Source organism: Thalassospira sp. CH_XMU1420-2, assembly GCF_037029325.1.
Taxonomy (GTDB): Bacteria; Pseudomonadota; Alphaproteobacteria; order Rhodospirillales; family Thalassospiraceae; genus Thalassospira; species Thalassospira povalilytica.
In genome coordinates this window covers 804,978-862,134 of the sequence record NZ_JAYMEG010000003.1, presented here as the reverse complement: position 1 = coordinate 862,134, position 57,157 = coordinate 804,978, and the positions used below count along the sequence as shown (strand labels likewise).

At 54.9% G+C, this 57,157-nt stretch carries 54 protein-coding genes (2 of these 54 only partly in view); 26 read left to right on the top strand and 28 right to left on the bottom strand.

Annotated elements, in window-relative coordinates; genetic code table 11:
* Both WA429_RS13705 and WA429_RS13700 read left to right on the top strand, forming a co-directional pair.
* Positions 1-247, top strand: partial view of an ornithine cyclodeaminase family protein gene (locus WA429_RS13705; RefSeq protein WP_287464882.1) — the final stretch only. 695 nt of this gene lie to the left of the window's left edge; only the last 247 of its 942 coding nucleotides appear in the window; the start codon falls outside the window, past its left edge; it ends in the stop codon at positions 245-247.
* Positions 244-741 carry a thioesterase family protein gene (locus WA429_RS13700; RefSeq protein WP_287464884.1) on the top strand — a complete coding sequence of 166 codons (498 nt, stop codon included), beginning with the start codon at positions 244-246 and terminating at the stop codon, positions 739-741. The genes WA429_RS13705 and WA429_RS13700 overlap by 4 nt, the downstream gene beginning before the upstream one ends.
* Before the next feature lie 44 nt (positions 742-785).
* Here WA429_RS13700 and WA429_RS13695 read toward each other — a convergent pair whose 3' ends face one another.
* Entirely contained in the window at positions 786-1,298 is a 513-nt protein-coding gene (locus WA429_RS13695; protein WP_287464885.1) for a GNAT family N-acetyltransferase, read from the bottom strand.
* 99 nt (positions 1,299-1,397) lie between these two features.
* Here WA429_RS13695 and WA429_RS13690 point away from each other — a divergent pair, with 99 nt between their 5' ends.
* Positions 1,398-2,630 carry a bifunctional alpha/beta hydrolase/OsmC family protein gene (locus WA429_RS13690; RefSeq protein WP_287464886.1) on the top strand — a complete coding sequence of 411 codons (1,233 nt, stop codon included), beginning with the start codon at positions 1,398-1,400 and terminating at the stop codon, positions 2,628-2,630.
* A gap of 70 nt (positions 2,631-2,700) precedes the next feature.
* Here the strand turns inward: WA429_RS13690 and WA429_RS13685 are convergent, their stop codons facing one another.
* The 10 genes from WA429_RS13685 to WA429_RS13640 all read right to left on the bottom strand — a co-directional run bounded on the left by WA429_RS13685 (position 2,701) and on the right by WA429_RS13640 (position 13,204).
* Entirely contained in the window at positions 2,701-3,048 is a 348-nt protein-coding gene (locus tag WA429_RS13685) for a RidA family protein (RefSeq protein WP_068517389.1), read from the bottom strand.
* Between the two features lie 42 nt (positions 3,049-3,090).
* Positions 3,091-4,377, bottom strand: a complete 1,287-nt coding sequence (locus WA429_RS13680) for a M20 family metallopeptidase (protein WP_287464889.1) — start codon at positions 4,375-4,377, stop codon at positions 3,091-3,093.
* 48 nt (positions 4,378-4,425) lie between these two features.
* On the bottom strand, positions 4,426-5,571 hold the full coding sequence (locus WA429_RS13675; protein WP_287464891.1) for an NAD(P)/FAD-dependent oxidoreductase: 1,146 nt from the start codon (positions 5,569-5,571) through the stop codon (positions 4,426-4,428).
* Positions 5,568-6,626, bottom strand: a complete 1,059-nt coding sequence (locus tag WA429_RS13670; protein ID WP_287464893.1) for a histone deacetylase family protein — start codon at positions 6,624-6,626, stop codon at positions 5,568-5,570. The genes WA429_RS13675 and WA429_RS13670 overlap by 4 nt, the downstream gene beginning before the upstream one ends.
* A 68-nt stretch (positions 6,627-6,694) precedes the next feature.
* Positions 6,695-7,624 (bottom strand): 3-keto-5-aminohexanoate cleavage protein, encoded by a 930-nt coding sequence (locus tag WA429_RS13665; RefSeq protein ID WP_287464895.1) that lies wholly within the window; start codon positions 7,622-7,624, stop codon positions 6,695-6,697.
* Positions 7,621-8,997: an aminotransferase family protein gene (locus tag WA429_RS13660; RefSeq protein ID WP_287464896.1), complete on the bottom strand. Its 1,377-nt coding sequence runs from the start codon at positions 8,995-8,997 to the stop codon at positions 7,621-7,623. The genes WA429_RS13665 and WA429_RS13660 overlap by 4 nt, the downstream gene beginning before the upstream one ends.
* Positions 8,998-9,032: 35 nt before the next feature.
* A complete protein-coding gene (locus WA429_RS13655) occupies positions 9,033-10,130 on the bottom strand; it encodes an ABC transporter ATP-binding protein (RefSeq protein ID WP_287464897.1) in 1,098 nt (365 codons plus the stop codon).
* A 106-nt stretch (positions 10,131-10,236) separates the two neighbouring features.
* On the bottom strand, positions 10,237-11,391 hold the full coding sequence (locus WA429_RS13650; RefSeq protein ID WP_101246351.1) for an ABC transporter substrate-binding protein: 1,155 nt from the start codon (positions 11,389-11,391) through the stop codon (positions 10,237-10,239).
* A gap of 109 nt (positions 11,392-11,500) precedes the next feature.
* Positions 11,501-12,316 (bottom strand): ABC transporter permease, encoded by an 816-nt coding sequence (locus WA429_RS13645; protein ID WP_287464899.1) that lies wholly within the window; start codon positions 12,314-12,316, stop codon positions 11,501-11,503.
* Positions 12,317-12,331: 15 nt separating this feature from the next.
* Complete coding sequence (locus WA429_RS13640; RefSeq protein WP_101246349.1) at positions 12,332-13,204, bottom strand: ABC transporter permease; 873 nt, start codon at positions 13,202-13,204, stop codon at positions 12,332-12,334.
* Positions 13,205-13,375: 171 nt separating this feature from the next.
* Between WA429_RS13640 and WA429_RS13635 the strand changes: the two genes are divergently transcribed.
* Positions 13,376-14,320 (top strand): LysR family transcriptional regulator, encoded by a 945-nt coding sequence (locus WA429_RS13635; protein ID WP_242512869.1) that lies wholly within the window; start codon positions 13,376-13,378, stop codon positions 14,318-14,320.
* Between the two features lie 87 nt (positions 14,321-14,407).
* Positions 14,408-14,659: a molybdopterin converting factor subunit 1 gene (gene moaD / locus WA429_RS13630; protein WP_114113935.1), complete on the top strand. Its 252-nt coding sequence runs from the start codon at positions 14,408-14,410 to the stop codon at positions 14,657-14,659.
* A 63-nt stretch (positions 14,660-14,722) separates the two neighbouring features.
* Here moaD and choV read toward each other — a convergent pair whose 3' ends face one another.
* The 3 genes from choV to WA429_RS13615 all read right to left on the bottom strand — a co-directional run bounded on the left by choV (position 14,723) and on the right by WA429_RS13615 (position 17,851).
* A complete protein-coding gene (gene choV, locus WA429_RS13625) occupies positions 14,723-15,919 on the bottom strand; it encodes a choline ABC transporter ATP-binding protein (protein ID WP_068517397.1) in 1,197 nt (398 codons plus the stop codon).
* A gap of 2 nt (positions 15,920-15,921) precedes the next feature.
* Positions 15,922-16,770 carry a choline ABC transporter permease subunit gene (gene choW / locus WA429_RS13620; protein ID WP_068517433.1) on the bottom strand — a complete coding sequence of 283 codons (849 nt, stop codon included), beginning with the start codon at positions 16,768-16,770 and terminating at the stop codon, positions 15,922-15,924.
* A 121-nt stretch (positions 16,771-16,891) separates the two neighbouring features.
* Positions 16,892-17,851: a choline ABC transporter substrate-binding protein gene (locus WA429_RS13615; protein WP_068517398.1), complete on the bottom strand. Its 960-nt coding sequence runs from the start codon at positions 17,849-17,851 to the stop codon at positions 16,892-16,894.
* A gap of 380 nt (positions 17,852-18,231) precedes the next feature.
* Here WA429_RS13615 and betI point away from each other — a divergent pair, with 380 nt between their 5' ends.
* From betI to betA, 3 genes are all read left to right on the top strand, one after another.
* Positions 18,232-18,822, top strand: coding sequence for a choline-binding transcriptional repressor BetI (gene betI, locus WA429_RS13610; RefSeq protein ID WP_068517399.1), 591 nt, complete (start codon positions 18,232-18,234; stop codon positions 18,820-18,822).
* 63 nt (positions 18,823-18,885) lie between these two features.
* On the top strand, positions 18,886-20,343 hold the full coding sequence (gene betB, locus WA429_RS13605) for a betaine-aldehyde dehydrogenase (RefSeq protein WP_287464903.1): 1,458 nt from the start codon (positions 18,886-18,888) through the stop codon (positions 20,341-20,343).
* 60 nt (positions 20,344-20,403) lie between these two features.
* Entirely contained in the window at positions 20,404-22,086 is a 1,683-nt protein-coding gene (gene betA / locus WA429_RS13600) for a choline dehydrogenase (protein WP_287464904.1), read from the top strand.
* Positions 22,087-22,144: 58 nt separating this feature from the next.
* Here the strand turns inward: betA and WA429_RS13595 are convergent, their stop codons facing one another.
* On the bottom strand, positions 22,145-22,387 hold the full coding sequence (locus WA429_RS13595; protein ID WP_287464906.1) for a glycine zipper domain-containing protein: 243 nt from the start codon (positions 22,385-22,387) through the stop codon (positions 22,145-22,147).
* 166 nt (positions 22,388-22,553) lie between these two features.
* Between WA429_RS13595 and WA429_RS13590 the strand changes: the two genes are divergently transcribed.
* Both WA429_RS13590 and WA429_RS13585 read left to right on the top strand, forming a co-directional pair.
* Positions 22,554-24,146, top strand: coding sequence for an L-serine ammonia-lyase, iron-sulfur-dependent, subunit alpha (locus WA429_RS13590; protein ID WP_287464907.1), 1,593 nt, complete (start codon positions 22,554-22,556; stop codon positions 24,144-24,146).
* Positions 24,147-24,397: 251 nt separating this feature from the next.
* Positions 24,398-25,714: an NAD(P)/FAD-dependent oxidoreductase gene (locus WA429_RS13585; RefSeq protein ID WP_287464909.1), complete on the top strand. Its 1,317-nt coding sequence runs from the start codon at positions 24,398-24,400 to the stop codon at positions 25,712-25,714.
* 37 nt (positions 25,715-25,751) lie between these two features.
* On the opposite strand, the gene WA429_RS13580 is transcribed toward WA429_RS13585, so the two are convergent.
* The 3 genes from WA429_RS13580 to WA429_RS13570 all read right to left on the bottom strand — a co-directional run bounded on the left by WA429_RS13580 (position 25,752) and on the right by WA429_RS13570 (position 29,335).
* A complete protein-coding gene (locus WA429_RS13580) occupies positions 25,752-26,249 on the bottom strand; it encodes a group III truncated hemoglobin (protein WP_286888337.1) in 498 nt (165 codons plus the stop codon).
* 124 nt (positions 26,250-26,373) lie between these two features.
* Positions 26,374-27,723 carry an NAD(P)/FAD-dependent oxidoreductase gene (locus tag WA429_RS13575; protein WP_287464911.1) on the bottom strand — a complete coding sequence of 450 codons (1,350 nt, stop codon included), beginning with the start codon at positions 27,721-27,723 and terminating at the stop codon, positions 26,374-26,376.
* Positions 27,724-27,964: 241 nt separating this feature from the next.
* Positions 27,965-29,335 (bottom strand): aspartate aminotransferase family protein, encoded by a 1,371-nt coding sequence (locus WA429_RS13570; protein ID WP_287464913.1) that lies wholly within the window; start codon positions 29,333-29,335, stop codon positions 27,965-27,967.
* A 316-nt stretch (positions 29,336-29,651) separates the two neighbouring features.
* Between WA429_RS13570 and WA429_RS13565 the strand changes: the two genes are divergently transcribed.
* The 7 genes from WA429_RS13565 (at position 29,652) to pgi (ending at position 37,901) form a co-directional block, all read left to right on the top strand.
* A complete protein-coding gene (locus tag WA429_RS13565) occupies positions 29,652-31,034 on the top strand; it encodes a glutamine synthetase family protein (RefSeq protein ID WP_068517406.1) in 1,383 nt (460 codons plus the stop codon).
* Positions 31,035-31,076: 42 nt separating this feature from the next.
* Positions 31,077-31,625, top strand: a complete 549-nt coding sequence (locus WA429_RS13560) for a cupin domain-containing protein (protein WP_068517407.1) — start codon at positions 31,077-31,079, stop codon at positions 31,623-31,625.
* Positions 31,626-31,710: 85 nt separating this feature from the next.
* Positions 31,711-33,216, top strand: a complete 1,506-nt coding sequence (locus tag WA429_RS13555) for an aldehyde dehydrogenase (protein ID WP_068517408.1) — start codon at positions 31,711-31,713, stop codon at positions 33,214-33,216.
* Positions 33,217-33,254: 38 nt separating this feature from the next.
* Positions 33,255-34,226 carry an agmatinase gene (speB, locus tag WA429_RS13550; RefSeq protein ID WP_287464914.1) on the top strand — a complete coding sequence of 324 codons (972 nt, stop codon included), beginning with the start codon at positions 33,255-33,257 and terminating at the stop codon, positions 34,224-34,226.
* 170 nt (positions 34,227-34,396) lie between these two features.
* Entirely contained in the window at positions 34,397-35,005 is a 609-nt protein-coding gene (locus tag WA429_RS13545; RefSeq protein ID WP_114113927.1) for a tyrosine phosphatase family protein, read from the top strand.
* A gap of 137 nt (positions 35,006-35,142) precedes the next feature.
* The gene (locus WA429_RS13540; protein WP_287464916.1) at positions 35,143-36,102 is read left to right on the top strand and encodes a PfkB family carbohydrate kinase; all 960 of its coding nucleotides are present in this window, start codon (positions 35,143-35,145) and stop codon (positions 36,100-36,102) included.
* Positions 36,103-36,254: 152 nt separating this feature from the next.
* On the top strand, positions 36,255-37,901 hold the full coding sequence (gene pgi, locus WA429_RS13535) for a glucose-6-phosphate isomerase (protein WP_287464917.1): 1,647 nt from the start codon (positions 36,255-36,257) through the stop codon (positions 37,899-37,901).
* Between the two features lie 3 nt (positions 37,902-37,904).
* Here the strand turns inward: pgi and WA429_RS13530 are convergent, their stop codons facing one another.
* From WA429_RS13530 to WA429_RS13520, 3 genes are read right to left on the bottom strand one after another with little or no spacing between them, the layout of a single operon-like run.
* Positions 37,905-38,189, bottom strand: a complete 285-nt coding sequence (locus WA429_RS13530) for a DUF3253 domain-containing protein (RefSeq protein WP_287464919.1) — start codon at positions 38,187-38,189, stop codon at positions 37,905-37,907.
* Positions 38,186-38,380 (bottom strand): DUF2256 domain-containing protein, encoded by a 195-nt coding sequence (locus WA429_RS13525; protein ID WP_287464920.1) that lies wholly within the window; start codon positions 38,378-38,380, stop codon positions 38,186-38,188. Before WA429_RS13525 ends, WA429_RS13530 begins: the two co-directional genes overlap by 4 nt.
* Before the next feature lie 18 nt (positions 38,381-38,398).
* A complete protein-coding gene (locus tag WA429_RS13520) occupies positions 38,399-39,406 on the bottom strand; it encodes an NAD(P)/FAD-dependent oxidoreductase (RefSeq protein ID WP_287464922.1) in 1,008 nt (335 codons plus the stop codon).
* Positions 39,407-39,589: 183 nt separating this feature from the next.
* Between WA429_RS13520 and WA429_RS13515 the strand changes: the two genes are divergently transcribed.
* The 3 genes from WA429_RS13515 to WA429_RS13505 all read left to right on the top strand — a co-directional run bounded on the left by WA429_RS13515 (position 39,590) and on the right by WA429_RS13505 (position 43,604).
* Positions 39,590-41,185, top strand: coding sequence for a choice-of-anchor I family protein (locus WA429_RS13515; RefSeq protein WP_287464923.1), 1,596 nt, complete (start codon positions 39,590-39,592; stop codon positions 41,183-41,185).
* Positions 41,186-41,348: 163 nt separating this feature from the next.
* Positions 41,349-42,083, top strand: coding sequence for a response regulator (locus tag WA429_RS13510; RefSeq protein WP_068517415.1), 735 nt, complete (start codon positions 41,349-41,351; stop codon positions 42,081-42,083).
* Between the two features lie 9 nt (positions 42,084-42,092).
* Complete coding sequence (locus WA429_RS13505; RefSeq protein WP_287464924.1) at positions 42,093-43,604, top strand: sensor histidine kinase; 1,512 nt, start codon at positions 42,093-42,095, stop codon at positions 43,602-43,604.
* A gap of 123 nt (positions 43,605-43,727) precedes the next feature.
* Here the strand turns inward: WA429_RS13505 and WA429_RS13500 are convergent, their stop codons facing one another.
* The 4 genes from WA429_RS13500 to WA429_RS13485 all read right to left on the bottom strand — a co-directional run bounded on the left by WA429_RS13500 (position 43,728) and on the right by WA429_RS13485 (position 47,992).
* Positions 43,728-44,840, bottom strand: a complete 1,113-nt coding sequence (locus WA429_RS13500) for an ABC transporter ATP-binding protein (RefSeq protein WP_068518891.1) — start codon at positions 44,838-44,840, stop codon at positions 43,728-43,730.
* A 4-nt stretch (positions 44,841-44,844) separates the two neighbouring features.
* Complete coding sequence (locus WA429_RS13495) at positions 44,845-45,732, bottom strand: carbohydrate ABC transporter permease (protein ID WP_068518892.1); 888 nt, start codon at positions 45,730-45,732, stop codon at positions 44,845-44,847.
* Complete coding sequence (locus tag WA429_RS13490; RefSeq protein WP_068518893.1) at positions 45,725-46,633, bottom strand: carbohydrate ABC transporter permease; 909 nt, start codon at positions 46,631-46,633, stop codon at positions 45,725-45,727. Before WA429_RS13490 ends, WA429_RS13495 begins: the two co-directional genes overlap by 8 nt.
* Positions 46,634-46,729: 96 nt before the next feature.
* On the bottom strand, positions 46,730-47,992 hold the full coding sequence (locus tag WA429_RS13485) for an ABC transporter substrate-binding protein (protein ID WP_068518894.1): 1,263 nt from the start codon (positions 47,990-47,992) through the stop codon (positions 46,730-46,732).
* 691 nt (positions 47,993-48,683) lie between these two features.
* Here WA429_RS13485 and WA429_RS13480 point away from each other — a divergent pair.
* Positions 48,684-48,848: a DUF1127 domain-containing protein gene (locus tag WA429_RS13480; protein WP_114097336.1), complete on the top strand. Its 165-nt coding sequence runs from the start codon at positions 48,684-48,686 to the stop codon at positions 48,846-48,848.
* Between the two features lie 206 nt (positions 48,849-49,054).
* On the opposite strand, the gene WA429_RS13475 is transcribed toward WA429_RS13480, so the two are convergent.
* Positions 49,055-50,629, bottom strand: coding sequence for a cryptochrome/photolyase family protein (locus tag WA429_RS13475; RefSeq protein WP_287464926.1), 1,575 nt, complete (start codon positions 50,627-50,629; stop codon positions 49,055-49,057).
* 268 nt (positions 50,630-50,897) lie between these two features.
* On the opposite strand from WA429_RS13475, the gene bfr (WA429_RS13470) reads away from it, so the two are divergent.
* The 5 genes from bfr (WA429_RS13470) to WA429_RS13450 all read left to right on the top strand — a co-directional run bounded on the left by bfr (WA429_RS13470) (position 50,898) and on the right by WA429_RS13450 (position 55,552).
* Positions 50,898-51,374, top strand: a complete 477-nt coding sequence (gene bfr, locus WA429_RS13470; protein WP_287464927.1) for a bacterioferritin — start codon at positions 50,898-50,900, stop codon at positions 51,372-51,374.
* Between the two features lie 21 nt (positions 51,375-51,395).
* Positions 51,396-51,887, top strand: a complete 492-nt coding sequence (gene bfr / locus WA429_RS13465; protein WP_068518898.1) for a bacterioferritin — start codon at positions 51,396-51,398, stop codon at positions 51,885-51,887.
* Between the two features lie 214 nt (positions 51,888-52,101).
* Positions 52,102-54,627, top strand: coding sequence for a heavy metal translocating P-type ATPase (locus WA429_RS13460; RefSeq protein WP_287464928.1), 2,526 nt, complete (start codon positions 52,102-52,104; stop codon positions 54,625-54,627).
* A 15-nt stretch (positions 54,628-54,642) separates the two neighbouring features.
* Positions 54,643-55,026 (top strand): Cu(I)-responsive transcriptional regulator, encoded by a 384-nt coding sequence (cueR, locus tag WA429_RS13455; protein WP_068518899.1) that lies wholly within the window; start codon positions 54,643-54,645, stop codon positions 55,024-55,026.
* Positions 55,027-55,069: 43 nt separating this feature from the next.
* A complete protein-coding gene (locus tag WA429_RS13450; RefSeq protein WP_287464929.1) occupies positions 55,070-55,552 on the top strand; it encodes a c-type cytochrome in 483 nt (160 codons plus the stop codon).
* Positions 55,553-55,654: 102 nt separating this feature from the next.
* Here WA429_RS13450 and WA429_RS13445 read toward each other — a convergent pair whose 3' ends face one another.
* Both WA429_RS13445 and WA429_RS13440 read right to left on the bottom strand, forming a co-directional pair.
* On the bottom strand, positions 55,655-56,767 hold the full coding sequence (locus WA429_RS13445) for a PAS domain-containing sensor histidine kinase (protein ID WP_287464930.1): 1,113 nt from the start codon (positions 56,765-56,767) through the stop codon (positions 55,655-55,657).
* 21 nt (positions 56,768-56,788) lie between these two features.
* On the bottom strand, positions 56,789-57,157 hold the 3' end of the coding sequence (locus WA429_RS13440) for a D-amino acid dehydrogenase (RefSeq protein WP_287464931.1). It continues 897 nt past the right edge of the window; only the last 369 of its 1,266 coding nucleotides appear in the window; the start codon falls outside the window, past its right edge; it ends in the stop codon at positions 56,789-56,791.

Sequence of the window (57,157 nt, the reverse complement as noted above, 5' to 3'; positions counted from 1 at the left end):
GATGGCAAAATGCCGGATCTTTGTCGACAGCTTCGAGGGGGCCAGTGCCGAAGGCGGTGATGTGGTTCAGGCGATCAATAGTGGTGCGATCGCCAAAACCGATATCCTGGGTGATCTGTTCGGTCTGACCCGTGGGGACGTTTCCGGACGCCAAAGCGACGGGGAATGCACCGTTTTCAAATCGGTCGGTCATTCGCTTGAAGATTTCTTTGCCGCCGTGGCCGTGGTGAAGGCGGTCGAAAAATGATCAGTGCCGATCTGTTCGCCCCGGAACCGCTCGAAGCGTTTCGCGGCAAAATCAAACCGGAATGGATTGATTTCAACGGGCATATGAATGTCGGCTATTACGTCGTTGCCTTTGATCTGGGATCGATGGCGTTCCTTGATGCGGTGGGGATGGGATATACCTATCCCGAACGGCGCGGCGGGTCGACTTTCGGGCTTGAAATGCATGTGACCTATGATCGGGAAATTCATCAGGATGACCCGTTCGTCATCTATACAAGGGTGCTTGATTGCGATCAGAAACGCATTCACATGTATCATGAAATGCGCCATGGCAACGAAGGCTGGCTGGCCTCGACCAACGAAATCATCACCATGCATATCAATATGGCGGAACGCCGGTCGGCCCCGTTTCCCGATGATATCATGACGACCCTTAACCGGATCCGCGAAGCCCATGCCGATCTTCCGATCCCGTCCGGGGTTGGACGCAAAATCGGCATTCGCCGCAAGTAAAATGGAAAACCCCGCAGTCATCGATGCGGGGTTTTCTTTTGGGCCTATGGGCGGGTTGCCATATAAAGCCGGCACATCTCGCCCGAAAGATTGACATCCTGATCACGCAGGAATGTCAGGCCAAGCTTTTCCAGCATGTGAATGGATGGGCCATTGTCAGGCAGGCAATACCCGTAAACCTTGTCAAAGCCATAGACGTTCCAGCCATGATCAAGCAGGGCAGAACAAACTTCATAGGCATATCCCTTGCCCTGGTGGGCCTCAGTCACGGCATAGCCGATATCAGGCGCATCAAGAGTATCGCGTTTGACAAAACCGATCAGGCCAATCGGGCTTTGTGTATCCTTTTCAACGGCAACACACATTCCAAATCCCAGCTTTTCATAATTCTCGCGGAAGCGCAGATCGATATAATCGCGCGCAGCGGCAAGATCATGGATATTGCGATCGCCGATGAACCGGATCCATCCCGGTTCGTTCAAAAGCTTAAGGATAAACGGGGCATCTTCATGGTTGGCTTCGCGCAGGATGGTGCGCGGTGTTTCAAGAATGGTCATGATGTGGGGCGCTTGTTATGGTGGAAACTGTCGATCAAAACTGTAGCGTGAATTCCATGTAATCAAAGCCGTTTTTCGTTTGCAAACACGGAGGAATCAATGCCGGTCAAGCCCATCAAACTGACATTCGAAGGTGCCCATGGCGCGCAACTGGCCGCAAGGCTTGATTTGCCGGTCGGGCCGGTGCGGGCCTATGCGCTGTTTGCCCATTGCTTTACCTGCAGCAAGGATTTGACTGCGGCGCGTAAAATTGCCCAGTCCCTGACCTTGCAGGGGATCGGCGTTTTGCGATTTGATTTTACCGGGCTTGGTGGATCGGGCGGGGATTTTTCATCGACCAATTTTACGTCGAACCTTGAAGATCTGCGACGTGCAGCGGATTTCATGCGTCATGAATTTGCCGCGCCCAAACTTTTGATCGGCCATTCGCTGGGCGGGGCGGCGGTTCTTGCCGTGGCCGATAGCGTGCCCGAGGCAACCGCAATTGCCACCATCGGTGCCCCGGCCGATGTCGAACACGTCACCCATAATTTTGACGATTACCTTGCCGATATCGACCGCGACGGTCAGGCTGAAGTATCGCTTGGCGGGCGTCCCTTTGTGATCAAGCGGCAGTTTGTCGATGACCTGCGCAATCACAGCATCGAAAAATCGGTGGCCGGGCTGCACAAGGCGTTGCTGGTTTTGCATGCGCCGATGGATCAGACGGTGGGGATTGAAAATGCCGGGCGGATTTATGATGCGGCCAAACATCCCAAAAGCTTTGTCTCCCTTGATGATGCGGACCATTTGCTGCGCAATCCCGATGATGCCCAATATGTGGCAACGGTGATTGCGGCATGGGCGACACGTTATATTCCAAAAACCTTGGAAGATATCCCGGAACCGGCCGAAGGCGTGGTGGTGCGCGAAACCGGTCTTGGCAAATTCCAGTCGATGGTCATTGCCGGGCACCATCGCATGATTGCCGATGAGCCGGAAAATGTCGGCGGGTTTGACAGCGGTCCGTCACCCTATGACTTTCTTGCGGCTGGGCTTGGGGCCTGCACGGTCATGACGCTTCGCATGTATGCCGATCACAAACAAATACCGGTTGATGGCATCCGGGTTGAAATCCGCCATCAGAAAGTTCACGCGGATGATTGCGCGGAATGTGCGTCGGAAAAAATCGGCAAGTCGGGCAAGATTGACCGGTTTGAACGCCTGATCACCCTGCATGGTGATTTTACCGATGACGTGCGCAAACGGCTGCTTGAAATCGCGGATAAATGCCCGGTCCACCGGACACTAGAAGCCAGTTCCGTGATTGTGACCCGGGAACACGGGGCCTGACCCGAAGCACCCCAAACAAAAAGCCCGGCATATGGGGATATGCCGGGCTTTTGTGTTCGGATCGATCCGATTACGGTTTTGCCGCAACCACGATGAATTCGACAAGGTATTCCGGGGTGGCAAGCTTTGCCTCGCCGCATGCACGTGCCGGGGTGTGGCCCTGCGGTACCCATGCATCCCAGATTTCGTTCATGGCAGCGAAATCTTTCATGTCAGCCAGCCAGATGGTGGTCGACAGGATGTTTTCCTTGCTCGAACCGCATTCGGCCAGAAGCGCGTCAACCTTTGCCAGGCATTCTTTGGTCTGGTTGGTCACGTCGCTTTTGGGATCGCCAACCTGGCCTGCAAGATAGATGGTGTTGCCGTGAACAACGGCCTGGCTCATACGCGGGCCGGTGTGGAAACGTTGAACGCTCATGAAGCTCTCCTTTGGTGACAAAATTGAATAATTTATTCGGGTTTAGCTACCACGCTTTTGCACACCGCACCAGTCTGCAATGAACAGCGCAAGGACCTCGGTGACTTCCATCATTGATGCGATTGAAACCCGTTCATCAATGCCGTGAATCCGTTCGGCTTTGGGCCCGTAACAGGTGGCCGGGATCTTGCCGTAAATCTGGAAGAAACGGGCATCCGTGGTCGCGGTCGAGGCATAGTTTTTGATCGCGTCTCCGGTCACTTCCTGATGGATATCGCCAATCATCGTCATCATCGGATGATTGGTATCCATCTCGCATCCTTCGGCCTGAAAACCGCGATAGGTGATGTCGATCTTTGCACCCTTGCAGGCCGGATGGTTATCAAGCGTGCTTTGTCTGACCATCTCGATGGTTTCGCGCACTTTTGCAAGCTCCATCCCCGGATAGAAACCAACACGGATATCGGCCGTGCATACCGGTGGCACGGTCGATGCCCATTCACCGCCTTCGATCTTGCCAAGGTTGAAGTTCACGGGGTGAACATGCGCCCCGTATGCACAATGCCGGTCGGTCGGATGGTTCCAGATATCCTCGACTTCTTTGAGAACTTCAAAAAAGCCAAAGGCCGCTTCAATCGCGTTGCTTCCGGCCGAGGTATCGAGAACGTGCGCCGGGCTTCCCGAAACATGGATCTGGAACCACATCACGCCAAGCTGTGCGGTCATAAGTGTCTGGTTGAACGGTTCGGGAATGATCGCGCAATCGGCACGATACCCGGCATGAAGACAGGCAAGCGCACCATTGCCGGTGCATTCTTCCTCGATCACCGATTGCAGAGTAACCGGGGCAGCCGGTTCAAACCCGATATCATGAAGTGCCTGAAGGGCATGGCAATAGGCAATGATACCGGCCTTCATATCGCCCGCACCGCGCCCGTAAAGCCAGTCACCATCGACATGCGGATCAAACGGACCGCGACGCCATTGATCAACCGGTCCGGTCGGGACAACATCCATATGCCCGTTCAGGATCAGGCTGCGACCGGTCGGATTTTTCGGACGGTGCAAGCCGACAACATTTTCCCGCCCGTCATAATCATCAATCACCGGCGGTGAAAAGCCCGGCTGATCGCGCAATGCGTCGATGTCAATCGTCACACGTTCAACATCCAGTCCCATCTTGGCAAACTGATCAGCGATCCAGTCTTGCGCCGATGCTTCATTGCCCAAAAGACTGTCATGACGCACCAGTGCGCAAAGATCATCAATCGCCTGTGATGTACGGTCGGCAACCGCCTTGCGAAGGGTGGCGCGATCAAAACCGGTCATGCTGTTTTCTCCATCAGGCAGGGGACTTTTATCCCTGCCGGTATTTGATCATTTCCCAGATGCAAGTGTCGGACGGCTTGCCGACAGGGCATCTTCGCTTACGCCAAGCTTTTCCATATGGGCCGGAATGCCGTTGCCACAGATCAGGCTTGCGGCATATTCACCCATCGCAGGGGCTGTCTGAATGCCATAGCCACCCTGGCCGGCCAGCCAATAGAAGCTGTCATCTTGCGGATCAAAGCTTGAAACAGGGTCGCCATCGGCAAAGAAGCTGCGCAACCCGGCCCAGGATTCACCAGGACGACGGACCACAACGCTGGTCGCGGTCATCAGACGGTCAATCGCAATGGCGATATCAAGTTCTTCGGGCTGCACATCATGGGGTTCGGTCGGGGTTTTATCGGCGGGCGATACCAGCAACCGGCCTGCGTCTTCCTTGAAATACAGGCTTTCATCAAGGGCCGCGACCATCGGAAGACCATGAATATCCATGCCATCAGGCGCATCCACCATCACGGCAGTCCGGCGTTTTGGCACAATGCCAAGCGGTTTGACACCGGCCTTGGTGGCGATGTCATCGGCCCAGGCACCTGCGGCATTCACAAGGATTGCACCGCTATGAACATCGCCATTGGCGAGGGTGACCTGCCAATTGTCACCGGCTTTGGCAATCGCACTGACATCGGCCTTGATGACAAGGTTACCACCCACGGCCTTGAACTGACGGATAAAGCCCCAGTGAAGGGCATGAACATCAATGTCCATCGCATCGGGTTCATGGGCCCCCTTGGCGATCAGATCGGTATTGAGGATCGGTACGATTTCCTTAAGCGCATCCGGGGGCAGTTCGGTGAAGTTCGCGCCGTTCGCCCGGCCCTCGGAAATCAGGGCATCAAGTACGGCTTCTTCGCCCGGACCGGCATACATGATGATCCCGCGCGGCGTCAGGATCGGGTTTTCGGTAAAACCGGCTGGCGGATTCAAAAAGAAATCGCGACTTGCCGTCGACATCTTGCGGATGATTTTCGGGCCATAGGTTTCGCTATAAAGGGCGGCGGACCGTCCGGTGCTGTGATAGCCCGGCTGATCTTCGCGCTCCAGAACGGTTACGGATTTTCCCGCCTTGGCCAGAAAATATGCGGCCGACATACCGGCGATGCCGCCGCCAATAATCAGGATGTCTGAATGGGTCATTTGGGGCCTTCTGATATCGAAATGTTTTTGTTGGTGGCGCCAAAGGCGCTTAGAAACTGATACAGGTTTTCCGCCAGCGTGACGCTGACATAACCACCTTCCTGCACTATCACGGTTGGGCAGGTAAGGGTGCCAATTTTTTCACCGATCCTGGAAAAACCATCCGGGCTGACAGCAAGGCCGCCAAACGGGTCATCGCGCGATGCATCAAGACCGAGTGCGACCACCACCGCATCGGCCCCAAATGCGTCAATCGCGGCCATCGCCCGATCGAGTGCGGGAAGGAACACGTCATCGCCACTGCCCAGTGCCAAGGGATAGTTTTTATTAAAACCAATCCCGTCCTTGGCCCCGATTTCTTCGGCATTGCCCCAGAAGAATGGATAAAAATCCATCGGGTCGGCATGGATCGAAAGGGTCAGGACATCGGACCGTTCATAGAAAATATGCTGGGTGCCGTTGCCATGATGCAGATCGACATCAAGGATTGCCACCCGGTCATGTTTTTCGCGCAATTCCTGTGCGGCAATCGCACTGTTATTCAGATAACAGAACCCGCCGGCAAGGTTGGAACTGGCGTGATGACCGGGCGGACGACATAGCGCATAGGCCGATTGCGCACCGCCATCGCGGACATGACGGGCGGCTGAAATCGCGGTTTGCGCACTGGCATAGGCCGATTGCCACGTGGTTTCCGATATCGGGCAGGACGTATCACCCAGATGAAAACCGGCCTTGCCAGCATGATGACGCGGGTAGGGGCCATTACGATCAAACGGGTGAATGTTGGGGATCACCAGCTCCGACCCGCCCGCAGCAATCCATTCCGGGTAAATGGTTTGCAGGAAATCCAGATATTGATTGTCGTGAATGGCAGCAATCGGGGCCATGCCCGCATCTGATGGTGCACAGACCTCAAGCCCCAGCCGCGCAATTGCCGTATGCAGGATTTCGGCGCGTTCGGGGACTTCGGGGATCGGTTTTTTCTCGCCCGCGACAATGAATGTCTTGCCGTGGTGGCGTAACTGATCGTCTGAGAAATAGGCACGCATCATCGCTGCCGCCTTTCACTGTTACGTGGATAAACGGTTGTCGTATCAACTGGTTCGTCGTTTCAGGCGGGCTAGAAGGCGACCTTGTCAGCCCCTTTAAGCCCCAAAATCGCACGCGCCTCGTCCGGTGTTGCGATTTCAAGAGACAACCCGTCCAGGATTTCGCGGATTTTGCGAACCTGTGATGCGTTGTCCGGCGCAAGTTCGCCCTTGCGCAGATAAAGATTGTCTTCAAGTCCGACCCGGACATTGCCGCCCATCGCGGCTGCCATGCTGGCAAGCGGCATCTGATGACGACCGGCCCCCAGAACCGAGAACTGGTATTGATCACCAAACAGCTTGTCGGCGGTGCGTTTCAGATGGGCAAGGTTATCGGGATCGGCCCCGATCCCGCCCAGAACACCCAGCACAAACTGGATAAAGATCGGGCCCTTGATCAGGCCACGGTCGACGAAATGGGCAAGGGTATAAAGATGACCCACGTCATAGCATTCGAATTCGAACCGCGTTCCGTTGGCGTCGCCAAGGTCGGCCAGAATGGTTTCGATATCGGAAAACGTGTTTTTGAAAACAAAGTCGCGGCTGCTTTCAAGAAATTCCGGTTCCCAGTCATGTTTCCATTCGCTGCGTCCCGCAAGGGCCGGGAACAGGCCGAAATTCATCGTCCCCATATTGAGCGACGCCATTTCCGGTGATGCATGGCTGGCGGCACGAATGCGGTCCTTGACCGTCATGGTCATGCCGCCGCCGGTCGAGATATTGATCACTGCATCGGTTGCGGCCTTGATCTTGGGCAGGAAATCCATGAACAGGTCGGGATCCGGGCTTGGAAAGCCAGTCTTGGGATCACGGGCATGCAGATGCAGGATCGATGCACCGGCATTGGCCGCATCAATCGCCTGCTTGGCGATTTCATCGGGTGTGATGGGCAAATGAGGGCTCATGGACGGGGTATGAACCGATCCGGTAACCGCACAGGTGATGATAACTTTCCGGCTCATGAAAAGGCTCCGGCGACGAGAAGTTCATCCTGAAGTTCGGCAAGGGCGGCACGCAATGGCACCATAATGTCGTCGAACTGTTCGGGCTTGATGGTCATGGGCGGGCAGACCATCACGTGATCGCCCCGATATCCGCCGCGTGTGCGACGCCAGTAAATGATCAATCCCTTGTCATAGGCGATATCGACCAGTCGGGCGGCCGCCATATGTTTGGGATCAAGCGGTTCCATGGATTTGCGATCCTTGACCAGTTCAACGGCAAGCAACAAGCCCTTGCCGCGTACATCGCCGATCATGGTGAATTCATCTGACAGCTTGGAAAGTTCGGCTTTCAATGCCGCACCGCTTGTTGCGGCATTTTCAAGAAGACCGTCTTCGTCAATCACATCAAGAACCGCATTCCCCGCCGCACAGGCAAGCGGGTTCCCGGCATAGGTATAGCCATGGATAAACCCGCCATGATCAAGAACCGGGCCGACAATTCGATCCGGCGCAATCATCGCACCAAGCGGCGCGTATCCCGCGGCCAACCCCTTGGAAACGGCAAGGATATCGGGCGTGATGCCCCAATGTTCGCAGGCAAAATATTTCCCGGTCCGGCCGGCCCCTGTCATGACCTCGTCATAGATCAGAAGAATGCCGTATTGATCGCAAATCTCGCGGATGCGGCCATAATAGCTGTCCGGGGCAACCAGCGCCCCGGTGGCAGCCCCGCCAACCGGTTCCATGATGAAACCAAGAACGGTTTCCGGGCCCTGTTTGATGATCTCTGCTTCGAGCATATTGGCGTATTTGATGCCGCGATCATGATCGGACAGATCATCACGATCCAGATAACAGGTCGGGGCGGGGATTTTGGGTTGATCGACCATCATCGGCGCGAACGGCGCATGCATCGGCGTATAGCCGGTCAGGGCAAGCGCACCAAGGGTGGAGCCATGATAGCTTGGGAACCGTGAAATGACTTTGGTGCGCTGGGGTTCGCCCTTGGCCAAGGCATATTGGCGGGCAAGCTTGATGCAGCTTTCAACCGCCTCGGACCCGCCCGAAACAAAGAACACCCGTTCAAGGTCGCCCGGTGCACGTTCGGCCAACCGCCAGGCAAGGTTTTCGGCTGCGTCATTTTCAAAATGCAGGCGATAGGCGAAACTTGCCTTTTCAAGCTGTGCATTCATCTCGGCAATCACGCGCGGGTCACTATGGCCGATATTGCTGACCATCGCCCCGCTGGACGCATCGATATAGCGTTTGCCATCGACGTCCCACATATAAACGCCTTCGGCGCGGTCAATCAGCGGGCGGCGCGACCGGCTTTGATAAAACAGGCGGGATTCCCGGTTATGACCGACCGGATTTTTCATATCATGCGTCATTTATGGTGGCTCTCCTGAACCGGTATCAGCGACCCTTAGTCCTGATGACCGGGCAACAACACACAATTACGTGCCGCGATATGCATAAAGATATCGGCACCTTCCTGATGGGGGCGGGCATCAATCGGATTGATCACCTGCCAGTCACGACCATTGGCCGTAACGAAATATCGGGCCTGCTGGCCAAGATAATCGACTGTCTTGATCTTGCCGGGAATGGCGATGCTGCCATCCTTGGTGCTGTTCTGATCTGACAGTTCAATCTTTTCCGCACGGATGACCGCGCGGACATCCTTTGATCCGTTGGCCTTGGCGGTTTGTTCCGCTGTGGTCAAAAGCGTTTCACCACTTTGCAGATTAACACTGGTAAAGGCCGCGTCCGGGCTGCCAAGGTTTGCGGCAATAATGTTGGAATGTCCCAGGAAGTCGGCAACGAATGCGGATGCCGGATTGTTATAGACATCTTCCGGGGCGCCTTCCTGTTCGACGATGCCGTTATTCATCACCACCAGCTTGTCAGACATGGCAAGGGCCTCTGACTGGTCATGGGTGACAAAGACGGTCGCAACGCCCAGTTCGCGCTGAATGCGTTTAAGCTCGACCCGCATTTCTTCGCGCAGGTTCGCATCAAGGGCGGATAGCGGTTCATCAAGCAACAGCACATCGGGTTCGATCACAATCGCACGCGCAAGCGCAATGCGCTGTTGCTGGCCGCCGGAAAGCTGATTGGGATAACGGTCCGCGACATGGGGAAGCTGCACCAGTTCAAGCGCGTCGGTAACTTTCTTGGCAATGTCGGCCTTGGCGACTTTGCGGTATTTCAGGCCAAAGGCGATATTGTCGAAAATCGTCTTGTGCGGGAACAGGGCGTAGTTCTGAAACACAAGGCCAAGATTGCGCTTATGGATCGGAAGACTGTTGACCCGTTTGCCCCGGATCAACAAATCACCCTCGGTAACGTCGGTCAGACCTGCAATCATGCGCAAGGTTGTCGTCTTGCCACAGCCCGACGGGCCAAGGAAGGTGACAAAGCTGTTATCAGGTACGGTCAGATCCATGCGTTTGACCGCGGTGAATTCCCCGTAACGTTTCACGACATTTTGCAGTTCAACAGCGTTGGTTGTGTCTGCCATTGTTAGATACCCTGTCAGAATAAATGTGCCTGTCCCTTCGCGGGGCAGATGTGTCCTGGCCGGTTGTGCGAAGGCCAGGACACAGGTTCAGGTGTGCAATCGGGCCTTAATAGCCGCGCTGCACACGAGAGAAGGTTTTCGACCAGTCCGCTTCGTTTTCGTTCCAGTATGCCGGATCAAAGAAGCTAAGCGATGCAAGCGTGCCTTTCGGGTCGAACGCCGGCAGGGTCGGGATGATTTTGCCAAGATCGACCTTGTTCGGGTCAAGGGCCGGCGGGTAGCTCTGACCTTCGGCAACTGCAATCGCGACTTCGGGTTCAAGCATGAAGTTCAGAAGTTCTTCACAGGCGGCCATCGGGCTGCCGCGCAGAACAAACAGACATTCCTGCCAGCCAAGACCACCAGCCGGATCAAGATAACCGATGTCATGGCCCTGATCCTGAAGCGCCTTGATGCGGCCCGACCAGCCTTCGGTGACATAGATTTCTTCTTCGGCCAGAAGGCTCATAAGTTCGGCGCCCGAACTCCAGTATTTAAGGGCCAGATCACGGTGCGAACGGATCATGTCCCAAACCGCATCGATATCCTTGATATTGTTCGGGTCCTGATCGGACTGAAGCGCGCCGTACCAGATGCGGGTTTTCCATTCACCCCAACCGCCGATCTTGCCTTTATAGGCTTCATCGACCATCAGCTTGGCACCCTTGGCCTTGGCTTCGTCGTCGCTGATATATTTGCGGTTATAGGCAATGCCCGTGGTGCCGTAATCATACGGAACCGCCGAAAGCGTGCCGCCACTGATCTTGCGCAGCGGATCAATCAGGGTCGGGATCACGTTTTTAAGGTTCGGGATATTGGCTTCGTTCAATTCCGAAGTCAGTTCCAGACCGTGATAGCGCGCATAGTCAAACACACCCGACAGGTGAGCAAGGTTGAACTCGCCCGGCTGGCCGGCCTTGACGCGTGCGATATATTCATCTGCCCCGCCAAAGGTGCCGGAAATGACCTTGATGCCGGTTTTCTGGGTATAGGGCGCGAAGGCATATTTTTCGAATGCCTCGGAAACGACGCCGCCCCAACCGTCAAAGCGGACCTGTTCCGGGGTGGCTGCGCGCGCATTTTTGGCAAGCATGCCCATCGGGCCGCCGGTGACACCGGCAACAACACCGGCCGCGCCAAGGGCGGTCAGGAATGTGCGGCGGCTGATATCGCCATCACGGTAACGATTAAGCAGGCGTTCATAGCGTTTCGTATCGTCCATTTAAGGCCTCCTGATAAAACAATTTGTTCCGTTATCGGTTTTGTTCTTGGTCGTTGGTCTTTTGGTCTTGTTGTTGGTTTTGGCGGTTACCCGCGATATTCGAAATCCACTAGGCAGTCTGTGTCTTGCGGTTTGATACCCGAAGCTTTCGTGCGGACATGACCCGCGCAATCGATGCGGCAATCAGCGGAAGGGCGATGGTAAAGATCACCATGACCGCACCAAGCGCGTTGATTTCCGGGCTGATGGAATTGCGCAGCATGGCAAAAATCTGGGTCGGGACTGTTTCCACACCGCCCGGTTTCCAGAACAGGGTGCCGGTGATGTCATCAAAGGAAATCGTAAAGGAAAACAGCATCCCGGCCATGACGGCCGGCAGCATCAGCGGGAGGGTGATTTCAAAGAATGTCTGAACCGGGGTGGCCCCCAGGCTCATGGCGGCTTCTTCTACGTCGCGGCGGATCGATACCAGGCGCGCCTGAACCACAAGCACCACAAAGGGCAGGGTAAAGACAACATGCCCCATCAAAAGCAGGCCAAAGCTTTTGGGCATGGAAAGCGCCTGAAGGAACAACAGCAACGCAACCGCAAGAACCACTTCGGGGATCAGGATCGGCGCAACCAGCAAGGTCGAGATCGTCCGTTTCCCGGGGAAGTCATAACGCACCATGGCAAGGGCGGCCATGGTGCCAAGCGTTGTTGACACCGCACTGGTCAAAAGGCCCAGCAACAGGGATGTTTTGAACGCCCTTACAATGGCATCATTGTTCCAAAGCGCTTCGAACCAGCGCAGTGAAAACCCTTCGATCGGAAATCCGCCAAACTGATTGGCGTTGAATGCCAGAAGGATCACCACGGCAACAGGGGCAAACAGAAACAGATAAACAAGGATCGTGGCAATACGGATCATCGACCAGCCGGACATTGTCATATACCTCCCTTACTTGAAGCTCTTGGCGATCTGATCGATGCCGAGATAGCGGGTGTAAATGACGACCAGCGCGCCCAGAAGGGCCAGCAGGACGAGTGAAAGTGCCGATCCAAGCGGCCAGTTCAACTGGGTGACGATGGCCTCGAACACCAGATTGGCGAACATCGCATCGCGTGGGCCGCCCAGAACAATCGGGGTGATATAGGTGCCCGCCGCGAGCACAAAGCACAGAAGCGACCCCGCCGCCAGACCGGGAAGCGAGAGTGGCAAGGTGACTTCGCGAAAGGCCTGAAATCCGGTGCAGCCAAGGCTTTGGGCCGCTTCGGTCAGGTTCTTGTCAATGCCATCAAGGCTGACATAGACATTCAGGATCATGAAAGGCAGCAGATAATGCACCAGACCCAGAACAACCGTGGTCTGGTTATAAAGCATCTGGATCGGCTCATCGATGATGCCAATTGACAGCATCACGGTATTAAGTGCGCCCGACGTGCCCAGAATATTGATCCACGACATGGTGCGGATGATGTAGCTGATCCAGAATGGCAGCATCAGCATCAAAAGCAGAAACGCCTTGGATTTCATCGGGGTGTTGGCCACGAAATAGGCCGGGATATACCCAACCAGGGCACAGATCACCGTGGTGTAAAAGGCAATGGCAAAGGTTTGAAACAGAATATCGCGATAGAACCGGTCGCCAAGGACCTCGATCCAGTTATCAAGATAAAAGCCGACCTGATCGGCCCCGGTCGCGGTGCGCAACCAGAACGAATAGACGACGATAAACAGCATCGGGATGATCAAAAGCAGCCCGACTGTTGCCAATGATGGCGATAACAGCATCCAGGGTGCGCGACGCGCCCCGGCGATATCTGCGGCCATTTATGCCTCCCGTTATTGTGCTCCGGCGATGCCGTGCGCGGTTATTTGGCCGTTGAAATATTTTCTGGAACCATTTCACCCCAGACTTGCACATAGCGCAAATAGATAAGTAGAATAGATCCCATAGCCAATAACTATGGAGTGGTTGGCCATACCGGTCCGGGGGATGAAATGAACGAATTGATGCGCCGCCAGTTTGACTGGAACCTGTTGCACACATTCACCGTCATTGTCGAAGAACGCTCGATTACCGGGGCGGCCAACCGGCTTTTATTGCGACAGCCCAGTGTCAGCAACGCCCTGAAACGGCTTGAAGATCAAATCGGTGCGCGCCTGATTGACCGCGAACGCGGGCGGTTTGAAGTCACCGAGCAGGGCTTGGCGCTTTATCACGAATGTCGCGAAATTTGTGGGGCGATCGGGCGATTGTCCGACGTGATGTCTGATAGTGGCAATCAATTGACCGGGCATCTGCATTTGTGGCTGGCCAGTCATGTGGTGTTTCCGCCGCTTGATGATGCGTTGTTTGATTTCAACCGGTCCCATCCCGAAGTGACCTATGAAATCAATGTCGCGACCTCGATGCATGTGATTGATCAGGTGCTTTCCCAACAGGCAAGTTTTGGCATCTGTCTGGTCAAGGAACAGCATCCCAGGCTTGAATATCGCAGGCTGTACCGCGAACATTTCGGCTTTTTCTGTGGGCCGACCCATCACTTGTTCGGAAAAAGCGACCTGACGCTTGCCGATTTGCGCAGCGAAGCATTCGTGTCGTTTTCCACCGACCAGTTGACGGATGCGCTGGCCCCAGTGGCCATTCTGCGCGCCCAGCAGGGGATGAAGGGGAAGGTCGTTGCGGTAAGTCCCCATCTTGAAGAAGTCCGGCGTCTGATCAATGCGGGGCTTGGCATCGGGCCATTGCCGATCCATGTGGTGCAAAACGCCACCGAACGCGGCCAGTTGTGGCGTTTACCCCCTTATGACGCGCCGCCTGCTATTGATATCTATCTTGTAACCAACCCGCGCATGTCGCTCAGCCGGGCAGAACGGTTTTTCATCGATAACCTGACCGCGCGCCTTGAAAATGCGCCCGATGGATATTTTGTCTATCCCTGACGGGATCGTTCACGGCTTCGGGACTTGCGTCTTGGGGGCGATTGCGCAAGCATGGCGCCAAATTCAATCTTGCCATCAGGAACACTTATGAAACTGGTCTATTTTTCATGGGTCAAGGACCGCATCGGTTTTGGCGAAGAAGACATTGATCTGCCTGATCATGTCAAAACCGTTGACGGGCTTTTGACCTGGCTTCCCGAACGTGGCGAAAATTTCGCCAATGCTCTTGCCGATCCCGCGATTATCCGTGTTGCGGTAGATCAGGAATATGCAACATCCGATGCCGATGTAACCAAAGCCCGCGAGATCGCGCTGTTTCCGCCGGTCACGGGCGGCTAATCATCATACAAAAAGGGCGCCGCAAATTTGCGACGCCCTTTTATCATCATACTATTTCTGACGTCAGTCCGCGACCGTTGCCGTCTGCGTCAGACTGTCAAAGAATTCCTTGCGGCCAAGCGTTCCGGAAATCTTGCCCTCGCGGGTCAGAATGACCGGGTTCTGGGTGATGGACCGCATATCAATTAGATCCTTAAGCAGCACCTCATCCTTGGCGACAAAGATGATCGTATTGTCGGTCGGATCCAGATCGGCCGGAAGGCTGCCATCATAATTGATCAGCTTCAGCTCCCCGCGCGCACCATTGGTCGCGGCACGCACAACACCGTTTTCCAAGGTGATCCGGATGTTTTCATCTTCGATCTGAAGGTCACCCGAACCGTTGCGCTGATCCTTGGCGACACGCTGCATGATGGCGCGACCGCGCAGGATATTGACCGGGTTCATATGCGCGACAAAGTCGGCAACATATTCATTGGCCGGGCGCAATGCGATGTCTTCGGGGGTGCCATGCTGAACCACATAGCCGCCTTCCATGATCGCGATCGAATTGCCAAGTTTCATGGCTTCGTCAAGATCATGACTGACAAACAGAATGGTCTTGTTGAGCTTTTCCTGAAGATCAAGCAACTCGTCCTGAAGCCGGTTACGGATCAGCGGATCCAGGGCCGAAAACGGTTCATCCATCAAAAGGATCGGTGCATCGGTCGCAAAGGCGCGGGCAAGGCCGACACGCTGCTGCATGCCACCGGACAATTCATGGGCATATTTGTCCGCCCATTCATCAAGCCCGACCAGTGCCAGCTTTTCATTGACGATGTCACGGCGTTCCTTGCTGCCCATACCGCGCAGCTCAAGCCCGAAGCCGACATTTTCCGCAACTGTACGCCATGGCAGCAGCCCGAATTGCTGGAACACCATGGCAACGCATTCACGGCGCAATTTGCGCAATGTCGGGCCATCGCATTTGGTGACATCGGCCATCCAGTCGCCATCGCGTACCCGCAACGACCCGCGCGACACGGTGTTCAGTCCGTTCACACAGCGCAGAAGCGATGATTTGCCAGACCCCGAAAGCCCCATAAGAACGCAAATCTCGCCTTCGGGAACGTTGAAGCTGACATCGGCGACGCCAAGAACGTTGTTGGTTGCCTCGGCGATTTCAGCACGCGTTTTGCCTTCGTCCAGCAGTCTGAGCGATTCAGCCTGACGGTCGCCAAAGATCACATCAATATTATCGAATTCAACAGCATTGGTCATGATCACTGCCCCGTTGTTTCGGTGTTTTCGCGACGGCAAATGCGATCAAGCACAATGGCCAGAATCACAATTGCAAGGCCCGCTTCGAAACCCTGGGCGACATTCACGGTGTTAAGTGCGCGCACCACTGGTTTGCCAAGGCCGTCGGCACCGACCAGGGCTGCGATCACAACCATGGAAAGCGACAGCATGATGCACTGGGTCAGGCCCGCCATGATTGACGGCATTGCTGATGGCAATTCGACCTTGAACAGAAGCTGGCGCGGGGTGCAGCCGAAACTTTCACCGGCTTCAAGCAAGGCCTTGGGAGTGCTTGAAATACCCAGATGGGTCAGGCGGATCGGGGCTGCGATGGCAAAGATCACGGTTGAAATCAGACCCGGAACAACCCCCAGACCAAACAGAATAAGGGTCGGGATCAGATACACGAACGTCGGGATCGTCTGCATAAGATCAAGAACCGGGCGCATGGCCTGATAAAGCCACGGCCGATGGGCCGATGCCACGCCAAGCGGCACGCCGATCACCATGCAGAACAGCGACGCATAAATCACCAGCGCCAGCGTCTCCATCGTTTCTTCCCAATAGCCCAGATTGACAATCAAAAGCAGGGACAGAACGGTAAAAGCCGTCAGCTTCCAAGATTTGTGCAAAACAGCCGCCAGGGCGCCAAAACCGGCAATAATCAATAGCGGCGGCAACCACACCAGAAAATCGATGGTGTTTTCAATAATGAATTCAAGAACATCCGAGATGGTATAAAAAACGAAATCAGCATGTTCGTTCAGACCATCCATCAAGGACGATATCCACTGTCCCAGCGGAATCTTTGTTTCCGTGAGCCATTCCATGGGAATATTTCCGTTGTTTTCAAAGTAAATAAAGATGCGATACGCCCGCGCAAAGCCCATGCGGGGCGCGGGCGTATCAGCATTATAGCAAAATCGGGCAGGGCCCGGTCATTTGCCGGACTTAAAGGCCAAGTTCGCTTTTGAGCGCGGCCTTTGCATCGCCACCGTCAAAGGTGGTGACGCCGTCAAGCCATGCATAGGCAGCATCCGGATTGGCTTTGATCCAGGTTGCGGCTGCTTTTGCCGGGTCGGTGCCTTCGTTCAGGATCGCATCCATGATTTCGTTTTCCATGGCGAGGCTGAATTTCAGGTTGGTGACGAATTTGCCGGCATTCGGGCAGTCGTCGGTGTAACCGGCACGCAGGTTGGTGTGAACCGTGGCACCGCCAAAGTTCGGGCCAAATACGTCATCGCCACCATCAAGATAGGCCATGTCGTATTTCGCATTCATCGGATGAGGTTCCCAGCCAAGGAAGACGATGAACTGATCACGTGCGGACTTGCGTTTGACTTCGGCCAGCATGCCCTGTTCGGAGGATTCAACAAGTTCGAATTCGCCCAGACCGAACTGGTCGCCATCGATCATGTCCTGAATCAGGCGGTTGCCGTCATTGCCCGGCTCGATGCCGTAAATTTCGCCATCAAGTTCGTCCTTGAATTTGGCGATGTCAGCGAAATCTTTCAGGCCTGCATCATAGGCATTCTTGCTGACCGCAAGGGTGTATTTCGCACCTTCAAGGTTGGCACCGGTCGAAACAACCGTTCCCTTGTCGAGATAGGGCTGAATGTCTGCTGCCATGGTCGGCATCCAGTTGCCAAGGAAGACATCCACGTCGCCATTGGCAAGGCTGGTATAGGTGACCGGAACAGACAGCAATTCGGTTTCTGCGTCATAGCCCAGTGCTTCAAGAATGACAGATGCGGTTGCCGTGGTGGCCGTAATGTCGGTCCAGCCAACATCGGAAAATGTCACGGTTTTGCAGGCTTCGCTATCGGCAGCCTTGGCAGATGCAGCACCCAGAAGGGTGGTGGCAACGATGGTGCTGCCAAGAAGGCGGCCGAAAGTGGAAAGTTTGGTCATGTTTCTGGTTCTCCCTTGTGTGGACCTAACGGTTACTAATGACTGCGAACAAGCGGTCATCAGACTCTCGGTTCCGGAGGCCAGACGAACATCAACGTAATGTAAAAGGTCGCTAACACTCGCCCAGAGCCACGCCATCAGGCTCCCTCGAACCTGTTGGTATGGACCGGAATAATCACAAAAACGGTCGCAATGCTGCGCAACAAGGGATCCTGTCCTTTGCTGAACGCGCCGCGAAAGACGACGTGTTTTTATTGATTGATTGTTCAATTAAAATACAGCATATTCGTCAGACGTCAATTGCGAAGGGTTAAAAACTGCATCGCAGCTTGTTGTGATCGTGCTTAACCCTTTGGATCGCTTTGAATTGGATGATGTGAATGCCCAAGGTTGGTATGCAGCCTGTGCGCCGCAGGCAGTTGATCGACGCGACGATTGAAACCATTCATCGTCACGGATTTGCCGATACGACAATTGCGCGTATCGCCAATGCGGCGGGTATGTCGTCGGGCATCATTTCGCATTATTTCGGCGGCAAGAACGCACTTCTCGAAGCCACCATGCGGTTTTTGATGCAGGAATTGCGCAAGGATTACCTGTCGCGCCTGGCCAAGGCAAAGACCCCGCATGAACGGCTCGAAGCGATCGTGAACACCAACTTCAACGAAGAACAGTTCACCCCGCAGGTCACTGTGGCGTGGTTGTCCTTCTGGGCGCAGGTGCCGTTTTCAAAGGCGCTGAGCCGTATCAACAATATCTATTTTCAGCGACTGGCGTCCAATCTGCGCCACGAGCTGCGCCAGCTGACCACTGTGCAGCGGGCAGATGAAATCGCGACTGCAATCGCGGCAATGATTGATGGCATCTGGGTGCGTTCCGGTCTGTCGGACGGACGTGCCGATGTCAAAGGGGCGCGCGAAATGGTGCTCGATATGATGCGCCTTTATCTGGCCAATTCGCCCGCGCGCTGAAGACAAGCAAACACACAAAGTTTTGGGCTGCCCGGATCCGGTGCGGCCTGCAGGAGTTTTGAAATGAGCCTTTACCAGATTCAGAATTTCATCAATGGCAAGAAAACCGCCGGTTCCGGGGCCGAAATGGTGACCCTGAACCCGGCAACCAATACGGTTCTTGCCAAGGGACATGAAAGCACGGCGGGTGACGTTGATGCCGCCGCAAAGGCTGCGCGCGCCGGGTTTGAAATCTGGAAAAATACCCCGGCTGCCGAACGGGCCCGCATTCTGTTCAAGGCCGCCCAGATTTTGCGTGATCGCAATGATGAACTGGCCTTGCTTGAAACCCGTGATACCGGTCGCGCGATCCAGGAAACCGAAATTGTTGATGTGATTTCCGGTGTCGAATGCCTGGAATATTTTGCCGGTGTCGCCGGAAGCCTTGCCGGGGAACATATCGATCTTGCCGGGAACTTTGCTTATACACGGCGCGAGGCCGTTGGTGTTTGTGCTGCCATTGGTGCCTGGAACTATCCGATCCAGATCGCCTGCTGGAAGGCGGCACCGGCTTTGGCCTGTGGCAATGCGGTTGTTTATAAACCATCCGAGGTAACACCGCTTTCGGCGATTGCGGTGGCAGAAGCCTTGCAGGAAGCCGGCCTACCCGACGGGGTTTATAACGTTGTGCAGGGTGCGCGCGAATGTGGTGCGTCGCTTGTCGAACATCCGGGGGTGGATAAGGTATCGCTGACCGGTTCGGCTGCGACCGGGGCAAAGGTCGCATCGGTTGCGGCGGGCGGCATGAAGGCCGTGACCATGGAGCTTGGCGGCAAATCGCCGATGATCGTGTTTGAAGATGCCAATCTTGATAACGCGGTTTCCGGTGCGCAGATGGCGAATTTCTATTCGTCAGGCCAGATTTGCTCGAACGGGACGCGGGTTTTTGTCCATGAAAGCGTTGCCGATGCCTTCATTGAAAAACTGATCGCGCGGTCGAAAAACCTTGTTCTTGGCGATCCGGAAAAACCGGAAACCCAGGTTGGCCCGATTGTGACCAAAACCCAGTTCGATCAGGTCATGTCCTATATCGAAAAGGGCAAGCAGGAAGGGGCAAAATGCGTTCTGGGTGGCCATGCTGTTTCCGATGGCATGCCCGAAGGCGGGCTTTTTGTCGCCCCGACGATCTTTACCGACTGCCGCGATGATATGACCATCGTGCGCGAGGAAATCTTTGGCCCGGTCATGTCGGTCCTGACATTTAGTGATGAGGACGAAGTCATCAAGCGCGCCAACGATACCCAGTATGGCCTTGCTGCGGGCGTGTTCACCAGGGACCTGTCGCGTGGTCATCGCGTTGTTGCCCGTCTTGAGGCCGGCACCTGCTGGATCAACACCTATAACATCACGCCGATCGAAATGCCGTTTGGCGGGGTGAAGAAATCCGGTGTCGGACGTGAAAACGGCCGGGCGGCAATCGAACATTACACCCGTATCAAGTCGGTTTATGTCGAAACCGGCGATGTCGAGGCGCCTTATTGATCACCATCATTGTTGATGTGACGGGCTGCCCACACTGCTTGAAGAAACAAGGGATCAGATATGACGACCCCAACGACGACTGAAAAATTCGATTACGTGATTGTCGGTTCCGGTTCTGCCGGTGCCGTGCTTGCCAACCGGTTGACCGAAGATGCCGACGTCAAGGTGCTGGTGGTTGAAGCCGGACCCAAGGATCATTGGTGGGATTGGCGTATTCATATGCCGACCGCACTTTCCTATCCGATGCAGTCGGAAACCTATAACTGGGCCTATTGGACAACGCCGCAGCCCAACCTGAACAATCGCCGGATGGAAACCCCGCGCGGACGGGTGTTTGGCGGTTCAAGTTCGATCAATGGCATGGCCTATGTGCGCGGTCATGCGCTCGATTACAATCGTTGGGCCGAAGAAGACCCGGCGCTCAAGGATTGGGACTATGCGCGGTGTCTGCCCTATTTCCGCAAGGCCGATACCCGCAATGAAGACCCGGGCGGTGACGAGTATCACGGCAACGGGCCGCTTCATGTGACCACCGGTGCATGCCGGAACGATTTGCACAAAGCCTGGATCAAGGCCGGGCAACAGGCCGGATATGAATTCACCCCGGATCAGAACGGCTATCGCCAGGAAGGTTTGGGAACCATGGATATGACGGTCTATAAAGGCCGGCGCTGGTCCACGGCACGGGCCTATTTGCATCCGGCAATGAAGCGCCCGAACCTGACCGTTTATCATAAGGCCTTTGCGCAAAACATTGTTTTTGAAGGAAAACGTGCAATCGGGCTTGATTTCGTCCATCAGGGTGAACTCAAACGCGTACTTGTTGACCGTGAAGTCATCGTATCTGCCGGATCGATCAATTCGCCGAAACTTTTGATGCTGTCTGGTGTTGGTCCGGCGGCCCATCTGCGCGAACATGGCATTGATGTCGTCCATGATTTGCCAGGTGTTGGTGAAAACCTTCAGGATCATCTCGAACTTTATGTTCAGATGGAATGCACCAAACCGATCAGCCTCAACAGCAAGCTTGATCCGTGGAGCAAATTCAAAATCGGTCTGGAATGGTATCTGTTCAAAACCGGTCTTGGTGCCACCAACCATTTTGAAGCGGGTGGCTTTATCCGGTCCAAAGCCGGTGTCAAACACCCGGATCTGCAATATCACTTCATGCCGGCGGCGATTAACTATAACGGGTCAAAGGCCGCTGAAAAGGATGGTTTCCAGGCCCATGTCGGACCGATGCGATCCAAGTCGCGCGGCACTGTGCGACTGGCATCAAGCGATCCCAAAGATCGCCCGATCATTGATCCGAACTATATGAGCCACCCGGAAGACTGGGAAGAAATGCGCGCATCGGTGCGTCTGACCCGCGAAATCTTTGGTCAGGACGCCTTCGCCGATCTGCGCGGGGCGGAAATCGCACCGGGCAAGGATATCCAGACGGACGAGCAGATTGACGCCTGGGTCGCCGATCATGCCGAAAGTGCCTATCACCCGTCCTGTTCGTGCAAGATGGGCAGTGATGACATGTCCGTGGTCGACGAAAAGACCCGCGTGCATGGCATCGAAGGCCTTCGTGTGGTCGACAGTTCGATCATGCCGTCGATTGCCACGGGTAACCTGAATGCGCCGACGATCATGATCGGTGAAAAGGCTGCTGACATTATTCGCGGACGCGATCCGTTACCGCCATCAAACGCACCGTTCTTTGTCCATCCCGAATGGGAAACAAAGCAACGTTAACAGCCATAACGTCAAAGCCCCTGATCATTGGTCAGGGGCTTTTTTATCTGGTGCGATGTTATCGCCGCCGTGATTTGGCACGGGGCAGGTCGCGCCGCGGGACCGGGCGGTCACCGTTGCCACCACCAACACCATCACGCAGTCTGTGGTGCAACCCCGCACCGATGGCGGTGCCGATCGCGCTGCCCATGGCTGTTCCCATTGCGATATATGGGGCATGGTTTCCGGTAACTGTGCCCAGAAAAATACCGGCAGCAGTACCCGAAAGCGTCCCGACAAGCAGGCAAATTGACATCGACATTACCGGATCATCCGCTGTGCAAAGGGTGAGATTAAGGGGCAATAATGCGCAAGCGCGAACCGGTTTGCAAGATAAGTAGATTGCAATTGCCGCAATGGCGGGTGATCATCATGGAATATTGTATGCAATGCGCATGTTGTTTCCCGCAATCATCCGAAGTCCCGCCATGCAAGAAATCAGTCTGCTTAATTCCGTGATCGGTCCCGTGATGCGCGGGCCGTCAAGTTCGCACTGTGCCGCGCCCTATATGATGGCAAAGCTTGTGCGCGAACTTTCATGTTCTAATGGCGAGGTCCTGCAAAAGGCGGTGGTGCGGTTCGATCCGCGCGGCTCGTTCGCCCCGTGCTACAAGGCGCAAAGTTCGGATGAAAATTTTGCCGCCGGTCTTTACGGGGCCAAGCTGACCGATGCGGATTACCGTGACATTCTGGGGCGGGTGGAACGCGGCGAAGGGTTCCATTTCGCAATCGAGGTCACCGAACTTGATAACAACAACCATCCCAACCGGGTTGATCTTGAACTGACCCTGCAAACGCAAGATGGCGGGCAGCGCACCGATCTTTATACCGGGGCGTCGGTTGGCGGTGGCATGTATTACATCGACAGTATGAATGGCGAGGCCCTGTTTCTGACCGGGAAAACCGCAAGCGTGTTTGTCTGGGGTGAGGCGGCGATAACGGATGCCGACACCATTGCCGAAATGCTGGCCGGTGGTGGCAATATGTTGCTGGGGGTGGCTGTCGATCAGAAATACACACGCATTGAAGTTTCCCTGCAATCCGTGCCCGCGATGGACGTTCTGGGGCAAGTTGTCAAACGCGATGGCGTGACCGATCTGCGCTTTGCCGATGCGTCGCAATATCCGGTCTGTGCGATGGATGATCTGTTTTCAACCAGCGATGCGGTAATTGCCATTGCTGATCAGCAGGAAGGCGGATCGATTGCCGATGCGGCCCTGGCACTTGAAGCCAAACGTCTTGGTCTGTCGCGCCAAGCAACCCGCGATCTGTTTCGTGAACGGTGCGAATTGATGCTGCGCGTCGTGGCCGAGGGATTTGATGCCAAACCCGAAGATAACGTGATGCGGTTCCTGACACTTCGGGCGCGCAAGGTGCGCGATGCCAATTTGCCCGATGGGCTGGGCGGTCCGGTATTGCAGGATGCGATTGCCGGTGCGCTTTCGGCAATGGAACGTGACAGCAATCGGGGGCTGGTCTGTGCCGCCCCGACGGCGGGCAGTGCCGGGGTGGTGCCCGGAACGCTTTATGGTTTGATCCGTCATGGCATTGATATCGAAGGTGCAACCGACGCCCTTCAGGTCATGGCGCTGATCGGGGCAGTGTTTGCCGCGCGCGGCACCTTTGCCGCGGAATGCGGCGGCTGTTCGGTTGAAACCGGGGCATCGGCGGCAATGGCGGCGGCCGGTGTGACCCAGGCCTATGGCGGATCGGCCAAGCAGTGCTTTGACGCCGCCAGCATGTGTTTGATGAATACGCTTGGTTTGGTCTGTGATCCGGTCGGCGGGGACGTTGAAATCCCGTGCCATGCCCGCAATGTGGCCGGTGTTTCGCATGCCTTTTCATCGGCGATGGCGGTATTGGCCGGGTTTGATGCGGTTCTTGGCTATGACGAACTGGTTGATCAGACCGTCAAGATCGGGGCAATGATGCATCCCGATTTGCGCTGTACGGCGCGCGGTGGCTGTGCTGCGACCAAGACCGCCTTTCGCATGGTCGAAGCCGCAAGTCTTGGCAAATAGGACAGGACTCCGTCCATGACAGCGGGCGGGATTTGTCATCCTTCCTGTTTTGGATGGTTTTGATGGATTTCTGCTGACAGATATCGCGTTGTGGATGCGGGTTGACGCAATCCTTTATCCCGATGGTTGCCTGTTTTGGCATAATCCGCGAAATCCGGTCAAAGTCATTAAAAACAGGCAGTTTTCCCTTGATAGCTGCCCCTGATCGGGCAGGATAGAGCCACAATATTCAACGAAAATGAGGATTCCTCATGTTTACCCCGAACCTGCTGACCGCCAATGACCGGGACGGCACCTATCCGGCATCCTATTACGCGGCAACGGCGAATGCGACCGACCCGTTTGCCAGGCTGGAAGGCGATCAAACCTGTGACATTGTGGTGATTGGCGGGGGCTTTACCGGGTTGTCATCCGCACTGCATCTGGCCGAGCGCGGCTTTGATGTGATCGTGCTTGAAGCCCATCGTGTGGGGTGGGGCGCATCGGGGCGCAATGGCGGGCAGGTCGGATCGGGCCAGCGCCGCGAACAGGATGATCTTGAAAAAATGGTCGGGCGCGATGATGCCCGCAAACTTTGGGATATCGCCGAACAGTCCAAGGATATCGTCAAATCCCTGATCACCAAACACGATATCAAATGCGACTGGAAGCCGGGCATCCTTCATGCCGATCATCGGGCGCGTTTTGTCCCGGAAACCCATGAATATGTTGAAAAGCTGCAATCCGAATATGGCTATGACCAGATCCGGGCCGTGGATCGTGATGAAATGCACGCCATGCTGGGATCGGAATTTTATCACGGCGGGTCGCTGGATATGGGGGCGGGGCATATTCATCCGCTGAATTTCGCATTGGGGATTGCCGATGCGGTACGTGCAGCCGGGGCGCGAATTTTTGAAAATTCCGTTGTGACGTCCTATGAAAGTCAGGCTGGCAAGGTAACAGTGAAAACTAGGGATGGTGGCGTTGTTAGCGCTAACAAACTGATCCTTGGCTGCAACGGGTATCTTGATGCGCTTGATGATCGTGTCGCGAAACGCGTCATGCCGATCAACAATTTCATCATCGCGACCGAACCGCTGGGTGACGATTTGGCGCGTGAATTGATCCGCGATGATGTAGCGGTCGCAGATTCAAAGTTCGTGATCAACTACTACCGGCTGAGTGCCGATAAACGCATGCTGTTTGGCGGCGGGGAGACCTATGGCTATACCTTCCCCAAAGACATCAAATCGTTTGTCGCGCCCCATATGCTGGAAGTCTATCCGCAGCTTAAAGACGTTAAAATCGATTATGGCTGGGGCGGGACATTGGCGATCACCATGAACCGCATGCCGTTCTTCCGCCGGATCGAGGATAATATCTTTACCGCCAGCGGCTATTCCGGGCACGGGGTGGCGATGGCGACCCTCGCCGGTCAGATCATGGCCGATGCAGTGGGCGGAACCATGGAACGGTTCGATGTGATGGCCAATATCAAGACCCCGGTTTTCCCGGGTGGAAAGGCATTGCGGTTCCCGATGCTGGTGGCGGCCATGTTGTGGTATTCGATCCGCGACAAGCTGTGATCGGTTCGGGAAAATCCGGATGGGCTGCCTGACGGGGTTAGGTATCGCCGTTCCCGGGGGACCAGCTTGTCACCGGGTCATAGCGTTCCCCCTTGCCAAGGATGACACCATTATGGGCGGCAATCCCGATTTCAAAACTTGATGCAATACGCAGCGCACGTTCCATGAAATGCCGTGCGGCGGCTTCCTTGCAATGTTCCGAAAGGGTCAGCGCAAACAGTTGCAGCCAGCGATCAAAATGATGGCGGGTGATTTTAAGCGGCAGGTGCTTTTGCATCGGGCGGCCGTCATAATTGCCAGTGGCAAGGGCAACCGATGACCAGAACATCACCATGCGATCAAGGTGATGGTCCCAGTTTTCGACCTTTTCGGCAAATACCGGGCCGAGCATTTCATCTTCGCGAACCTTGGCATAAAAGCCGTGAACGATGTTTTTGATCATGTCGTGATCGATCCCGGTATCTTCCTTGATACGGCGGGTGGCGATTTCGCGGCGTTCCTTGATTTCGGCAAGGGTAGGCTGTTTTTCAGACATGTCACATGGCCCGTGGTTCGCTGGATAGACCGCAGTTTTACGCAAATCCGCGATGTTGGAATATGACATATGTCACTTTGACCCGGGGCGCAAACAGATCACGGCCGCCGGTCGGGCAGACCTGTTATGCGTAACGGTCGCGCAAACCGTAATAGCGATAGGCAACCGACCGGGCAACGCGCCGAAGGGCTGGCACCGGAAAACGCTGCATCGGTGTTGCAAGAACAGCACCCAGATCTTCCTGATCGCTGATGCCCAGCATGCATTCCGCCAGCATCTTGCCGCCGAGACTGGCCAGCGCCACACCATTGCCATGCCAGGCAAGTGCGGTCCAGACATCATGATGACCGGGCACGCGCCCGATATAGGGACGCCAGCTTTGCGACAGACAGGCAAGCCCGTTCCAGTGATGGGTCAGTTCAATGTCGCGCCATGCCGGGAACATGCGATGGAAATTATCAAGCAAGTCCTGCTTGCCCGCGGCAAAGGCGGCCTCGGTCGCGGTAATGCCGCCACGTCCGCCAAACAGGAACCGGTTATCAGGCAGTTTGCGGAAATAATGCAGCAGAATGCGGCTGTCAAAAGCCATCAGATCACTTGTCCAGCCCTGTGCGGACAGTTCCGCATCACTTAGGGGCCGGGTGACAAGAATGCCCGAAAAGACCGGCATCAGGCGCCCGCCAAGCCAGTCAGGAAGGTTTTCGGCACTGTATCCGTTTGTTGCAATGACAATCTTTCCTGCGGTGATCTGGCTGTCGCCGGCATAAAGACGATAGTTTTCACCATCTTCAACAAAGCGGTCGATGCGGGCCTGTTCAAATATCCGAACACCTGCCGCAACGCATTTTTCATGCAAACCCGCCAGATATTTCATGGGGTTAAGGCCAAAACCTTCTTTGACGTGCAAGCCGCCATAGGTATCCCCGGCATTCAGACCGCGTTCGATCAGGGCATCCTTGTCAAGAAATTCGGTCTGAATGCTGGTGAAATGGGCGATCTCGTCAGCTTCGTGATGAAGGTCGCGCACGCGGTTGGGTTTGTGGGCCAGAACAACTTCGCCATCCGAATGACGATCGGCATCAATGTTCCAGTCACGCAGGCGCTGATCAACCAGATTGATGGCATCGCGCTGAATGCGGGCAAAGTGACGCACGGCATCGTCGCCAAACCGTTTGGCAAGCTCGCCATATCCCTTGCCGCTGCCGCCCATGCAGCAGAAACCGCCATTGCGTCCCGAAGCCCCCCAGCCACTGCGACCGGCATCAAAAACCGCGACATCAGCCCCGTTTTTGGCAAGTTCAAGTGCCGTCGACAGGCCACAATATCCGCCCCCGATAATCGCAACATCGGCCTTGATGACCGCATCACGTGGCAATTGTTGGCAATCGGGAAGGGGGGATGCGCTTTGTACCCAGAAGCTGTCAGGCAGGGTGTGCGTCTGATAGGCGGCTGGTTGATAGATGCGTTTGAGCATGGGGCGTCTCATGGTGGCGTGAGGTAAAAGTTGGGGCAAAAGTCGGGTCGAAAGAACGGTGCGGACAGTCACGGATAGAGTTGGTCGAGTGGCGGTCAAAGTTTGGTCAAAAGTTGATCAGAGGCCGGGGCGGCCTATCTATCAGATGGTCGGGGCTTGGTGCGATGGCCGTAAAATGAAAATACCCGGCGATGATAATGCATGCCGGGTATTTCGTTAAGGTCCTGAAATCGATCAGAAATTACATTTTGCCGATTTTCTTTGCTGTCTCGTCAAAGGCCGCACGGGCGCGTTTGACCAGTTCGTCAATTTCTTCCTTGGTGATGCAAAGCGGCGGGGAAAGTACCATGCGATCACCACAGGCACGCATGATCACGCCATTGGCAACACAGGCATCGCGGCAGATGGTGCCAACCGTGCCCGGCTTGTCGAACATCTTGCGGGTTTTCTTGTCATCAACCAGCGGCATGCCGGCAATCAGGCCAACCGTTTCAACCGCACCGACCAGCGGATGGTCTTCAAGGGTTTTAAGGGCCTTGGCGAAATAGGGGCCAATGTCATCCTTGACGCGTTCAACCATCTTTTCGTCGCGCAGAATGCGAATGTTTTCAAGGGCCACGGCCGCACAGGCCGGATGACCGGAATAGGTGAAGCCATGGGTGAATTCACCACATTCATTGATCAGCACATCCGCCACGCGATCACCGACCATAACGGCCGAAATCGGCAGATAACCCGATGACATGCCTTTTGCCATCGGCATCAGGTCCGGTTTGATGTCAAAGGTATCGGAGCCGAACCATGCACCGGTCCGGCCAAAGCCGCAGATAACTTCATCAGCGATCAGAAGAATGTCGTATTTCTTGCAGATGCCCTGGATTTCCGGCCAATAGGTTGACGGCGGAATGATGACGCCACCAGCACCCTGGATCGGTTCACCGATAAAGGCGCCAACGCGATCCGCGCCAAGTTCCTCGATCTTTTCTTCGAGTTTGCGCGCCGCAATCAGGCCGAATTCTTCCGGGGTGTGATCGCCGCCTTCGCCGTACCAGTATGGCTGATCAATATGAACCACATCCGGCAGAAGCGGGCCGCCCTGGGCGTGCATGCCAGCCATCCCGCCAAGCGACGAACCGGCAACGGTCGACCCGTGATAGGCGTTCTTGCGGCTGATGATCACCGAACGTTCCGGCGTGCCTTTGAGTTTCCAGTACTGGCGCACCATACGGACAACCGTGTCGTTCGCTTCCGAACCGGAATTGGCATAGAATACGTGGTTCAGGCCGTCTGGCGTGATTTCGGCAAGAACTTTGGAAAGCTCGATCGCCGGGGTATTCGCGCACTGGAAGAAGTTGTTGTAATAGGGCAGTTCAAGCATCTGCTTGTAAGCGACTTCAGCCAGTTCCTTACGGCCATAGCCGACATTGACGCACCACAGACCGGCCATGCCATCAAGATAGCGTTTGCCGTTCGAGTCCTCGATAAACACGCCTTCGGCACGGGTGATCACCCGGGTGCCACGGTTATTCAGATCCGCTGTATCGGTGAACGGATGAATATGGTGTGCCTGGTCGATGTCCTGCCAATAGGCGGTTTTGTCGAAATTATTCATAACGTCTCCTGACAGCGCAGTTTGTCTGCTTTTGTGCGATATGTTGAACATCTGCAATCAGTGTTCGTTTTTTTGAACACCTTTGCAAGAGGATTTTTCGACAAAATTTTTCGGCTATCCAACTCGGTTTTTGTTATCCAGTGGTTGGTTCGGGACGGCCATTGTTAAAGAGTTGTTTCGACCGGTGAATTCTTTTGCACTGCATGATTTGCACGATATATCGAACGAAGGGGCTTGACCGGGGCATTCCGGCGCGGCACGATGGAACACAGGCACAATTCCTTTAATAAAAGGCCTTTTCTGGGAGTATAAGACGATGAACAAGTCGTTCGTCGAAGACAGTAGGGCGGAAGCCCAACGATTCTTTGAAGAAAACCCTGATGTCGAACTTGTTGAGTTGCTCATTCCCGACATTAACGGCGTGTTTCGCGGCAAGCGAATCAGCAAGCAGAAGTTTCTCAAAAGTTTTACCGAAGGTGTGACTTTGCCGGGCTCCATGTGCCTGGTCGATATTACCGGTGACACCCCGGAAGGAACGGGGCTTCTTTGGTCGAGCGGTGACCAGGACAATCTGGCAAAACCGATCCCGGGAACCCTGTGTCTTGTTCCGTATGGCGAATTGCCCTTGGCGCAGGTCATGATGAGCCTGCATAACCTGGATGGTACCAAGTTCTTTGCCGATCCGCGCAATGTGTTGCAGGGCGTTGTTGATCGCATGGCGGCTGATGGTCTGTATCCGACCGTCGCCCTTGAACTTGAATTCTATCTGGCCGATCAGAACGAAAAGACCGCTGAACCGCTTCCGCCCCAGCCGCTTGGCGGCGGGATCGCATCGGACGGTGTGCAGGTTTACGGCCTTCAGCAGATCGAAGACTTTGAAAAGGTCCTTCATGACGCGGTTGCCGAACTGAACCGTCAGGGCATTCCGGCCGACACCATCGTTGCCGAAGCCGGACCCGGTCAGTTTGAAATCAACCTTGGTCATGTGACCGATCCGATGCTGGCTGCGGATCATGCGATGCAGCTTAAACGCGTGGTCAAGGGCATTGCCTGGGACCATGGTGTGACCGCGACTTTCATGGCCAAACCCTATTCCGATCAGGCGGGCAACGGTTTGCATGTTCATGTGTCCTTGCGGGACAAGGATGACAATAACGTGCTGTCCCCGGTCGCGGGCGAGGAAGTTTCCGAGAACCTGCGCTTTGCGATTGGCGGTTTGCAGGAAGCGATGTTTGAAAGCATGGCGGTATTCGCGCCGAACCCGAATTCATATCGCCGGTTCCAGAACAAGGCCTATGCGCCGATGTCGCCGAACTGGGGTTTGAACAACCGTACGGTCGCGTTGCGTATTCCGGCTGGCAGCCCCAAGGCCGCCCGTGTCGAACATCGCGTGTCGGGTGCGGATGCCAACCCGTATCTGGTGCTGGCCTGTGTTCTGGCCGGGATGCATTACGGCATGAAAAACAAGCTTGATCCGGGCGAGCCGACCGTTGGTAACGGTTATGAACAGCATGGCGGCCGGATTGTTCCGCGCAGCATGATTTCTGCTCTTGATCGTTTCGTGGATGGCAAGATCGTCAAGGAATATCTTGGTGAACGCTTCGTCGAGGTCTTTGATATCTGCCGTCGGGCCGAATATGACGAATTCTTTGCCGAGGTCACCCAGCTTGAATATCGCTGGTACCTTGATGCGGTCTGACCGCAGGTAAAAATAAAAACATTCAATAGGGAACAACCGGGAATGTCGCAAAAGGTCGGGGATCGTCTGAAAGCTGTGCGCAGCATGTACGGGCTGTCGCAGCGTGAACTGGCACGACGTGCCGGTGTCACGAACAGTACGATTTCAACGATTGAACAAAATCGTGTCAGCCCGTCTGTTGACAGTCTTGCCAAAGTGCTGGCAGGCATCCCGATGAGCCTGATTGATTTCTTCACCATTGATCTCGACAATGGTGAAGAAATTTTCTTTAAAAAAGAAGAGCTTGTCGAACTTTCCGACGGGACGATGTCAATGCGTCTTGTCGGGGCATCGCGCAAGGATCGCAAATTGCGCGTGCTGCATGAAACCTATCCGGCGGGTGGCGATACCGGTGACAATCTTATCGTTCAGAAGGGCGAGGAAGCCGGTGTCATTATCCGCGGCAAACTTGAGGTGACCGTGGGCGAGCGGGTCAAGGTTCTTGGCCCTGGTGATGCCTATTACTTCAATGCAGAAATTCCGCACCGTTTCCGCAATGTCGGGGACGGGGAATGCGAAGTCGTCAGTGCTGCCACACCGCCGTCATACTGATCGCGTAAAGTATCGGGCATATGACCCGACCTGAATTCCGATATTGAACAAGGCCCCAAAAGCGCCATCCGTCAGGAGACTTCCTATGACCAATCCGTTGAATTTTGAACAACTGACCGCACAGGCCGCCGCCCTTGATATTCGCAACAAGGCGTTCATCAACGGTGCCTATGTTGATGCCGCATCGGGCAAGACATTCGATTGCATCAGCCCGCGCGACGGGTCGGTTCTGACCAAGGTTGCCGAATGTGATGTCGAAGACGTCAATCGTGCGGTGGCATCGGCCCGCGCCGTCTTTGAAAAAGGCAGTTGGTCCGAAGCTGCACCTGCCAAGCGCAAGGCGATCCTGCTTCATTTCGCGGACCTTCTCGAAAAGAATGCAGCCGAGTTGGCATTGCTTGAAAGTCTTGATATGGGCAAGCCGATCACGCTTGCTGCCCGCGATGACATTCCGCTGTCTTACAAATGCATCCGCTGGTATGCCGAGGCGATTGACAAGATTTATGATGAAATCTCGCCGTCGGGCACCAATGAAATCGGCATGATCACCCGTGAGCCGCTTGGCGTGGTTGCCGCAGTTGTGCCGTGGAACTTCCCGCTGATGATGGCGGTCTGGAAGCTTGGCCCCGCATTGGCGATGGGCAATTCGATCATCCTGAAACCGGCAGAACAATCACCGCTGACTGCCCTTCGTGTGGCGGAAATCGCGGTTGAGGCCGGTATCCCCGAAGGTGTTCTGAACGTTGTGCCGGGCTTTGGTCCAACGGCGGGCAAGGCGCTTGGCCTGCATGAAGATGTCGATTGCGTGACCTTTACCGGGTCGGGCGAGGTCGGCAAGCTGTTCTTGCAATATTCGGGTCAGTCGAACATGAAGCGCGTCTGGCTTGAATGCGGTGGCAAAAGCCCGAACATTGTTCTGGCCGATTGCCCGGATATGGATGCCGCAGCCGCGGCCGCAGCCGGTGGTATTTTCTATAACCAGGGCGAGGTCTGCACCGCCGGTTCGCGTCTGATTGTCGAAGAAAGCATCAAGGATGAATTCATCGAAAAGGTCATTGCCGCTGGTGCAAAAATGCAGCCGGGTGATCCGCTTGATCCGAAAAGCCAGATGGGCGCGATTGTTGATGAAAGCCAGATGAACCGCGTTCTGGGTTATATCGAAAAAGGTTCTGCCGAAGGTGGCGTTCTGCGCACCGGTGGCAAACGCGCACGCACCGAGTCCGGTGGCTATTATGTCGAACCGACCGTGTTTGATGGCATCAAAAACGATATGACAATCGCCAAGGAAGAAATCTTTGGCCCGGTTCTGTCGGTTATTTCGGTCAAGGACTGGAAAGAGGCTGTTCAGACGGCAAATGATACGCCATATGGTCTCGCAGCAGCGGTTTGGACGCGCGACATCAACAAGGCACACATGACCGCAAAGAAACTGCGTTCGGGTCTTGTCTGGGTCAATTGCTGGGACGGTGGATCAATCACCATGCCGTTTGGTGGTTACAAGCAGTCCGGTACCGGTCGCGATCGTTCGCTGCATGCGCTCGATAAATATTGTGAAATCAAGTCGACCTGGATTGCGCTGGGCGACGCCTGATTACAAGCAGGTTCTCATTCGGAGATAAGGGAAGAAAAATGAGCAGCACTGGCGTCATTGACACCAAGGGCGGTGATAACGCCTTTACGGCGAAATCTGTGCATCAGAATACCAGCGAGCCGATGTATTCCGGTGCGCTGTCATTCATGCGCCGCCGCTATTCGCGTGATCTTAACGGTATCGACATTGCCGTGACGGGCATTCCCTATGACCTTGCAACATCAAGCCGTCCGGGCACGCGCCTTGGCCCGCAGGGGGTGCGTCGTGCATCGACCAATCTTGCATGGGCACCGCATTTTCCGTCCGGGCGCGATATCTTTGCCGAACTGGCGGTGATTGATTACGGCGATATGGTGATCGATCCGGGCCATCCGGAAAAACTGCCCGAGATGATCGAAGATCACGCACGCGATATCGTGCAGTCGGGTGCGAAGATGCTGACGATTGGTGGCGATCACTTCATCACCTATCCGATCCTGAAAGCCCATGCCGAAAAATACGGTGATGGTATTTCCCTGATCCAGTTTGATGCCCATTCCGATACCTGGGAAGATGATGGTGACCGTATCGATCACGGCACCATGTTCTGGCACGCGGCGAAAAAGGGCATCGTCAATCCGTCAAAATCCATTCAGGTCGGTATTCGGACCCACAATGAATCGACGCACGGCTATAACATCATCTATGGCCCGGAAGTTCAGTCGATGTCGATTGACGCCATTGTCGAACAGATCAAGGCAACGGTTGGCAACAACCCGGCCTATATCACCTTTGACATTGATGGTCTTGACCCGTGCTATGCACCGGGGACCGGTACACCGGTTCTGGGCGGTTTGACCAGCCATCAGGCGGTGTCGATCCTGCGCGGTCTTGCCGGTCATGTGAACCTGATCGGCAGTGACGTGGTTGAAGTATCCCCGCCATTTGATGTTTCGGACATCACATCCCTTGCCGGGGCGACCATGGCGTGGGAAATGCTGAATATTCATGCGGTAAACCGCGCGAAATAACGGTTCTGGTCATAGGCCAGGGCGACGCAGTCAGTTGCGCGCCCTGGAAATATTCAAGGGCTGGTGCTTTTAACAGGCGCCGGCCCTTGTTTTTTCATTTTCTTGTGCTCTGATAGGGCCGAATAAGAAATGAAACATGACAGGAAATGAAACATGACAGGAAATGAAAAATGAAACCGATCGCGATTACCCGTTTGACCATCTGTGGCATTGATGAATTGCCAACCCATCGTAATCACGGGGTTTCCCATATCCTGTCGGTTCTTGATCCTGATCGGGAAGACCCGCCCATCTTTGGCGATTTTGCCCCGCATGAACGGACCGTTTTGCGGTTTCATGACGTGATTGATGACAAGGAAGGCCGTCCGGCACCGACCCGTCAGGATGTCGAAGCCATTCTGGCCTTTGGCGAGGCCCTGAAAGCCAGCCACGCAGATCGCCGTGATGGTCACTTGCTGGTGCATTGTCATATGGGTGTGTCGCGCTCAACCGCAGCCATGATTACCCTGATGGCGCAAATCGAACCGGATCGTGACGAAGACAGCATTTTCACCACCATTCGCGAAATGCGCCCGATTGCCTGGCCGAATTCGGTCATGATTGCGTTTGCCGATGATATGCTGGGGCGCGAAGGGCGACTGACCGCCGCCCTGCATCGTCACTATGCCATTCAGCTTGAACGTGATGATATGTTTGAACGCTGGATGACTGAACTTGAACGTGCGCGCGAGATCGAATTTGGCCGCGCACTGGCCCGCCAAAAGGCATCCACACAGTGATGTGCTATCATTCGTTCCGATTTTGGTTTGCACGTCAAATTGAATCGATTTAAAAAGCCCGTCGGTCCCACAGATCGCAACATGAATTTGATAACGGGTCCGCATTTGTTTGCGGACAATCCGAACGGAGAAACGTCATGACAGCCAAAGCTGTTTGTCTTGGGGAACTGCTGATTGATTTTGTTCCGACTGTGACCGGTACCGGCCTTGCCGATGCGCCTGCCTTTGCCAAGGCCGCGGGCGGTGCACCGGGAAACGCTGCTGTGGGATTGAAGCGTCTGGGCATTGATACCGGCTTTATCGGCAAACTTGGCGATGATGCCTTCGGGCATTTCCTTGTGGATACGCTCAAGGCCGATAATGTTGATACATCGGGTATTGTTCTGACCAAGGAAGCGCTGACCGGATTGGCATTCGTGTCGCTTCGTGCCGATGGCGAACGCGAATTTTCATTCTATCGCAGCCCGTCGGCGGACATGTTGCTGTGCCCGGCCGATCTTGATCGGGATATGCTGACATCAACTGATCTGTTCCATTACGGAACCCTGTGCATGATCGATGATGATCCGCGCGCCGCCACCCTTGAGGCCATCCGTATCGCGCGCGAAAACGGGGCGATCATTTCATGTGACCCGAACCTGCGCCTGCCGCTTTGGCCGAGTGTGGAAAAGGCGCGTGAAATCCTGCGGCTTGCGATCAGTCAGGCCGATGTCGTCAAGATGTCGGATGAAGAAATCATCTTTGTATCGGGCAAGGAAGACCTGGAAGACGGCATCAAGGATCTTTGGTGTGACCAGTGGCGTGCACTTGTCGTGACCTATGGCCCCAAAGGATCGCGCTTTATCACGCCGGAATTTGACGGTTTCGTTCCGTCATTTGACGTAACGGCGGTGGATGCCACAGGTGCCGGGGATGGATGCACGGCGGGATTCCTGTCGCGTTTGCTGAAAGACCCGGAACTTTTGGGGTCCGAGGAAAAGCTGATTGCGGCATGTAGCTTTGCCAATGCGGTGGGGGCGATTACCGCCACCAAGCGCGGGGCCATCAATGCGCTTCCGACCGAAAAGGAAGTCGAAGACTTTCTTTCAGCGCGCTAAAGCGCCAGCAACAGGAATGTCGTGGTATCCGCATAATCTTGCCACGACATTCTGCAAACTGTCCCACACATGGTTTGAACAAGATGCTAGTCTGCGGGATCGCGACTGCACTGTTTTGGTGTGTAATACGTTGAACAAGGCCGAGGGTGGTGATGTCCGCTGACAAACTGACTGCAAACTGGGAAGAACTGGATCAATTGGGCGCGGAGGTTTCCGGGAAACTGAACCTGCGCCAGGCTTTTGCCGATGATCCGGCACGGTTCGAACGTTATAGCGCCGCGCTTAATGACCTGTTTGTCGATTATTCGAAAAACCTGATCACCGATGATGTGATGGCCGCCCTTGTGCGCCTGGCCAAGGCTGCGAATGTCGAAGAATGGCGCGACCGGATGTTTGCCGGTGACAGGATCAATGTCACCGAAAACCGTGCTGTTTTGCACACGGCCCTTCGCAACCTGGATGGTGGCCCCGTCAAGGTTGACGGCGAAGACGTCATGCCGGCCGTCAAGGAAGTGCTTGCACGGCTTAAGGCATTTGCCACGCGTGTTCATTCCGGCGAATGGAAGGGCTATACAGGCAAGAAAATATCCGATGTGGTCAATATCGGTATTGGCGGATCCGACCTTGGCCCGGTGATGGTCAACGAGGCACTTCGCCCGTTCCATATTGATGGCATTCGCTGCCATTTCGTTTCAAATGTCGATGGCGCGCATATTGTCGATACGCTCAAGGATCTTGATGCGGAAACGACCCTTTTCATCATTGCGTCCAAGACTTTCACCACTGATGAAACCCTGACCAATGCCTATTCCGCCCGTGACTGGCTGGTAAAGGCGCTGGGGGATCAAAGCGCGGTCGCCAAGCATTTCGTGGCGGTTTCAACCGCCCTTGAAAAGGTCGCGGCATTCGGAATTGATACCGATAATGCGTTCGGGTTCTGGGACTGGGTCGGCGGGCGTTACAGCCTGTGGTCGGCGATTGGTTTGCCGATCATTCTGGCTGTCGGCTATGACAAGTTCGAAGACCTTCTGCGCGGTGCGCAATCGATGGATAACCATTTCAAAACCGCACCGGCGGAAACCAACATTCCAATGATCCTGGCCCTGATCGGGGTGTGGTATCGCAATGTTCTGGGCGCATCGAGCCAGGCCATCCTGCCTTATGATCAGCATCTTTCGCGACTGCCGGCCTATTTGCAGCAGGCCGATATGGAAAGTAACGGCAAATCGGTAACCCGCGATGGCAAGGCGATTGCCTATGAAACCGGTCCGATCATCTGGGGCGAGCCCGGCACCAACGGGCAGCATGCGTTTTATCAGCTGATCCATCAGGGCACCGAACTGATCCCGGTTGATTTCATTGTTGCAGCCAATGCGCTCCATCCGCTTGGCAACCATCACGACAAACTGGTGTCGAACTGTCTGGCGCAGGCCGAAGCATTGATGCGTGGAAAGACCGAGGATGAAGTGCGGGCAGAACTGGCGGGCAGTGACCTTTCCCCGGCCGAGATTGATGTTCTTGCCCCGCAAAAAGTATTTGCCGGGAACAAGCCCAGCACCATGATCCTGTATAAGCAGCTTGATCCATTCACCCTTGGCCGGTTGGTGGCGATGTATGAACATAAAATCTTTGTTCAGGGCATCATCTGGAACGTCAATTCCTATGACCAGTGGGGGGTCGAACTTGGCAAGCAGCTTGCCAAGGAGTTGCTGCCGATGGTCGAAGGCAAGGAAGACGCAGGTGCGCGTGACGCATCAACAGCGGGCCTGATCAAGCGTCTGCATGCTTTGCGCGGGTGACTGCTAGTCCCCGTCATCGGGGATCAGACAAAGCCGATAGGCACCGGAAGGGCGGTTTTGGCCATGGCTGATACCGCCCTTTTGATATTCAAGTAGCCCTTCGGCGCAGAGCTGTTCGGCAACCTGATGAATGCGCGGCATCAGATCGGTCCAGTTTTTGCCAAATGATCGGGCGACCTCGGACGGGCAGATGGATTTGTCCGCACCGCGCCGGGCGGCAAATGACAGCATTCTTTGGCGCAAAACCGCATAGGTTGGCCGGGTTTCTTCGACATCATCAACCATCATGACCCTGCACCATCATGCTCAGGTGATCTTTTGTGAGAACGGCTGTTGCGGCATCGGTCGGAACAGTATTTGACGTCCTCCCAACAGGTTTTCCATTTGCGTCGCCACGAAAATGGCCGGCCGCAGGATAGGCATGTCTTTGACGGCAAATGCGCCTTGGCACGGAGTGATCCGTTGGCATTGCGGGGCATGGCATTACCGGGTCGTATTTATCCGATCAGGGTTTCAATCATCGCATGGGCGGCAGACTGACCGCTGCGCCACGCGGCTTCGACCCGGGCACCAAGACACCAGTCCCCGGCGGCGATCACGCGCCCGTTCATACCGTTCAGATGGCTTGAACCCAGTGGCTGTTCGGTTCGCGCATAGCGCCAGCGATGGGCCTGCACCGAATGCAATTGCGGCAGTTTGACGCCACTCACATCGCGCAGGGCAGCCAAAAGATTTTCAATTACGCGGTCCTTGTCATCTTCGAGATGGTCGCGCGACCATTGCGGACTGGCATGAAGAACCCAGGGGTCGGGACGGCGCCGGTGGAACAGATCATCTGACTGTGTGCTGCGTGCTGCCCAACTGATTGCCGGGGATGGATGCAGCATGGCATCAAATGCCGTCGGAAGTGGCTGTTCAAAGGCCGCCATCACCGCCCAGCAAGGTGCGGTAACCACGTCACCAATCGCGTCATAACGCGCTGAAAGTGGCCGCAACAATTCAGCCGTCTGCGGGGCAGGGGCCGTTACGATAACCCCGTCAAACGGGCCGAATTCCCCGTCCAGATCGTCATGAAGAACAAAGCTTTTTCGATCAAGCTGTTCAATTCTGGTGATGCGGTGCTGTTTGTGAATGGTAAAGGCATCGACAAGCGGGCTGATCAGTTTGTTCATTTGCGGCGCGCCCTGATACCAGTGATCAAGCGCAAGGTTCCCGGCACTTTGCATGGCGGGAATTTCGCCATGATGCAGGTTCGGTTTCCAGTTCTGGGCGGCGTTATGCGATGCGGCCTGTTCCAGATAGGCGACAAAACCGGGATGCCGGGCGGTAACATATTGCGCACCGTGATTGAAATGACCGAAATCGGTTCGCCGTGATGCCAGTCTTCCGCCCAGACCACGGCTTTTTTCAAAGACGGTTACGTCCATTCCGACCTTGTGCAAAGTGCTTGCAGCTTTCAGTCCGGCCATGCCTGCGCCGATGATGGCGATGCGGATTGATTTCATCTGACAGCCCCGATGATGTGGTGTTGCGACAATTCAGCGGTTTGATTCTGATACGCAAGACGGGGCGGGTTGGAGCAGTCATTGCCACAAGATATTTATGAAACTGTCACGCCCGGGTCATCAAACCGTTACAACAAATCAGCAGGTTGTCTGATCTGTCGAACCATTTACCAAGGGGGAATTATGCGTTCTTCATTGATGGCAACTGCTGCTATTTCCGTACTTTTGACGGCCTGTGCCGGTACTAAATCAGATCACGCGATGATGACCGAAAGTGTTGCCAACGCGGGCGCACACCCGATCAAGATTGTGCCGATGGGCGAATATCGCACCGGCATGCTCGACGAGGGTGCCGCAGAAATCCCGGCATTTGACCCGGTGTCCAAACGCATCTTTGTCGTCAATGGCGCGGACAAGGCGATTGATATCCTTGATATGTCAAACCCCGACAAGCTTTCCAAGCTTGGCGCACTTGAACTTGCGACCTGGGGCAAGGGCGCAAACAGTGTTGCGGTGAAAAACGGGGTCGTTGCCGTCGCGGTCGAGAATGAAAACAAGCAGGCCCCGGGCAAGGCGGTGTTTTTTGATACCGAAGGCAACTTTATCGCATCGGTAACAGTCGGTGCATTGCCCGACATGATCAAGTTTTCGCCCGATGGCAAATATGTCCTTGTTGCCAATGAAGGCGAACCCAATGACGCATTCACCAACGACCCGGAAGGCAGCGTTTCAATCATTTCGATTGCCGGTGGCGTCGATGGTTTGAGCGATGCCAATGTGCGCACGGTTGACTTCAAGTTCCTGAATGATGCGGAACTGCCATACGGTATGCGGACATCCAACCCGGGTACGTCAAGCGTCGCCCAGGATATCGAGCCGGAATACATTGCTGTTTCAGGCGACAGCAGGACCGCCTTTGTGTCGCTTCAGGAAAACAATGCAGTCGCCATCATCGATATCGAAACCGCGACGGTCAAACATGTGGCCGGTCTTGGTTTCAAGGACCATTCGGTTCATGCCTTTGATGCCAGTGACAAGGACGGCAAGATCAATATCCGCACCTGGCCGGTGATGGGCATGTATATGCCCGATACCATTGATGCGATTGAGATTGGCGGCAAGGACTGGATCCTGATCGCCAACGAAGGCGATTCCCGTGACTATGACGGTTACAGCGAAGAAACCCGGGTTGGCAAACTGACCCTTGACCCGGTTGCCTTTCCGAATGCTGACACTCTTCAGAAAGACGAAAATCTTGGCCGGTTGAAAACGACAACCGCACAGGGTGACACCGATGGTGACGGGGATGTTGACGTTATTTACAGCTATGGCGCGCGGTCATTCTCGGTTCTGAATGCCAGCGGTGAGATGGTCTTTGATAGCGGCGATGCGTTCGAGCAGGTGCTGGCGGCGAAATACGCCAATGTCTTTAATTCGTCAGACACCGAAAATTATAGCCGTGACAATCGTTCCGACGACAAAGGCCCGGAACCCGAAGGCATTGCTGCGGGGTATGTCAACGGCGTTCCTTATGCCTTTATCGGCCTGGAACGGCAGGGCGGCTTTATGGTCTATGACCTGAGCAATCCGGCCAACCCGCAATTTGTCACCTATCACAGCGATCGCCGTTTCTCGGGCAATCCCGAAGCAGACACCGCAGGCGAACTGGCACCCGAAGGCATGCAGTTCGTTGATGCCAAGGACAGCCCGACCGGGAATGCCATGCTGGTGATTGCGTCCGAAGTATCGGGCAGCACCAAGGTCTATGACCTGAAATAAAACCCGATGAGACGCATCGGGCAGACACAGGGAAAGCCGGGTTCAGCCCGGCTTTTTCTTTTATGATCAGGTCATGGTAAAATGTTTCAATCCGAAGGCAATATGGACTAAACTCCGCGCACGGTCAGGAACATGACCGATTGATAAAGGGGAGTTCGGGACTCTGACTACGCGACGTGAACCTCATATTCTGGTTGTCGATGATGATCAGGAAATCCAGAAGCTTTTGAAAAAGTTCCTGCTGCAGCATGGTTTTCGCATCACGACCGTTTCAGACGGCAACGAGATGCACCGTGCCTTGCGCGACTGGAAGATTGATCTGGTCATTCTGGACATCATGCTGCCGGGCGAAGACGGGTTTGCGTTATGCCGGGATGTCCGGCGCACATCCAAGGTGCCGATCGTGATGCTGACAGCGGTGGGTGAGGATACCGATCGTATTCTGGGGCTTGAACTTGGTGCGGATGACTATTTGACCAAGCCGTTCAATCCCCGTGAACTTCTGGCCCGTATCCGGGCGGTGTTTCGCCGGTTTGAAACCGGTGCCGTCGGGCCGACCGACAATGAAGTAGCCCCGACCCAGCGTATTATTTTCGGTGAATGGACATTGGATATCGGATCACGTGAATTGCGCGATGCCGATAATGTAGCTGTGCATCTGTCGACCGGTGAATTTTCATTGTTGCTGGCACTGGTGAAAAACAACAAGCGGGCGCTGTCGCGTGAACAGCTTGTTGATATTGTCCGCGGGCAAAGTTCACTGCCATTTGATCGCAGCATCGACATCCAGATCAGCCGTCTGCGGCGCAAGATCGAAAAAGATGCGAAAAATCCCAAACTGATCAAAACCGTTCGCGGGATCGGGTATCAGTTCTGCGCCGATACACAGACGCTTTAGGACTGTGTGATGGCGGACATGTTCGCACAGTTCAGTGATTATCTAAGACGCTACAAACCGCGTACCTTGGGTGGGCGGATCTTTATGCTGATGATGCTGGGCGGCGTGATCATTGCCGTGCTGAGTGCGTTGGCATCCTATTATGTCATTGAACGCAACGAACGGATCAGCCGGGCCTATACGCTGGGCTTTACCATTCGTGAGCTGGCCCGCATTGCCGACAATCCCGAATTTGAAGCCAATATCGTCGATATTGCGGCGCGCGATGGCATGGCATTGCGGATCTTGCCAGCCGATGATCTTGGCACGTTGCTTTTGTTTTCAAGGCCAGCACAACATATCGCCATGCCGGTGCGACTGGCCAATACCGGTTGGCCAACTTCGGTCAAGGTTCATTTCCTGCGCGGGCGCCTGAGTTCCGAACAACGTGCCACCATCGAGGCCACCGAAAACCCCAGCCTGTTTTTTGCGGAATTATCGCGCGAAATGGCGCGTCTGGGACTGGAAGCCCAGCTTGAAATCATGATGCCGTCGGGCAAGCGGCTTTTGATCAGTCATGATGAATTATGGGCCAGCTATTCATCGCCATCGCTTGTGTTTCTGATGTTTCTGATGGGGGTGGTTGCGGTTCTGGCCGTCTTTGCCGCCCTTGCCGATTTGCTGGCCGGACCGTTCAAAAAGCTGACCGCAGCGATCATTGCCCATGGGGACGAGGTCGATGGCCCGCCGGTCGAAGAACGCGGTCCGACCGAAGCCCGGTCAATGGCCGCGGCCTATAACGATTTGCGCGAACGGATTTCGCGCATGCTGGGCGATCGTACCCGCATGCTGGCGGCAATTTCGCATGATTTGCGCACACCGAGTACCCGCCTTCGTCTGCGCGCCGAATTCATTGAAAATGATGAATTGCGCGAAACCGTTCTGCGCGATCTGGATGAAATGGACAGTCTTTTGAATGATGCGCTCGATTTTCTGGGCGACTGGATTCAGAAAGAAGAAGAACGCACCGTTGATTTCGTTTCCGTGCTTGAAGCGATTTGTGATGACTATGCCGATCTTGGCCGTCCTGTCAGTTTCGACGGTCCGCAGCCATTGCAGTTTTCATCGGTTCATACGGTGTTTGGCGGCGGGGATGAGCCCCATTCATTTGATGGCAAACGCAGCATTCGATTGACCTGCCGACCGGGGACATTGAAACGCGCCTTTACCAACCTGATTGAAAATGCCCTGAAATACGGTCATCGCGCCAAGGTCAGTCTGGAAGCAACAGCGGACAATGTTCTGGTGACCATCCGTGACGAGGGGCCGGGCATTCCTGTCGAACATCAGGACAAGGTTTTCCTGCCATTCTATCGTGTCGAAGGATCGCGTGCGCGCAGCACCGGGGGCAGCGGGCTTGGACTGTCGATCGTCAAAACCGTGATTGACGCCCATGACGGACGGATCAGCCTGCGCAATATGCCTGGCAAGGGGCTTGAGGTCACCATATCGCTGCCGCGGCGGATCATTGCGGCCAACTGAACCGGATGGCAGAAACAAAAAAAACGGTCCGCATATTCGGGCCGCTTTTTTAATGACCGGCAGGTTTGACGCGCCGGTAAAAGAAGAATGGCGGGTGGCCCCCAGAACCACCCGCCAGTCAGATCAGATCCGCAACTCGGTTTCCGGGTCAAACAGACTGATCTGAGACATGTCGGCCGAGAAGGTCATGCTCTCGCCCGGTGTCGGTGCGCGGTCCGGACGGACACGTGCGACGATTTCTTTGCCGGCAATGTCGATCACTGTCATGGTGTCGGCACCGGTCGGTTCGATCACTTCGACCTTGCTGTCGAAGTTGACATACTGGCTGCCCGGTTCGTCTGAGCCGGTGCGCTTGTGTGTCAGGCCTTCCGGGCGGATGCCAAAGACGACTTTCTTGCCGACATAGGCCTTGTAGCTTTCCGGTGCTTCGAACAGCGGCAGGGTAATCGGACCGCCATCACGTTCGATGGAAACGGCAAGCTTGCCACCATTGTCGATCAGGGTCGCATCGACAAAGTTCATGGACGGCGAACCGATGAAGCCGGCAACAAACATGTTGTTGGGGCGCTCATAGATGTTCTGCGGCGTATCGAACTGCTGAAGAATACCGCCTTTCATGACCGCGATGCGCGATGCAAGCGTCATGGCCTCGATCTGGTCATGCGTCACGTAAACGATGGTCGAACCAAGACGCTGATGCAGTTTCTTGATTTCGGTCCGCATATCAACGCGCAGCTTGGCATCAAGGTTGGAAAGCGGTTCGTCAAACAGGAAGATGTCCGGATCACGCACAAGCGCACGGCCCATGGCAACGCGCTGGCGCTGACCACCGGAAAGCTGCGACGGTTTGCGATCCAGAAGCGGCTCGATCTGAAGCAGCTTGGCGACATCGGCAACGGCCTTGTCACGTTCCTGTGCCGACACACCGCGGATTTCCAGACCAAAGGTGATGTTCTTGCGAACCGTCATGTTGGGGTACAGCGCATAAGACTGGAACACCATGGCGATGTTACGGTCTTTGGGGTGTACGTCGTTGATGACGCGGTCACCGATGCGGATTTCCCCGCCGGTCGAGCTTTCCAGACCGGCAATCAGGTTCAGAAGGGTCGATTTACCGCAACCTGACGGACCGACAAGGACGAGAAACTCGCCATCTTCGATTGCCAGATTGATTTCCTTGAGAACTTCGACAGGGCCAAAGGCCTTGCGAACTTTATCGAGGGTGAGTGATGCCATTTGCTTATCCCTTCACCGAACCGGCGGTCAGGCCGCGGACGAAGTATTTGCCTGCCAGGACATAAACCAGCAATGTCGGAAGACCGGTCAGCAGGGCTGCTGCCATATCGACATTGTACTGTTTCACGCCGGTAGTGGTGTTGACGATATTGTTGAGTGCGACTGTCATCGGAGCGTTTTCGCCAGAGGCAAAGGACGCGCCAAAGAGGAAGTCATTCCAGATCTGGGTGAACTGCCAGATGACCGAAACCACGATGATCGGGGTCGAAATCGGCAGAATGATGCGCCAGAAAATGGTGAAGAAACCCGCACCGTCAATGGTGGCTGCCTTTACCAGTTCATCCGGGATCGATACGTAATAGTTCCGGAAGAACAGGGTGGTGAAGCAAAGGCCGTAAACGACATGGACCATAACAAGGCCCGGGGTCGAGCTGGCAAGGCCGAGCTTGCCAAGAACCTGTGACATCGGCAGCAGAACGACCTGGAACGGAATGAAGCACCCAAACAGCAGGAGTGCAAACACGATGTTGGCACCTTTGAACCGCCATTTGGTCAGTGCATATCCGTTGATCGCACCAAGGAAGGTCGAAATCAGAACGGCGGGGATCGCCATTTTGACCGAGTTCCAGAAATAGACTTTGATCCCGGTGCATTCCACACCGACGCAGGCTTCGTTCCATGCATAATTCCATGCATCAAACGTCACCACCCGCGGCAGCGAAATCAGTGATCCTTCGCGGATTTCGTCAAGCGACTTCAACGATGTTGAAATCATGACGATCAGCGGGAACAGATAATAGGCTGCGAACAGGATCAAAACGAGATAGAGCAAGCCGCGCAGCACGGTGTTTTTCCAGCCTGCGTCGTGGCTATAGGTCTGAAGATCAGCCATTTTTCTTGCCTCCGCGCAGTTCGGAATACAGGTACGGCACAATGATTGCCATAACGGTTGCCAGCATCATCATTGCACTGGCCGCGCCAACACCAAGCTGGTTGCGCTGGAATGCCATGGTGTACATGAAGGTTGCCGGAAGATCCGATGCGTAACCCGGACCGCCACCCGTAAGGGCGATGACCAGGTCAAAGCTTTTGACGGCCAGATGGGCCAGAACGACGATCGCACTCAGGAAAACCGGGCGGATCGACGGAATGATAATGCCGAAATAGATACGGGGCAGGCTGGCACCGTCCATATAGGCTGCGCGAATGATGTCCTGATCGACGCCGCGCAATGCCGCAAGGAACATTGCCATGACAAAGCCCGATGCCTGCCAGACAGCCGCGATCACAACCGTGTAGATCGCCATGTCCGAATTGACCAGCCAGTCGAACTTGAAGCTCGTCCAGCCAAAATCATGCATCATGCTTTCAAGGCCAAGGCCCGGATTGAGAAGCCATTTCCAGACGGTACCGGTCACAATGAAGGACAGGGCCATCGGATACAGGAAGATCGTGCGAAGTGCGCCTTCGGCGCGAATACGCTGATCAAGAAGAACTGCCAAGAGGCACCCGATGATCAGGCAGGTCACGATAAACAGACCGCCAAAGACCAGAAGGTTTTCAATGGCAACATGCCAGCGTTCCATTTGCCACAGGCGTTCATACTGTCGCAGGCCTGCCCAATCCCATACAGGAAGCATGCGCGACTTGGAAAACGCCATATAGCCCGTCCACAGGATAAACCCGTAAACGAAAAACAGGGACGCAGCAAAGGACGGTGCAACAACGATCTTGGAAAGATGACGCTGGATGCGGGCCGTCAGGTTGCTTTCGGTGCTTTGAGAAGCCCCCATACCCTTTGCCTCAAAAGTTAAAGTAGCGGGAAGCAGGCCCCGGAAACCGGGACCTGCATACGATTCAGTCGATAAGACTGTTCAGATCAGGTGAGATTAGTCTTTGGCCAGTTCAACAGCTTCGACCAGACGCGAGACGGCTTCGTCAGACGACATGTCGGAGTTGAAGTGGGCGGTGACAACGTCAACGATCGCACCGGACAGGTGGCCGCGAAGTGCCATGCCGTGTGCCATGGACGGCAGGAAGCCACCAGCTTCCTGGGCTGCCAGAAGGTCAGCTTCGGATTTCTTGGCGCAATCGTCGAACTTGTCGAGCGAAACACCAAGACGTGCCGGGATCGAACCTTTGAGAAGGTTGAAGGTTTCCTGGAACTTCTCGCCAACGATCAGTTCAGCAAGCAGTTTCTGGCCTTCGACCTTGTCGTCACCCGAAACGTTGAACATTGCAAAGCTGTCAACGTTGAACAGGTAGCCGTGCTCAGACGGGGTTGCCGAGCAGATGAAGTCTTTGCCCGGTACTTTGCCAGCAGCAAGGAATTCGCCTTTTGCCCAGTCACCCATGATCTGCATGGCAGCTTCGCCATTCATGACCATTGCGGTTGCAAGGTTCCAGTCACGACCCGGGAAGTCGGCATCGACATAACCGCGGATTTTGCGCATCTGGTCGAACACCGCTTTCATGGTGTCGGATTTCAGAGCGTCTTCGTCGAGATCAACCAGGGCTTTCTGGAAGAATTCCGGGCCGCCAAGGCCAAGAACGACGGTTTCAAAGACGGTTGCGTCCTGCCACGGCTGACCGCCATGGGCAACCGGGGTAATACCGGCAGCTTTGAGCTTGTCAGCAAGGGCGTTGAACTCGTCCCAGGTTTTCGGGGCTTCGGTCGCGCCGACTTTTGCCAGAAGGGTCGGGTTTGCCCAGATCCAGTCAACACGGTGAATGTTTACCGGAACAGCAACATAGTCGCCTTCATACTTCATGACGTCCTGAATCGCCGGCGGGATAACCTTGTCCCAGCCTTCCGCTTCGGCAACGTCATTGAGATCAGCAAGCGCACCCTGTTCAGCCCAATCCTGGATCGCCGGACCTTTAAGCTGAACAGCAGCCGGTGCGTCACCGGACAGAACGCGCGAACGCAGAACGGTCATGGCCGCATCGCCGCCGCCACCAGCAACCGGGCTATCGACCCATTTGCCGCCTTTGGCTTCGAAATCTTCTTTAAGTGCAGCAACAGCTTTCGCTTCGCCGCCCGAAGTCCACCAGTGCAGAACTTCAGCAGTCGGCTCTGCATGTGCAAAGCTTGCGGTTGCGAGTGCAGAAATCGCCACACCGGTGGCGAGGATGGTTTTGCGCAGATACATTTAGGTTTCCTCCCTGGCTTTGAACCATTTGCAGCGACAACATGCTGTGAGAGACCGTTCAATGCATCCACAAAACTGTAACAGGGCGTTTCCAGAATGCGAACTGAAACAATTTGTTACAAAAATGATTTGGTAGTCAATCATCATATTGCAGGGCAGCAAAAACAATTAGAGCGTTTGTCAGCATCAAAGATGTTCCGGACCGTCACAAGTGCCGGAAAATTCAAGCATATTGGTATGGTTTACGATGTGATCCGGCACAAATGAAACCTGTTTTACACCATTTACCGGTTTTGACTGATCTGTTGTCGGTCGACAAAACGGGCGATCCTGTTTGCCCGACGTCAAATCGGTCATCAATTTCGCGAAAACAGATGTCATTTCCGTCAAAATAAAGCTGATATTGCCTGTGGTTGCCAATGTTTTGCCGCGCCGCGGTACATTTTGGCGGGGCGTCCGTTGGCTGAAAACACCTGTGAAATATGCATAACTTCGGGGTTTCGTGGCCGATCAGCCGTGGTCACGGGTTTATATGTGACAAAATGGAACAGATGATATGCAAACTTTGGCAATTGAGGATTGAGTGACCCTTGGGCATATTGCATTGCGAAACTACTGAGGTGAATGCGCCAGACAGTTGGAGGTGAGCTCCAAGGCAGCATTCGAAATTTGTAACCCAAGGAGGTTCAACATGTTCCTGTCCAGTATTCTTGTTGCTGTTCGCCGTTGGGCCTATGCACGCTCGGTTGCGAATGAACTTTACGGCCTCGATAAGCGCGATCTTGATGATGTCGGTATTTCTCACTGGCAGATCAAAGACGTTGCTCGTAAAGCAGCTCGTGACGCGATTGCATAACGCCAGCGCACTTTAGGCACCCGTTCATCGGGATTGCCAATGCGGAAGCCGGACATCAGTCCGGCTTTTTGTGTTTTGGGCGACAGTTTCGTCTTTTGGTAATTCAATCTTTTGGCATCCAGTCCAGGGCAGCCTGTTCTGTCATCAGCTTGCCGTTCTGGTTCGGAACGGGGAAACCCGCCCGGCTTTGGGTTGATTTCCGGGATTTAAAACAGTGTTGCCTGCTTTGGCGGATTTGAAAAATCACCTTTATCAAGACGGTTCAGGAACTGTTCGGCCTGCGTGATCAGGTCGCGCTTTGTCTCGTCTTTCATTCGGGCCCAGTTACGATATGGCATGCCGAGGCGGGGATTGTTGCCAAGCGTATCGGCATTGCGATCCAGAAAATGCCAGTAAAGCGCATTGAACGGGCAGGCGTCCGGCCCGGTGTTTTTGCGCGGATTGAACTGGCATCCCTGACAATAGTCCGACATGCGATCAATGTATTTTCCGCTGGCCGCATAGGGTTTGGACGCCATAACCCCGCCATCGGCATAAAGCGCCATGCCAAGGGTGTTTGGCAATTCAACCCATTCAAAAGCATCGATATAAACAGCCAGATACCAATCGCACACGTCCTTGACGGACAGACCGGCAAGCAGGGAAAAGTTACCAATCACCATCAGGCGCTGAATATGGTGGGCATAGGCATTGTTCAGCGTTTCGCCGATTGCATGACGCAAACAGTTCAGTGAAACGTTCCCGTCCCAGAAAAAGGCCGGCAGTGCCCGTCCGGCATTGAAATGATTACGCGTGGCGTAATCCGGGCCCATAAACCAGTAAAGACCGCGCACATATTCCCGCCAGCCAAGAATCTGTCGAATAAAGCCTTCGACCGCATTCAGGGGCGCTGTGCCGTCATGATAGGCACGCTCTGCTGCCCGGCAGACTTCGTCGGGCAGCAGCAATCCGATATTGAGATAGGGACTGATCAGGGCGTGATAAACGGTCGCACTTTTGACCGTCATCGCATCCTGATAATCGCCAAAGCGGGGAAGGCGAGTGGTGATGAAATGATCAAGTACAGCCAGCGCATCATCGCGCGTCACCGCCCATCCGAATGAACAGGCATCTCCGATGGCATCGGGGAAATCTGTGTCAACGCATTCCAGAAGATCGCGGGTTATCTGATCTGGTGCAAAGGATATTGGTTCAGGCGGTGTCACATCGTCGGGCAGGCGTTTGCGATTGTCGTGGTCAAAGTTCCATTTGCCCCCGACCGGCGTGCCATCGGGTTCCATCAGAATGCCGCTTTCGCGCCGCAGCCCGCGATAGAAATATTCCATCCGCAATTCTTTGCGATCGCGTGCGAAATCCTCGAACGCGCCAAGTGTCGCAAAGAAGCGGTCATCGGGGCGAATTTCAAGTTCCGCATCAAATTGCGTTTCCCAGCCCTCTATTTCCTTGCGAACCCGCCATTCTCCGGGCTCGGTGATGATGATTTTCCGGCAATTATACTGATCAAGGGATGACCGCAGTGCTTTGCTGAAGCTGTCGCAGGGGCGGGTTTGATAGTCATGATAATCGACAATGAAGCCTTCTTGGCGCAGCTGATCTGCGAAATGGCGCATTGCCGACAGGATCAGGACGATCTTTTGTTTGTGATGGGGGACATAGGTGGCCTCCTGACGCGGTTCGGCCATGACAATCACGTCGGTCTGCGGATCTGCATCGGCAAGACTTGAAACAGAGCGCGTCAATTGATCGCCCAATACGAAACGAATGGTCTGACAAGAAGGCATTTTGATCCCGGTACAGGCTGCGTGAATGCGGTTACGAGTCGTACGGATCAGGGGCGGTAAAGGATCGCATTCAGGTGGTTTTTTGGCGAAGCGATTTTCATTCGCAGGCCCAAATCTGCGAATGATTTTTAATCAAGCAGTGTAAATGAAGAATTTTAAGGAAATCGCCTAAATTATTGATAATGGTAATCAAAGGCGCGTTTTTCTCTTGAAACGGGTGGGGGCTGTTCCCAATATCTTGGTAGCCCAACCCATCAGGAGAGCCATGATGAAAGGTGATCCCAAGATCATCACATATCTTAATCGCATTCTGACCAATCAGCTGACTGCGATTAACCAGTATTTCCTGCATGCCCGGATGTTGCGCGACTGGGGCGTCGAAGAAATGGGCGAATATGAGTACAAGCTTTCCATCAAGGAGATGAAACGTGCCGATGACACGATCGAGCGCATTCTGTTCCTTGAAGGCCTGCCCAATCTTCAGAACCTCAATAAACTTATGATCGGCGAAAATGTCGAGGAAATCGTCAGTTGCGACATGAAGTTCGAACTGGCCTCCTTGCCGCTGCTGCGCGAAGCAATCACTGCATGCGAAAAATCCGAAGATTTTGTCACCCGTGATCTGCTGGTCAAATTCCTTGAAGAACAGGAAGAACATGTCGACTGGCTTGAGACCGAGGAGTGGCAACTCGAACATGTCGGTATCGCAAATTACATTCAAAGCCGTTCAGGCGACGGCGACTAACCAGATCAGGAGCTTAACGCCATGAAGGGTAGTAAAAAGGTTATTGCCGCACTGAACAAACAGCTGACTGCCGAGCTGTCTGCGGCCGACCAGTACAACACGCATGCCGAAATGTATGCTGACTGGGGCCTGCATTCGCTGTATGAGCGCATGCACCATGAAAAGGACGAGGAACTTGAACACGCCAAACGTTTGATCGAGCGTATCCTGTTCCTTGAAGGTGTGCCCGACACCGCATCGCGTGAACCGATCAAGATCGGCAAAACCGTGCCCGAGATGATGAAAAACGATCTCGAGCACGAATATCACGTGATCAACCTGCTTAAGGAAGCCATCAAAATCGCGGAAAAGGAAGACGACTTCCAGACCCGTCAGATGCTGGTAGGTTTGCTGGATGACAGCGAAGAAGATCACGCTTACTGGATCGAACAGCAGATCCGCCTGATCGATATGATGGGTCTGCAAAACTACATCCAGTTCCGCGCGGCCGGGGAACCGAACCCGCACGGCTGATCGAATTTGCGATCAACGCTTCAAAAGCCCCGGAATTTGTCCGGGGCTTTTTTTATTATAATTCAAAGTGTTACAGTCTTTTTTCGCATCGGAACTTTTCGGCTTGACCTTCCAGTTGCTGGAAGGTCTATCTTCCACCATATCAAACAGGGATGTGCGCCAAACGGCATTAAAGCCATGCGCACCCCGTCAACCCGGATTGAGGTGACAAGATATGGATAGCCGGATCGAAACAACCGATCACACCGCCCAAGGAAGTGCTGCCCAAGAAGGCACTACCCAGGAAAGCACAGGCAGTGGATCACAGGCACCGTCCGCGCAACAGGACGAAGTCAGTTTGCCGATTGAGGGCATGACCTGTGCCAATTGTGCCGGGCGCGTGGAAAAGGCGATTGCCGGTCTTGATGGCGTGACCGGCGTCGATGTCAATCTGGCACTGAATTCCGCCAATATCCGCTTTGACGGTAACAAGCTTGATACGGCAAAGATTGCAGATACCATCAAGGATGCCGGTTATAGCGTTCCGCAACAGCAGCTGTCTTTTGATGTTGATGGCATGACCTGTGCGAACTGTGCATTGCGCGTGGAAAAGGCTTTGGCCGCGATGCTGGGCGTCACATCGGCCAGCGTCAATTTCGCCCTTGAACGTGCTGATATCGACGCGTTGCCCGGCAAGGTCAATGATGCAGCGGTCATTCGCGCGATTGAGGATGCCGGGTATCATGCAACGTCGCGCAACACATCCGCGACGGGCGATAATGATGTGACCGACGGGCAATCCGCCGCCGACAATGGGCAGGCGCGCCGGTTTGACAAGTCACTTGTGATGCTTGCGGTATCGGCACTTTTGACCGCGCCGCTGGTGTTGCAGATGGTGTGGATGAATTTGGGTGTGAATTATCACCTGCCGGCCTGGCTTGAACTGGTTCTGGCAACACCGGTGCAGTTCATCATTGGTCAGCGGTTTTACAAAGGTGCCTGGGCGGCATTGCGCCATCGCAGTGCCAATATGGATGTTCTTGTCGCACTTGGAACGTCGGCGGCCTATTTCCTGAGTGTCTATAACATGGTGGTCGGCAAGCCCGGCGACATGCATCTATATTTCGAGGCATCAGCAGCGATCATTACCCTGATCCTGGCTGGCAAGATCATGGAAGAACGCGCCAAACGCGGTGCGTCCGCGGCGATCCGTGAATTGATGGCATTGCGCCCGCGGCGTGCGCGCAAACTGGTTGATGGTGCTGGTGAACAGGATGTCGCCATCGAAAGTCTGACGGTGGGGGATATTGTCCGTGTGCTGCCGGGCGAACGCGTTCCGGTCGACGGCACTGTGCATGCCGGTGAAAGCGAACTGGATGAAAGCCTGATTACCGGTGAAACCCGGCCGGTGGCGCGCATGCCCGGCGATGCCGTTGTTGGTGGTGCGGTCAATGGCACCGGTCGACTGGATATCGAAGTACGTGCGGTTGGCGATGACACCACGCTTTCGCGGATCATTCGATTGGTCGAAAAGGCCCAGACCGGCAAGGCGCCGGTGCAAAAACTGGTGGATCGTGTTTCTTCGGTGTTTGTGCCGGTGGTGGTTGCGATCGCCCTTGTGACCCTTTCGGTCTGGTTGCTGATGGGATACGGGGCAGAAGCATCCATCGTTGCCGCAGTTTCGGTGCTGGTGATCGCATGTCCCTGTGCGCTTGGTCTGGCAACCCCGACCGCCCTTGTTGCGGGGACGGGCAGTGCCGCGCGTAACGGGATCCTGATCCGCAATTTCGAATCCCTTGAGCAGGCACATAACGTTGATACCGTGATCTTTGATAAAACCGGAACCCTCACCGAAGGCACACCGACGGTCCGTGACGTTCGTGCGGTAAACGGGGTCGAACGCAATGACATGTTGCGTCTGGTTGCGGCGGTGCAGGCCGCAAGCGAACATCCGCTTGCGCGTGCGATTGTGTCATTGGCCCGTGACGAGGAAATGCAGATCCCCGATATCACCGATTTCAAAGGCAAAACCGGGGCCGGTGTCCTGGCCAGTGTCGAAAACCATTCGGTTGCAATCGGGACAGAGGCCCTGTTGCAGGATCAGGGTATCGCATCCCCACAACAGGCGATTGCCGATGAAATCAAACAGCATGAAAGCGAAGGCCGCACAGTTGTGCTGGTGGCGATTGACAGTGCGTTTGCGGGCTATATCACCCTTGAAGACCGCATTCGTGAAGGCGCCAAACAGGCGATTGCCGATCTTAAGGCGCGCGGCATTTCATCCATCATGTTGTCTGGTGACAGTCAGGATGTCGCAACCCATGTTGCCCGTGAATTGGGATTGGAGCGCGGAGAAGGACGTATTCGCCCGCAGGACAAGGCGCGCGAGGTCGAAAAACTGCGCAAGCAGGGCCGTCATGTTGCCATGGTTGGCGATGGCATCAATGATGCGCCGGCATTGGCGGCCGCCGATGTTGGTATTGCCATGGGGGGCGGTACCGATGTTGCCATGGAGACCGCGGGTATCACCCTGATGCGGTCGGATCCGGCGCTGGTGTCGGCGGCGATTGATATCTCGATCGCCACGCGCCGCAAGATCGCACAGAACCTGTTTTGGGCCTTTGCCTATAACGTGGTGGGTGTGCCGCTTGCCGCTCTTGGCGTTCTGAGCCCGGCGATTGCCGGGGCGGCCATGGCGCTCAGTTCTGTTTCGGTGGTCGGCAACTCTTTGACGTTGCGCGGCTGGAAAGTCCGGCGTTAAGGCGGGGAGACAGTTATGAATATTTCCGATGCAGCAACCCGGTGCGGGCTTCCGGCGAAAACCATCCGCTATTACGAGGATATCGGGCTGGTTACGCCAGGGCGGCTTGAAAACGGATATCGCGATTACAGTGACGATGACCTGCATAAATTGCGGTTTTTGCAACGTGCGCGCGGGCTTGGATTCTCGGTCGAGGATTGCCGTGTCCTGTTGTCGCTTTACGAGGATCGCAACCGCGCATCGTCTGACGTAAAGGAAATCGCCAAGGCCCATCTGAGTGAAATCGAACGCAAGATTTCGGAACTGCAAAGCTTGCAGAAAACACTTTCCGATCTTGTGCATGCCTGCCACGGCGATGATCGTCCGCATTGTCCGATCATCAACGATCTGGCGCGCTGAAGCGCGGGCCGTAAATCAAAAAAGAAAAGAGAGAGACCAAAGCGTGCAAAACAAAGGTGTTATGGTGCTGGGGGCCGCTGTCGGGGCCGCCATCATGTATGGAATTGTTTCCTTTTTCATCCCGCAGGCCGGGCCGCAACAGAACGTGGAATTGCACCCCGATGACCTGAAGGTCGTGGCCCTTGGCAAGAAAATCTATGACGCCAATTGTGCGTCCTGCCACGGCGTAAAACTGGAAGGTGAGGCCAATTGGCGCGAACGGGGTGAAGACGGTTTGCTGCCAGCGCCACCACATGATGAAACCGGTCACACCTGGCATCACCCCGATGCCCTGCTGTTTGCCTTGACCAAATATGGTCCGGCCGCAATGGCAGGGGATGGTTACACCTCGGCCATGCCGGGGTTTGAGGATGTCCTGAGTGATGAAGAAATCATCGCCAGCCTGTCCTATATCAAAAGCCGCTGGCCCAAGGAGGTCAGACAACGCCACGACCAGATCAACCAGTCAACTGCACAACAGCAATAGTATGCAGAGCAGACTGGTGTGGTCAGCGCGGCTGCATGAAACACCAAGCCCCGCACCGGACGACCGATGCGGGGCTTTTGTGTTGATATTCGGGATGCAGGGTTATCCGCGCGGCAGCGTGATGCGCACGGTTGTTCCTTTGCCCGGCGCGCTTTCGATGCTGAGATTGCCGCCATGCAGTTCGACCAGCAGCTTTGCCAGCGGAAGACCAAGTCCGGTCCCGGCACTTTCCTTGACCCCGGATGGGTGCAGCTGTGAAAAGCGGGCAAGTGCGCGCGGAATGTCATTCGGGCTCATGCCAACGCCATTGTCGGCAATTGCGATGGTGACGTCATCATCAGTGGATGTCAGATTGATCGTGATCGTGCCGCCATCAGGGGTGAATTTCGCAGCGTTGCTCAGAATATTGATCAGGATTTGTTTGAGCTTCAGCTTGTCACAGCGAAGGGTAAATCCATCCTGTGGCAAGTCGATCCGAAGATGGTGCTTGCGACGGGTGATGTCGTCACGAACCAGTTTGGCTGCTTCATTGATGACGATGCCAAGATCGGCGTCTTCGGCTTGAAGGGTCATGGATCCGGCCGACAGCTTGGACACATCAAGAACATTGTTCACAAGTTCAAGCAGGTGCTTGCCTGCTTCATACACATCGCGTCCGCAATCCCGATAACCATCGGGAATATCCCCCAGAACGGCCTGGGCGATCAGTTCGGAATTGCCGATGATCGCATTAAGCGGTGTACGCAGTTCATGGCCCATATTGGCGATGAAGTCGGATTTTGATGCATTTGCGTCGGCCTGATGGCGGGTTTGTTCCATCAGGGATCGCTCGGCTTGTTGCTGACGATCATTTTCCAGAAGCGTCATCAAAACCGCAGTACGTGTTTCATTGTTCTGGAAATATTCAAGCGGGGCGATCGAAAGATCGCAAACATGGCTTTCGCGAGATGCACCAACCAGAACAATATCACCGCGCCAGGTGCGGCCCGATGCGAACACGTCTTCGATATCGTTGATCAGGCCCTTGGAAAGAAAGCCGGCCTTGCGGCCCATCATGCGGTCGCGCGACACACCAATCAGGCGCGCGATGGCCTCGTTACACTGAAGAACAATACCGTTTCGATCACAGATGACAGCCGCATAGGGAAGGGCGTTCAAGACAACCTGATCGGCCAATGGCACACTGGTTGTGCCAATCGGTGTATTGCTGGTCATATCAGCCCCTGGTCCCATGGTTTACAGTAACGCTCGTTTAAAACGTTCGATACCCAGCCCTGTAAGTGGGATGTCAGGTGTGCGATTGCTTATAACGTCGGCGATTGCCTTTGCCGATCCACAACTCATCGTCCAGCCCAGCGTCCCATGCCCCGTGTTAAGGAACAGATTACCATATTTTGTGCCGCCAAGAATAGGGGCAGAATCAGGCGTCACCGGGCGCAATCCCGACCAAAAGGCGATGCTGGACCGGTCCCCGCAATTTGGAAACAATTCTAATGCCTTATCAACGATCAGCTGATTTCGGCGCGGCGACATGCGCAGGTTATACCCGTCAAGCTCGGCAGTGCCTGCAACCCGAAGTTGGTTGCCAAGTCTTGAATACACCAT

What these genes read in the sequence shown, in the direction of transcription:
- WA429_RS13700 (WP_287464884.1), top strand. Translation starts at nt 244, where the DNA reads ATGATCAGTGCCGATCTGTTCGCCCCGGAACCGCTCGAAGCGTTTCGC.
- WA429_RS13695 (WP_287464885.1), bottom strand. Translation starts at nt 1,298, where the DNA reads ATGACCATTCTTGAAACACCGCGCACCATCCTGCGCGAAGCCAACCAT.
- WA429_RS13690 (WP_287464886.1), top strand. Translation starts at nt 1,398, where the DNA reads ATGCCGGTCAAGCCCATCAAACTGACATTCGAAGGTGCCCATGGCGCG.
- WA429_RS13685 (WP_068517389.1), bottom strand. Translation starts at nt 3,048, where the DNA reads ATGAGCGTTCAACGTTTCCACACCGGCCCGCGTATGAGCCAGGCCGTT.
- WA429_RS13680 (WP_287464889.1), bottom strand. Translation starts at nt 4,377, where the DNA reads ATGACCGGTTTTGATCGCGCCACCCTTCGCAAGGCGGTTGCCGACCGT.
- WA429_RS13675 (WP_287464891.1), bottom strand. Translation starts at nt 5,571, where the DNA reads ATGACCCATTCAGACATCCTGATTATTGGCGGCGGCATCGCCGGTATG.
- WA429_RS13670 (WP_287464893.1), bottom strand. Translation starts at nt 6,626, where the DNA reads ATGATGCGTGCCTATTTCTCAGACGATCAGTTACGCCACCACGGCAAG.
- WA429_RS13665 (WP_287464895.1), bottom strand. Translation starts at nt 7,624, where the DNA reads ATGAGCCGGAAAGTTATCATCACCTGTGCGGTTACCGGATCGGTTCAT.
- WA429_RS13660 (WP_287464896.1), bottom strand. Translation starts at nt 8,997, where the DNA reads ATGACGCATGATATGAAAAATCCGGTCGGTCATAACCGGGAATCCCGC.
- WA429_RS13655 (WP_287464897.1), bottom strand. Translation starts at nt 10,130, where the DNA reads ATGGCAGACACAACCAACGCTGTTGAACTGCAAAATGTCGTGAAACGT.
- WA429_RS13650 (WP_101246351.1), bottom strand. Translation starts at nt 11,391, where the DNA reads ATGGACGATACGAAACGCTATGAACGCCTGCTTAATCGTTACCGTGAT.
- WA429_RS13645 (WP_287464899.1), bottom strand. Translation starts at nt 12,316, where the DNA reads ATGTCCGGCTGGTCGATGATCCGTATTGCCACGATCCTTGTTTATCTG.
- WA429_RS13640 (WP_101246349.1), bottom strand. Translation starts at nt 13,204, where the DNA reads ATGGCCGCAGATATCGCCGGGGCGCGTCGCGCACCCTGGATGCTGTTA.
- WA429_RS13635 (WP_242512869.1), top strand. Translation starts at nt 13,376, where the DNA reads ATGAACGAATTGATGCGCCGCCAGTTTGACTGGAACCTGTTGCACACA.
- moaD (WP_114113935.1), top strand. Translation starts at nt 14,408, where the DNA reads ATGAAACTGGTCTATTTTTCATGGGTCAAGGACCGCATCGGTTTTGGC.
- choV (WP_068517397.1), bottom strand. Translation starts at nt 15,919, where the DNA reads ATGACCAATGCTGTTGAATTCGATAATATTGATGTGATCTTTGGCGAC.
- choW (WP_068517433.1), bottom strand. Translation starts at nt 16,770, where the DNA reads ATGGAATGGCTCACGGAAACAAAGATTCCGCTGGGACAGTGGATATCG.
- WA429_RS13615 (WP_068517398.1), bottom strand. Translation starts at nt 17,851, where the DNA reads ATGACCAAACTTTCCACTTTCGGCCGCCTTCTTGGCAGCACCATCGTT.
- betI (WP_068517399.1), top strand. Translation starts at nt 18,232, where the DNA reads ATGCCCAAGGTTGGTATGCAGCCTGTGCGCCGCAGGCAGTTGATCGAC.
- betB (WP_287464903.1), top strand. Translation starts at nt 18,886, where the DNA reads ATGAGCCTTTACCAGATTCAGAATTTCATCAATGGCAAGAAAACCGCC.
- betA (WP_287464904.1), top strand. Translation starts at nt 20,404, where the DNA reads ATGACGACCCCAACGACGACTGAAAAATTCGATTACGTGATTGTCGGT.
- WA429_RS13595 (WP_287464906.1), bottom strand. Translation starts at nt 22,387, where the DNA reads ATGTCGATGTCAATTTGCCTGCTTGTCGGGACGCTTTCGGGTACTGCT.
- WA429_RS13590 (WP_287464907.1), top strand. Translation starts at nt 22,554, where the DNA reads ATGCAAGAAATCAGTCTGCTTAATTCCGTGATCGGTCCCGTGATGCGC.
- WA429_RS13585 (WP_287464909.1), top strand. Translation starts at nt 24,398, where the DNA reads ATGTTTACCCCGAACCTGCTGACCGCCAATGACCGGGACGGCACCTAT.
- WA429_RS13580 (WP_286888337.1), bottom strand. Translation starts at nt 26,249, where the DNA reads ATGTCTGAAAAACAGCCTACCCTTGCCGAAATCAAGGAACGCCGCGAA.
- WA429_RS13575 (WP_287464911.1), bottom strand. Translation starts at nt 27,723, where the DNA reads ATGCTCAAACGCATCTATCAACCAGCCGCCTATCAGACGCACACCCTG.
- WA429_RS13570 (WP_287464913.1), bottom strand. Translation starts at nt 29,335, where the DNA reads ATGAATAATTTCGACAAAACCGCCTATTGGCAGGACATCGACCAGGCA.
- WA429_RS13565 (WP_068517406.1), top strand. Translation starts at nt 29,652, where the DNA reads ATGAACAAGTCGTTCGTCGAAGACAGTAGGGCGGAAGCCCAACGATTC.
- WA429_RS13560 (WP_068517407.1), top strand. Translation starts at nt 31,077, where the DNA reads ATGTCGCAAAAGGTCGGGGATCGTCTGAAAGCTGTGCGCAGCATGTAC.
- WA429_RS13555 (WP_068517408.1), top strand. Translation starts at nt 31,711, where the DNA reads ATGACCAATCCGTTGAATTTTGAACAACTGACCGCACAGGCCGCCGCC.
- speB (WP_287464914.1), top strand. Translation starts at nt 33,255, where the DNA reads ATGAGCAGCACTGGCGTCATTGACACCAAGGGCGGTGATAACGCCTTT.
- WA429_RS13545 (WP_114113927.1), top strand. Translation starts at nt 34,397, where the DNA reads ATGAAACCGATCGCGATTACCCGTTTGACCATCTGTGGCATTGATGAA.
- WA429_RS13540 (WP_287464916.1), top strand. Translation starts at nt 35,143, where the DNA reads ATGACAGCCAAAGCTGTTTGTCTTGGGGAACTGCTGATTGATTTTGTT.
- pgi (WP_287464917.1), top strand. Translation starts at nt 36,255, where the DNA reads ATGTCCGCTGACAAACTGACTGCAAACTGGGAAGAACTGGATCAATTG.
- WA429_RS13530 (WP_287464919.1), bottom strand. Translation starts at nt 38,189, where the DNA reads ATGATGGTTGATGATGTCGAAGAAACCCGGCCAACCTATGCGGTTTTG.
- WA429_RS13525 (WP_287464920.1), bottom strand. Translation starts at nt 38,380, where the DNA reads ATGCCCCGCAATGCCAACGGATCACTCCGTGCCAAGGCGCATTTGCCG.
- WA429_RS13520 (WP_287464922.1), bottom strand. Translation starts at nt 39,406, where the DNA reads ATGAAATCAATCCGCATCGCCATCATCGGCGCAGGCATGGCCGGACTG.
- WA429_RS13515 (WP_287464923.1), top strand. Translation starts at nt 39,590, where the DNA reads ATGCGTTCTTCATTGATGGCAACTGCTGCTATTTCCGTACTTTTGACG.
- WA429_RS13505 (WP_287464924.1), top strand. Translation starts at nt 42,093, where the DNA reads ATGGCGGACATGTTCGCACAGTTCAGTGATTATCTAAGACGCTACAAA.
- WA429_RS13500 (WP_068518891.1), bottom strand. Translation starts at nt 44,840, where the DNA reads ATGGCATCACTCACCCTCGATAAAGTTCGCAAGGCCTTTGGCCCTGTC.
- WA429_RS13495 (WP_068518892.1), bottom strand. Translation starts at nt 45,732, where the DNA reads ATGGCTGATCTTCAGACCTATAGCCACGACGCAGGCTGGAAAAACACC.
- WA429_RS13490 (WP_068518893.1), bottom strand. Translation starts at nt 46,633, where the DNA reads ATGGGGGCTTCTCAAAGCACCGAAAGCAACCTGACGGCCCGCATCCAG.
- WA429_RS13485 (WP_068518894.1), bottom strand. Translation starts at nt 47,992, where the DNA reads ATGTATCTGCGCAAAACCATCCTCGCCACCGGTGTGGCGATTTCTGCA.
- WA429_RS13480 (WP_114097336.1), top strand. Translation starts at nt 48,684, where the DNA reads ATGTTCCTGTCCAGTATTCTTGTTGCTGTTCGCCGTTGGGCCTATGCA.
- WA429_RS13475 (WP_287464926.1), bottom strand. Translation starts at nt 50,629, where the DNA reads ATGCCTTCTTGTCAGACCATTCGTTTCGTATTGGGCGATCAATTGACG.
- bfr (WP_287464927.1), top strand. Translation starts at nt 50,898, where the DNA reads ATGAAAGGTGATCCCAAGATCATCACATATCTTAATCGCATTCTGACC.
- bfr (WP_068518898.1), top strand. Translation starts at nt 51,396, where the DNA reads ATGAAGGGTAGTAAAAAGGTTATTGCCGCACTGAACAAACAGCTGACT.
- WA429_RS13460 (WP_287464928.1), top strand. Translation starts at nt 52,102, where the DNA reads ATGGATAGCCGGATCGAAACAACCGATCACACCGCCCAAGGAAGTGCT.
- cueR (WP_068518899.1), top strand. Translation starts at nt 54,643, where the DNA reads ATGAATATTTCCGATGCAGCAACCCGGTGCGGGCTTCCGGCGAAAACC.
- WA429_RS13445 (WP_287464930.1), bottom strand. Translation starts at nt 56,767, where the DNA reads ATGACCAGCAATACACCGATTGGCACAACCAGTGTGCCATTGGCCGAT.